The sequence below is a fragment of the Tumidithrix elongata BACA0141 genome (genome assembly GCF_036349135.1).
Classification (GTDB): Bacteria; Cyanobacteriota; Cyanobacteriia; order Pseudanabaenales; family Pseudanabaenaceae; genus Tumidithrix; species Tumidithrix elongata.
Window position 1 is genome coordinate 57,672 of record NZ_JAZBJZ010000001.1, and the last position, 57,671, is coordinate 115,342.

At 46.0% G+C, this 57,671-nt stretch carries 48 protein-coding genes and 1 tRNA gene (2 of these 49 cut by a window edge); 39 read left to right on the forward strand and 10 right to left on the reverse strand.

Going from position 1 to position 57,671, the window contains the following annotated elements:
* The 4 genes from atpA to V2H45_RS00245 form a co-directional block, all read left to right on the forward strand.
* A protein-coding gene (gene atpA / locus V2H45_RS00230) for a F0F1 ATP synthase subunit alpha (RefSeq protein WP_330481586.1) crosses the window boundary here: on the forward strand, positions 1–816 show its 3' portion. The gene continues 702 nt to the left of window position 1, outside the view; 816 of the gene's 1,518 nt are visible here — the last part of the coding sequence; its start codon lies off the left edge, out of view; it ends in the stop codon at positions 814–816.
* A gap of 91 nt (positions 817–907) precedes the next feature.
* Positions 908–1,900, forward strand: a complete 993-nt coding sequence (gene sppA / locus V2H45_RS00235) for a signal peptide peptidase SppA (protein WP_330481587.1) — start codon at positions 908–910, stop codon at positions 1,898–1,900.
* A 181-nt stretch (positions 1,901–2,081) separates the two neighbouring features.
* The gene (locus tag V2H45_RS00240) at positions 2,082–2,714 is read left to right on the forward strand and encodes a L,D-transpeptidase (protein ID WP_330481588.1); all 633 of its coding nucleotides are present in this window, start codon (positions 2,082–2,084) and stop codon (positions 2,712–2,714) included.
* Between the two features lie 37 nt (positions 2,715–2,751).
* Positions 2,752–3,441: an NUDIX hydrolase gene (locus V2H45_RS00245; RefSeq protein WP_330481589.1), complete on the forward strand. Its 690-nt coding sequence runs from the start codon at positions 2,752–2,754 to the stop codon at positions 3,439–3,441.
* A 138-nt stretch (positions 3,442–3,579) separates the two neighbouring features.
* Here the strand turns inward: V2H45_RS00245 and V2H45_RS00250 are convergent, their stop codons facing one another.
* Positions 3,580–4,479: a tetratricopeptide repeat protein gene (locus tag V2H45_RS00250; RefSeq protein ID WP_330481590.1), complete on the reverse strand. Its 900-nt coding sequence runs from the start codon at positions 4,477–4,479 to the stop codon at positions 3,580–3,582.
* Positions 4,480–4,812: 333 nt separating this feature from the next.
* Here V2H45_RS00250 and V2H45_RS00255 point away from each other — a divergent pair, with 333 nt between their 5' ends.
* Positions 4,813–7,560: a DNA gyrase/topoisomerase IV subunit A gene (locus V2H45_RS00255; protein WP_330481591.1), complete on the forward strand. Its 2,748-nt coding sequence runs from the start codon at positions 4,813–4,815 to the stop codon at positions 7,558–7,560.
* A gap of 24 nt (positions 7,561–7,584) precedes the next feature.
* Here the strand turns inward: V2H45_RS00255 and V2H45_RS00260 are convergent, their stop codons facing one another.
* Positions 7,585–8,511 (reverse strand): class I SAM-dependent methyltransferase, encoded by a 927-nt coding sequence (locus V2H45_RS00260; RefSeq protein WP_330481592.1) that lies wholly within the window; start codon positions 8,509–8,511, stop codon positions 7,585–7,587.
* A 219-nt stretch (positions 8,512–8,730) separates the two neighbouring features.
* On the opposite strand from V2H45_RS00260, the gene V2H45_RS00265 reads away from it, so the two are divergent.
* From V2H45_RS00265 to V2H45_RS00305, 9 genes are all read left to right on the forward strand, one after another.
* Positions 8,731–9,972, forward strand: a complete 1,242-nt coding sequence (locus tag V2H45_RS00265) for an ABC transporter ATP-binding protein (RefSeq protein WP_330481593.1) — start codon at positions 8,731–8,733, stop codon at positions 9,970–9,972.
* Between the two features lie 29 nt (positions 9,973–10,001).
* Complete coding sequence (locus V2H45_RS00270; RefSeq protein ID WP_330481594.1) at positions 10,002–10,856, forward strand: hypothetical protein; 855 nt, start codon at positions 10,002–10,004, stop codon at positions 10,854–10,856.
* Positions 10,857–11,031: 175 nt separating this feature from the next.
* Positions 11,032–11,913 (forward strand): hypothetical protein, encoded by an 882-nt coding sequence (locus tag V2H45_RS00275; protein ID WP_330481595.1) that lies wholly within the window; start codon positions 11,032–11,034, stop codon positions 11,911–11,913.
* Complete coding sequence (locus tag V2H45_RS00280) at positions 11,906–12,883, forward strand: hypothetical protein (RefSeq protein ID WP_330481596.1); 978 nt, start codon at positions 11,906–11,908, stop codon at positions 12,881–12,883. Before V2H45_RS00275 ends, V2H45_RS00280 begins: the two co-directional genes overlap by 8 nt.
* Before the next feature lie 17 nt (positions 12,884–12,900).
* Entirely contained in the window at positions 12,901–13,656 is a 756-nt protein-coding gene (locus V2H45_RS00285; protein WP_330481597.1) for a class I SAM-dependent methyltransferase, read from the forward strand.
* A gap of 2 nt (positions 13,657–13,658) precedes the next feature.
* Positions 13,659–14,615, forward strand: coding sequence for a glycosyltransferase family 2 protein (locus tag V2H45_RS00290; protein WP_330481598.1), 957 nt, complete (start codon positions 13,659–13,661; stop codon positions 14,613–14,615).
* Positions 14,616–14,628: 13 nt separating this feature from the next.
* The gene (locus tag V2H45_RS00295; RefSeq protein WP_330481599.1) at positions 14,629–15,669 is read left to right on the forward strand and encodes a glycosyltransferase family protein; all 1,041 of its coding nucleotides are present in this window, start codon (positions 14,629–14,631) and stop codon (positions 15,667–15,669) included.
* A gap of 5 nt (positions 15,670–15,674) precedes the next feature.
* Positions 15,675–15,962 carry a hypothetical protein gene (locus tag V2H45_RS00300; protein WP_330481600.1) on the forward strand — a complete coding sequence of 96 codons (288 nt, stop codon included), beginning with the start codon at positions 15,675–15,677 and terminating at the stop codon, positions 15,960–15,962.
* On the forward strand, positions 15,922–17,151 hold the full coding sequence (locus V2H45_RS00305; protein WP_330481601.1) for a glycosyltransferase family protein: 1,230 nt from the start codon (positions 15,922–15,924) through the stop codon (positions 17,149–17,151). Before V2H45_RS00300 ends, V2H45_RS00305 begins: the two co-directional genes overlap by 41 nt.
* Before the next feature lie 133 nt (positions 17,152–17,284).
* Here the strand turns inward: V2H45_RS00305 and V2H45_RS00310 are convergent, their stop codons facing one another.
* Both V2H45_RS00310 and V2H45_RS00315 read right to left on the reverse strand, forming a co-directional pair.
* Positions 17,285–18,751 carry an alpha-amylase family glycosyl hydrolase gene (locus tag V2H45_RS00310; RefSeq protein WP_330481602.1) on the reverse strand — a complete coding sequence of 489 codons (1,467 nt, stop codon included), beginning with the start codon at positions 18,749–18,751 and terminating at the stop codon, positions 17,285–17,287.
* Between the two features lie 78 nt (positions 18,752–18,829).
* Entirely contained in the window at positions 18,830–21,553 is a 2,724-nt protein-coding gene (locus tag V2H45_RS00315) for an MGH1-like glycoside hydrolase domain-containing protein (protein ID WP_330481603.1), read from the reverse strand.
* Positions 21,554–21,995: 442 nt separating this feature from the next.
* Here V2H45_RS00315 and V2H45_RS00320 point away from each other — a divergent pair, with 442 nt between their 5' ends.
* From V2H45_RS00320 to V2H45_RS00330, 3 genes are all read left to right on the forward strand, one after another.
* A complete protein-coding gene (locus tag V2H45_RS00320; protein ID WP_330481604.1) occupies positions 21,996–23,381 on the forward strand; it encodes a metal-dependent hydrolase family protein in 1,386 nt (461 codons plus the stop codon).
* A 176-nt stretch (positions 23,382–23,557) separates the two neighbouring features.
* A complete protein-coding gene (locus tag V2H45_RS00325; protein WP_330481605.1) occupies positions 23,558–25,414 on the forward strand; it encodes a mechanosensitive ion channel family protein in 1,857 nt (618 codons plus the stop codon).
* A 333-nt stretch (positions 25,415–25,747) separates the two neighbouring features.
* Complete coding sequence (locus V2H45_RS00330; RefSeq protein ID WP_330481606.1) at positions 25,748–26,779, forward strand: META domain-containing protein; 1,032 nt, start codon at positions 25,748–25,750, stop codon at positions 26,777–26,779.
* Here the strand turns inward: V2H45_RS00330 and V2H45_RS00335 are convergent.
* Complete coding sequence (locus tag V2H45_RS00335) at positions 26,776–28,752, reverse strand: sensor histidine kinase (protein ID WP_330481607.1); 1,977 nt, start codon at positions 28,750–28,752, stop codon at positions 26,776–26,778. The two genes, V2H45_RS00330 and V2H45_RS00335, sit on opposite strands and share 4 nt — an antisense overlap.
* A complete protein-coding gene (locus V2H45_RS00340) occupies positions 28,749–29,432 on the reverse strand; it encodes a response regulator transcription factor (protein WP_330481608.1) in 684 nt (227 codons plus the stop codon). The genes V2H45_RS00335 and V2H45_RS00340 overlap by 4 nt, the downstream gene beginning before the upstream one ends.
* A 399-nt stretch (positions 29,433–29,831) precedes the next feature.
* Here V2H45_RS00340 and V2H45_RS00345 point away from each other — a divergent pair, with 399 nt between their 5' ends.
* The 9 genes from V2H45_RS00345 (at position 29,832) to V2H45_RS00385 (ending at position 37,267) form a co-directional block, all read left to right on the forward strand.
* Entirely contained in the window at positions 29,832–30,095 is a 264-nt protein-coding gene (locus tag V2H45_RS00345; RefSeq protein ID WP_330481609.1) for a PqqD family protein, read from the forward strand.
* On the forward strand, positions 30,092–31,132 hold the full coding sequence (locus V2H45_RS00350) for an ATP-grasp domain-containing protein (RefSeq protein WP_330481610.1): 1,041 nt from the start codon (positions 30,092–30,094) through the stop codon (positions 31,130–31,132). The genes V2H45_RS00345 and V2H45_RS00350 overlap by 4 nt, the downstream gene beginning before the upstream one ends.
* The gene (locus V2H45_RS00355; RefSeq protein WP_330481611.1) at positions 31,133–32,536 is read left to right on the forward strand and encodes an alanine racemase; all 1,404 of its coding nucleotides are present in this window, start codon (positions 31,133–31,135) and stop codon (positions 32,534–32,536) included.
* A 168-nt stretch (positions 32,537–32,704) separates the two neighbouring features.
* A complete protein-coding gene (locus V2H45_RS00360) occupies positions 32,705–34,867 on the forward strand; it encodes an urea transporter (RefSeq protein ID WP_330481612.1) in 2,163 nt (720 codons plus the stop codon).
* A gap of 185 nt (positions 34,868–35,052) precedes the next feature.
* A complete protein-coding gene (locus V2H45_RS00365) occupies positions 35,053–35,229 on the forward strand; it encodes a hypothetical protein (protein ID WP_330481613.1) in 177 nt (58 codons plus the stop codon).
* A complete protein-coding gene (locus V2H45_RS00370; protein WP_330481614.1) occupies positions 35,219–35,452 on the forward strand; it encodes a type II toxin-antitoxin system PemK/MazF family toxin in 234 nt (77 codons plus the stop codon). The genes V2H45_RS00365 and V2H45_RS00370 overlap by 11 nt, the downstream gene beginning before the upstream one ends.
* A 29-nt stretch (positions 35,453–35,481) precedes the next feature.
* On the forward strand, positions 35,482–36,249 hold the full coding sequence (locus V2H45_RS00375) for a pentapeptide repeat-containing protein (protein WP_330481615.1): 768 nt from the start codon (positions 35,482–35,484) through the stop codon (positions 36,247–36,249).
* A gap of 278 nt (positions 36,250–36,527) precedes the next feature.
* Entirely contained in the window at positions 36,528–36,836 is a 309-nt protein-coding gene (locus V2H45_RS00380; protein WP_330481616.1) for a hypothetical protein, read from the forward strand.
* Complete coding sequence (locus tag V2H45_RS00385; protein WP_330481617.1) at positions 36,833–37,267, forward strand: type II toxin-antitoxin system VapC family toxin; 435 nt, start codon at positions 36,833–36,835, stop codon at positions 37,265–37,267. The genes V2H45_RS00380 and V2H45_RS00385 overlap by 4 nt, the downstream gene beginning before the upstream one ends.
* 61 nt (positions 37,268–37,328) lie before the next feature.
* Here V2H45_RS00385 and V2H45_RS00390 read toward each other — a convergent pair whose 3' ends face one another.
* On the reverse strand, positions 37,329–37,553 hold the full coding sequence (locus V2H45_RS00390; RefSeq protein WP_330481618.1) for a hypothetical protein: 225 nt from the start codon (positions 37,551–37,553) through the stop codon (positions 37,329–37,331).
* A 345-nt stretch (positions 37,554–37,898) separates the two neighbouring features.
* Here V2H45_RS00390 and V2H45_RS00395 point away from each other — a divergent pair, with 345 nt between their 5' ends.
* Positions 37,899–38,900 (forward strand): alpha/beta hydrolase, encoded by a 1,002-nt coding sequence (locus V2H45_RS00395; RefSeq protein ID WP_330481619.1) that lies wholly within the window; start codon positions 37,899–37,901, stop codon positions 38,898–38,900.
* An 11-nt stretch (positions 38,901–38,911) separates the two neighbouring features.
* Here the strand turns inward: V2H45_RS00395 and V2H45_RS00400 are convergent, their stop codons facing one another.
* Positions 38,912–39,553, reverse strand: a complete 642-nt coding sequence (locus V2H45_RS00400; RefSeq protein WP_330481620.1) for an SIMPL domain-containing protein — start codon at positions 39,551–39,553, stop codon at positions 38,912–38,914.
* A gap of 226 nt (positions 39,554–39,779) precedes the next feature.
* Here V2H45_RS00400 and V2H45_RS00405 point away from each other — a divergent pair.
* From V2H45_RS00405 to cbiE, 11 genes are all read left to right on the forward strand, one after another.
* Positions 39,780–39,851, forward strand: a tRNA-Lys gene (locus V2H45_RS00405).
* A gap of 634 nt (positions 39,852–40,485) precedes the next feature.
* Positions 40,486–43,005, forward strand: a complete 2,520-nt coding sequence (locus V2H45_RS00410) for a glycogen/starch/alpha-glucan phosphorylase (protein ID WP_330481621.1) — start codon at positions 40,486–40,488, stop codon at positions 43,003–43,005.
* 94 nt (positions 43,006–43,099) lie between these two features.
* Positions 43,100–44,122, forward strand: coding sequence for a 2-hydroxyacid dehydrogenase (locus V2H45_RS00415; protein ID WP_330481622.1), 1,023 nt, complete (start codon positions 43,100–43,102; stop codon positions 44,120–44,122).
* A 125-nt stretch (positions 44,123–44,247) separates the two neighbouring features.
* A complete protein-coding gene (gap, locus tag V2H45_RS00420; protein WP_330481623.1) occupies positions 44,248–45,273 on the forward strand; it encodes a type I glyceraldehyde-3-phosphate dehydrogenase in 1,026 nt (341 codons plus the stop codon).
* On the forward strand, positions 45,270–45,965 hold the full coding sequence (locus tag V2H45_RS00425) for a 2,3-bisphosphoglycerate-dependent phosphoglycerate mutase (RefSeq protein ID WP_330481624.1): 696 nt from the start codon (positions 45,270–45,272) through the stop codon (positions 45,963–45,965). Before gap ends, V2H45_RS00425 begins: the two co-directional genes overlap by 4 nt.
* Positions 45,966–46,339: 374 nt before the next feature.
* Complete coding sequence (locus V2H45_RS00430; RefSeq protein WP_330481625.1) at positions 46,340–48,403, forward strand: hypothetical protein; 2,064 nt, start codon at positions 46,340–46,342, stop codon at positions 48,401–48,403.
* Positions 48,400–50,115 carry a hypothetical protein gene (locus V2H45_RS00435; RefSeq protein WP_330481626.1) on the forward strand — a complete coding sequence of 572 codons (1,716 nt, stop codon included), beginning with the start codon at positions 48,400–48,402 and terminating at the stop codon, positions 50,113–50,115. The genes V2H45_RS00430 and V2H45_RS00435 overlap by 4 nt, the downstream gene beginning before the upstream one ends.
* A gap of 266 nt (positions 50,116–50,381) precedes the next feature.
* Complete coding sequence (locus V2H45_RS00440; protein ID WP_330481627.1) at positions 50,382–50,699, forward strand: hypothetical protein; 318 nt, start codon at positions 50,382–50,384, stop codon at positions 50,697–50,699.
* Between the two features lie 65 nt (positions 50,700–50,764).
* Positions 50,765–51,052: a hypothetical protein gene (locus V2H45_RS00445; protein ID WP_330481628.1), complete on the forward strand. Its 288-nt coding sequence runs from the start codon at positions 50,765–50,767 to the stop codon at positions 51,050–51,052.
* On the forward strand, positions 51,049–51,387 hold the full coding sequence (locus V2H45_RS00450; RefSeq protein WP_330481629.1) for a type II toxin-antitoxin system PemK/MazF family toxin: 339 nt from the start codon (positions 51,049–51,051) through the stop codon (positions 51,385–51,387). Before V2H45_RS00445 ends, V2H45_RS00450 begins: the two co-directional genes overlap by 4 nt.
* Before the next feature lie 220 nt (positions 51,388–51,607).
* Positions 51,608–52,852, forward strand: a complete 1,245-nt coding sequence (cbiE, locus tag V2H45_RS00455; RefSeq protein WP_330481630.1) for a precorrin-6y C5,15-methyltransferase (decarboxylating) subunit CbiE — start codon at positions 51,608–51,610, stop codon at positions 52,850–52,852.
* 27 nt (positions 52,853–52,879) lie between these two features.
* Here cbiE and V2H45_RS00460 read toward each other — a convergent pair whose 3' ends face one another.
* A complete protein-coding gene (locus V2H45_RS00460) occupies positions 52,880–55,582 on the reverse strand; it encodes an ATP-binding protein (RefSeq protein WP_330481631.1) in 2,703 nt (900 codons plus the stop codon).
* Between the two features lie 386 nt (positions 55,583–55,968).
* Positions 55,969–57,249, reverse strand: coding sequence for a carboxyl-terminal processing protease CtpC (gene ctpC, locus V2H45_RS00465; RefSeq protein WP_330481632.1), 1,281 nt, complete (start codon positions 57,247–57,249; stop codon positions 55,969–55,971).
* Between the two features lie 386 nt (positions 57,250–57,635).
* On the opposite strand from ctpC, the gene V2H45_RS00470 reads away from it, so the two are divergent.
* Positions 57,636–57,671 carry the beginning of an ExbD/TolR family protein gene (locus V2H45_RS00470; protein WP_330481633.1) on the forward strand. 402 nt of this gene lie beyond the right edge of the window, so 36 of the gene's 438 nt are visible here — the first part of the coding sequence; its start codon is at positions 57,636–57,638; the stop codon falls past the right edge of the window.

The following is a 57,671-nucleotide window of genomic DNA, read 5'->3' on the forward strand; positions in this document are numbered from 1 at the left end:
TTGCAATATCTAGCGCCTTACACAGGTGCATCGTTGGCTGAGTTCTTTATGTACTCAGGCAAGGCAACCTTGGTGGTCTATGATGACTTGTCTAAGCAAGCACAGGCCTATCGCCAAATGTCCCTGCTCCTCCGTCGCCCACCAGGACGTGAAGCCTATCCTGGGGATGTATTTTATCTCCACTCTCGCTTGCTCGAACGTGCAGCTAAACTCAGTGACAAGTTGGGCGGTGGCTCGATGACAGCCCTACCCATTATTGAAACGCAAGCTGGTGACGTATCCGCCTACATTCCTACCAACGTTATTTCGATTACAGACGGACAAATCTTCTTGTCTTCTGACCTATTTAACTCTGGTATTCGTCCTGCGATCAACCCAGGTATCTCGGTATCCCGCGTTGGATCGGCAGCTCAGATTAAAGCCATGAAGCAGGTTGCAGGGAAGATCAAACTGGAATTAGCCCAGTACGATGACCTTGTTGCTTTTGCTCAATTTGCCTCTGATTTGGACAAAGCTACCCAAGCGCAGTTACAACGCGGTCAAAGACTGCGTGAGATTCTCAAGCAGCCTCAATACTCTCCTTTGCCTGTGTCTGACCAAGTTGCGATTATCTACACCGCCATCAACGGCTACCTTGATGACATCGCTGTAGAAAAGGTAACTTCCTTTAACAAGGGACTGCGTAACTACCTCTCTACCAGCAAGCCTAAGTATGCCGATCTTGTCAAGGCAGAGAAGAAACTTGGCGACGAAGCTGAGAAGATTTTAAAGGAAGCGATCGCTGAATTTAAGAAAACATTCGCAGCTGCCGCTTAAGTTAATTCGCTAAGCAATTATTGATATAACCCCTCACGAAACCGCTATGCTGGTGTGAGGGGTTATTTTTTTCTTTAGCAATCTTTTTCGTATGCAACTCAATCGCATTATTGCTCTTGTCTTGGTCGCTGTCTGTTTCGTTGCTGCCATTTTTGGGATTCAACGCCAAAGCGAAGAAGCATTTAACCTGCGTCAAGCCTTGGATCGATCTAGCGATCGCTTAGAACTGGTCTCATTAGATGGTGTGATTACAGGCGTGAGGGCTTCTTCGTCTGGAGCTATGGCAGTACGCAATCGCTTACTCGATCTGAAAAAGATAGACTCTGTAAAAGGAGTCCTGTTATCGATTAATAGTCCTGGCGGAACTGTGGGCGCGAGTAAAGAAGTCTACGAAGCTGTTAAGCAATTACAACAGATCAAGCCTGTGGTTGTGAGTATGCTCGATCAAGGTACTAGCGGTGGTTACTACATTGCCAGTGCCGCGACAAAAATCTACGCCAATGCAGGTACGCTAACGGGCAGTATCGGCGTAATTCTCAATGGGTTTAACGTGCGCGAGTTGCTCAATCGCGTCGGTATCGAACCACAAACAATTAAAACAGGGCCCTATAAAGATATTTTTTCCTCCTTTCGTCAGCTAGGTGAGCCTGAGCGTCAGTTGCTGCAAGATTTACTGCAAAACACCTATCAAGAGTTCATTACCGATGTGTCTAAAGGACGCAATATGGATCTAGAGACGGTACGCAAACTCGCCGATGGTCGCATCTATACAGGTCGCCAAGCTAAAGAGAATAAGTTGGTCGATGAAATCGGTACGCTTGACGATGCGATCGCCGATCTCCGCAAACTCGCCCGAGCTAAATTTAATCTACCCGATATCAAAGAGTTGCCGATTGAGCGCAGCCCAAATTCTGTAGAACGTCTTTTGGATCAATTGTTGAATAAAGCGGATTTGTCTTTAAATTTAGCTTCTCCCCTGTCAAAAAATCTAGATTCTTTAGTCCAGAGATTCTTTCAACCAAATTCTGCTGGACTGTCTAGCAACGATCCACCCGTTCTATTAATGCCAAGTTGGTTTAATTAAATTCTCTACGTTCAGAATTTGAGTGATGAGATGGACAGAAGTCTTTGGTTTAGTTATCTCATACCACTTTCAAAAAATGATGCAACGCATCTTTTTGAAAAGACCGCGCTCAGCGCGGAACCTAAATCCCGATCTGTCGCAAATTTAAGAGAAATTGGTATCAATTGAGGAGATGAATAGAATGGCAAGCAAATTAAGTCGGAAATTACAGCTTGGCTTGGGGATTGTATGTTTGATTTGTTTGTTTGAACAGGTCGCGATCGCTAAAAATCCAGAAACAGCTCAAGGTGAGAAAGCGCGATCGTCGCTAATTTCACAGTCGGGATCTGCTACCGATATGCTGAAGAACGATCTTGCCGATTTGATGAAGCCAGAGCTTCCCTCTCTATCCTCTAATCTGTTACTTCAAGAACTGAATGACAATCGCGCCACACATTTAGTTTTAAGTATTAGCGAGCGTCAAGTTTATGCCTATCAAGATGATCGCATTCTCAAGCAATTTCCAGTTGCCGTGGGCAAGGGTGGATGGGAGACGCCTACAGGAGAATTCAAAATCCTTAGAATGATCCGCAATCCCGCTTGGCAGAGCCCTTGGACGGGCGACGTTATCCCTCCTGCGGAAGATAATCCCCTCGGTTTGCGATGGATTGGCTTTTGGACAGATGGAAAAGATACCATAGGTTTCCACGGAACCCCCAATGAATCGCTGATCGGGCAAGCGGTTTCCCATGGTTGTGTCAGAATGCGCAATCGCGATATTGTGGCACTATTTGAATTGGTGGAAGTTGGAATGCCCGTTAGGGTGATTCCCTAAGGACCCACAAGCAGAAAGTTTGAGAATTACCCCATCTATGTCCTATAGCTATAAATTTCCTAGACCCGCACTAACCGTCGATTGTGTGGTGTTTGGCTTAGACGCTCAGGATTTAAAAGTCATGCTGATCCAGCGAGCGATTCCTCCCTTTCAAGGGCAATGGGCTTTGCCCGGCGGATTTGTGCGAATGGATGAGACCCTAGAAGAGGCGGCAATGAGGGAACTCAGGGAAGAAACGGGAATCAGAGAAGTCTTTCTAGAGCAGCTTTATACCTTTGGGAATCTCGATCGCGACCCACGCGATCGCGTCGTGACCGTGGCTTACTATGCCCTAGTCAATTTGAGTGAATATCATATTCAAGCAACCACAGATGCGAAGGACGCCGCATGGTTCTCTATAACTGAAATACCTACTTTAGCCTTCGATCATGAGAGAATTCTATCTGTAGGGTTGGCTCGGCTAAAGGGGAAACTGCGCTACGAACCGATCGGCTTTGAACTCTTACCGAAGAAATTTACGCTCTCGCAACTGCAACGACTCTATGAAACTGTGTTGGGAGAGACGTTAGATAAGCGCAATTTTCGCAAAAAGATTCTCAGTATGGGGTTACTGATTGGTTTAAATGAGACAGAAAAAAATGTCACCCATCGTGCCGCGCAACTGTATGAATTTGATGAAGCTACCTATCGCCAGTTAAAAGAGAAGGGCTTCAATTTCGAGGTCTAATTCCAGACCCCAACTTATTGGAATCAAAAGACGCTCTCCCTCCTTAGTGAGGAACAAGGCTAGCGCACCGATACTTGATTTCCAGTAATGAATGGAAGTTGTGCGCTACCTTTAACCGAGATTTTGACTATCTAGCAATTATCTCTTTTGAGGATTGTCCGTCGCGCTATTTGGCGTAGTTGTGGGTGACTGCTTCGGATCTTTAGAATCTTTAGAATCATTCGTAAAGGGTTGCAACTGTGTTTGCGCACCAGCAATGCGATTGACTTCATCTTTGTACTGAGCAGGCGCTAAATCAGCCGCTTTGGCAAATAGGGCTTTTGCCTCATCTTCTTTACCTTGAGCGCGTTTGACTTGGGCTTTACTGACGACGGGGCGAAAGTTTTTGCTGTCTTCTTTAATAAGTTGATCGAAGGCTGCGATCGCTTCGGCAAACCGATTTTGACGACGATAGACCTCCCCTAGCATCCACTGCACGTAGGGCTTATCGATCGTATTGGGCTGAATTTTGTTGGCGGTGTCAGCGGTTTTTAAGGTGTCTTGGATTAAACCAATGGCAGCTTCAGGCCGATTGTCCTGCACTTCCATAGCAATTAAGCTATCGAGGGCAATTAAGTTACCAGGCTTTGTGGTCAAGATTTTACGATATTCGGCGGCCGCAGAAATGCGATCGCTCAAATTAATATAGGTTCTTGCCAAAACCAACCGATATTCTGGCTCATCAGGAAAGGCATCGGCTAGAGTCTTTAGTGGCTCAATAGTACCCTTGACATCGCCTAACTGATTGCGCAGGTTGATTAAGCCCACCAAGGCAGTTTGGTTTTTGGGTTCGCGCTTTAGGACTGCCTCAAACCCCTCGATCTGAATTTTAATTTTTTCTTGCTCTGTCGTAGCTTGGGTGTCATTTTTTGCCTGCTGGGAGGGTGCAGGTGTTAGGATGCCTCCAAGTAACGGCGCGATCGAAATACCCATAAACGAAAGTGTGACGATAATCAATACGCCGTTGATAATCCATTGTCGAGCCGTACGTTGTGCCACAATAACTAACCTAAACCCTATTTATTAATTTGAATTTGATTTTATGTTGATTTTACTTTGCAAATATAATGCCCTTTACGCTTTGGTTTGACATTTTGCAGAATGCTTAGACTTGACAAAGCATAGTAGCAGAGTATTTTTATTTTGACAGGGCAAGCATATCTATTTTTTTAATTCCGAGAAACTAGATAAGGATGTCTAGGAGGATTGGGGGATTCTTCACCATCCTAATTTTATTTACGCAACCTTTATTTATAGATAGGCATCCCCAAAAATTTGTTTCATCATAACAAATTAGCAGTTAACCCAAGACGCTAGTAAAGCAGCGATTATATGGCCAGGCAACCCGAACAGTTAAATTTTTTGACTCCTAACCCCAATCAAGGACAGATCATTCCCACTGCCCTGCATACAGAAATGCAGCAGTCATACCTTGAGTATGCAATGAGTGTAATTGTGGGACGGGCTTTGCCTGATGTACGCGATGGGCTAAAACCCGTGCATCGTCGCATTCTCTATGCCATGCATGAGCTAGGGCTCGTACCCGATCGCCCCTATCGCAAATGTGCCAGAGTTGTGGGAGATGTGTTGGGTAAATATCACCCCCACGGCGATCAGTCGGTTTACGATGCCTTGGTACGCTTGGTACAGGACTTTTCTAGTCGCTACCCCCTGTTGGCAGGGCATGGCAATTTTGGCTCTGTCGATAACGATCCGCCTGCTGCCATGCGGTATACCGAGTGCAGACTTGCACCCATCGGCAACGAGGCCTTGCTAGAAAATATTAACGAGGCTGTCATTGACTTTACGGACAACTTTGACAGTTCTCAACAGGAACCGGTCGTCCTACCCGCACAGTTGCCCCTACTGTTATTAAATGGGGCATCGGGGATAGCCGTGGGGATGGCAACCAATATTCCTCCTCACAATCTCAGAGAGGTGGTGGATGGGTTGATTGCCTTAATCGATCGCCCCGACTTGCCCGATGATGAGTTATTTAAGCTGATCCCTGCACCAGACTTTCCCACGGGTGGCATTATTCTCGATCGCGCGGGAATCCGAGAAGCATACACGACGGGCAAAGGCAGCATTACGATCCGAGGCGTGGCAAGGGTCGAAGAGGGCAGTGGGACGGGGCGCAAGAAGCAACGACAAGTAATTATTATCTCCGAGCTACCGTTTCAGGTTAACAAAGCTGCCTGGATCGAAAAGGTGGCCGAGTTGGTGAACGCGAATAAAATGGACGGCATTGCCGATATTCGCGACGAAAGCGATCGCACGGGCATGCGGGTGGTGATCGAGCTAAAAAAAGAAACCAATCCCGATGTCTTGCTCGATCAACTGTACCGACAAACCACCCTACAGGTAAATTTTGGCGCAATTATGTTAGCTCTGCGCGGCTCATTGCCCAAGCAGATGAATTTGCGCGAGCTACTGCAAGAGTTTATTAGCTTTCGCGAGGAAACCCTTACCCGTCAATATCGCCACGAGCTAGATAAAGCCCAACAACGTTTGCACCTCGTCGATGGGTTGCGCTTGGTTCTAGAGGATCTAGACCGATTGATTACCGTACTGCGTTTTGCTGCCGATAGTGCGGCTGCCAAGTTGGAATTGCAAACACAGTTTAGCCTGTCAGAAACCCAAACCGAAGCGATTTTAGCCATGCCTCTGCGCCGCCTAACAGGCATGGAGCGACAAAGCTTGCAGGCAGAAATGCAGGAATTGCAACAGCAAATTAGGCGACTAGAGGGACTGCTCGGCGATCGCCGCGAATTGCTCAAAGCGCTCAAAAAAGACCTACGAAATCTCAAGAAAAAGCATGGCGACGATCGCCGCACGCGCATAGCTTCAGTCGATGCGATTCCAGCAAGTGGCGTGCATCCTAGTCCTGTAATAACCCTTAATGCTGAGGCTGAACTCCTTGACGAGGCAGAAGTTGAGCCAAATCCTAAAGCAAGGGGTAGCCGAAATACGAACGGATCGAGAACAGAGAAAGCTACAAACAAGGATTTAAATGGGCAAGAGGTAAAGAAAGCTACCAAGAAAGAGTCAAAAGACCTATCTCAAGCATCTCTGCTACAGGAAACCAATGGTTCGATTTTGCCATCGGGTTTTCTAAATATCCAAGCCCCAGTTGAGGATGTGACCTTACAACTCACCCATAAAGGCTATATCAAGCGTTTCGATGCCAATACCCGTGCGAATCCTGACACAGCATTTCCCGATGATGTCACCACGGTAATTTATCCAACGCGTACCGATTGTGAATTGATCGTGCTCACCAGCAGTGGTAAAGCCGTCCCTGTCTCCATCGCGAATATCCCCAAACCGCAAGGCAGCAAAGGTCGCGGTACGCCTCTCATTACGCTGCTTCCCGACGCCACCGATCAGATCGTTTCTCATCTGGTCTGGGACAAAAATCCTGAAACCACAGCGAGTTTGGTACTGCTGACCGCTCAGGCAAAAATCAAGCGATCGCCCCTCTCTGAATTTGCAGGCATGAATACCAGAGGGTTAGTAGCTGCCAAGCTAAAAGACGACGATCGCCTGTGTTGGGCAGAGGTTGTAGGATTTGACCGACAAATCGCGATCGCTACCTCGGCGGGGCGCATTCTCAGAATGCATGCCAATGAGGAGCAGATTCCCACCTTAGGGCGATCGGCGATGGGTAATTTGGCAATGCGGCTGCGTAGCACAGAGTCTTTGGTCGGAACCGTTGCCTTAGATTTAGAGACTGCTCCTGATACCGAACTAATTTTAGTCACGGCTCAAGGCTTTGCCAAACGCATTCGGGCTGATGCACTCAGACTCTCGCCCCGTGGCAGTATTGGCTCGCAGTCCTTTCAATTTCTGGCGAAAAATGATTATCTTGCCGCGATCGCATCTATCAACCCAGACTCGGAGCTAGAAACAGTGACCTTCTTGATCGCCCAAGAGGGGGATATGCAGGCGCGGACAGTTCAAGTACCTCTGGCGTTAATTCCCCTAGAAGTACCGAATACGCAGGGCAGTTTGGTATTTACAGGCGAGATTGCGCTAGCCCGTACAGAGAGGGTCGTGTATATCGCTGTTGGCGGATAAGCGATTGCAGTTTTTCGCGTTTGTTTAAACTTGCGCGATTAATGTGCGGTGACGCGGGCTATTAGAGGTAAGGGTTTGATGCTTAAAGCCTGCCGTTTCAATTGCTTGCTGAAGATCTAGGGCAAAATATTCATCCAAATAGGGCTCCGTGCTTTTGAGGAGCGTGAGGATATAGGGTGGCATCTTGGCATAGATTTCTGACTGAGGATTCATGTCCATAATCGCCAAATGTCCCTGTGGACGAAGAATGCGTTTGGCTTCTTTGATAATCTCGATCGCCGCAGTTTGGGGCAATTCGTGGTAAACCAAAAAAATTGACACCAGATCGAAGGACGCATCCGCAAACCCTGTGGACTCAGCCGCCGCATGTACCCAGTCGATCGCATAGTCAGGATGACGCTGACGGGTGTTGTAGTTGGCGATCGCGAGAAAATTGGGGGACAGATCTAAGCCCGTAATTTTTGCCTGTGGGTAGGTGGCTTGCAGGGCAAAGGTACTCATGCCCACGCTACAACCCACATCGAGAATATCCTTGGGGGAAGTTGAAATTTGGGTAGTAAGAATATCATGATAACTCTGGCGCAGTTGAGCATCACCCTTCGGATCGTCCTTTTTCCAAATCCGCGAATGCACGGCATAGGCAGCCACTTCGACTTCAGTTGCCGCTTCCCAGCCCAAATTCCCCCGATCGTAGGCATGAAAAGGACGTAGATAATATTCAGGATATTTCAGGTTCGGATTTTCTACCTGTGCCAAGTCGCTTTCCAAATCTTGCGATCGCAGTGTTGCCACAATATTTCTCCAAGCTACACCCATCGACTCAGCGCGTTCAATCATCATTTTGCGGGCTTGATGCTTGGCGAGCTTTGCTAGAGGTTTAATTGCCAACACCCCATTCACAAGGCGAGAGGCTAATCTGGGAGCAGGATTAGGTGTGGTTGTAGCAGGCATAATTGGAATTCTTAGGATAACTAGGTTTCATTATGCCAAACTTGTCGGCAAATTTTCGCGATCGCTTATTCCCGAACAGTCGCGAACAACCGCGAATAAGCGATCGAATTTAATCTATCCGTGCTATAAATTATCGGCAAAAGCAGGGAATAATCAGGCAAAATCTGCCCACTAAAGGCATTGCCAAAACTGCCATGGTTAAAAACGGGATTGCACTAGATGTCTGAAACGATTATTCAAGTCGAGAATCTCAGCAAAAAATACATCATTGGTCATCAGCCCCAAGAACGCTATGTAGCGCTGCGAGATGTACTTACAAATGGGATAAAGTCCTTAGGGCAAAGATTACGACCTTCTAAACAGCAAGTCCCCGATCCATGTCATGAAGAGTTTTGGGCATTACAAGATGTTTCCTTTGAGGTAAAGCGAGGCGACAGAATTGGCATTATCGGACGTAATGGCGCAGGCAAATCCACTCTACTAAAAATCCTTAGCCGTATCACAGAACCAACAAGAGGACGAATTGCAATTAAAGGAAGGGTTGCCAGTTTATTAGAAGTAGGTACAGGTTTTCATCCTGAGTTAACTGGGCGAGAGAATATCTACCTCAATGGCGCAATTTTGGGGATGAGTAGAGCAGAGATTGGGCGTAAGTTTGATGAGATAGTAGCATTCGCCGAAGTAGAGAAGTTTCTAGATACACCTGTGAAGCGCTATTCGTCAGGTATGTACGTACGATTAGCATTTGCTGTAGCAGCACATTTAGAACCAGAGATTTTAATTGTAGATGAAGTTTTAGCAGTTGGAGATGCGCAGTTTCAGAAAAAATGTTTGGGAAAAATGGAGGATGTGGGAAAGGAAGGAAGAACAGTTTTGTTTGTGAGCCATAATATTGAAGCCATTAAAACCTTATGCACAAGAGGATTATTATTAGAAAAAGGAATAATTAAACTACAAGAAGATGTTTACACTGCTGTTGATTTGTACAGTCAACTAAATTTAAATTCAGGCATTAATCATATTGCAAATATTCCACTGACAAGTAGCTTACTGCTGGAGTCTTTCACATATAAAATCTTTTCCAATGAATTGGAGTTCTCTCTAAAAATCAGATCGCACAAAGAAGACTCCTATATTTTGTCAGCCGTCATTCTACTTTACACAATAACAGGAGTTAGATTAGCACTAATTGACATCGGCAATAAGCAGCAAACAAAAATTCCACTTTATGCTAATCAAACCATAAATTACTTTGGCAAAGTTAGAGATTTAAATCTTATACCTGGCAACTATAAATTAGGCTTCGCTATCCAAACAACATCTGGATGGATTGACAGATATCAAATCCTAGATGTTTTGATAGAGGAATCAATAAATCAAAATTCAACGATATTTAAATATCCCTCTACAGTTAGAGGAATTATAAATCTAAAATATGATGTTGAGATGTCCATAATCTAAATAACTTAATCAATTTGTTCAATAAGTCTATGAATAAAAGCATCGATTCTGAGATTACTGTCGTCATATTTTCTTGTGAAGGAAGAGAGCATCTTTTACCAGCTACCATCGCTTCATTTGATAATGCCTTAAAATATCAGTTCCATAGGCGAATTTTAGCCTTAGATGGAAGTTATAGACATCAGGATTTTGATTTCGTAAAACCAGATTTGATAGTCCATAGCTATATACGTAGAGGCTACGTTCAGAGCATTATAAATGCCTTAGCTTTAGTTGACACTGAGTTCTTCTTTTGGTTAGAAGATGACTGGCAATTCACCCAGCCAATTGAGTTAGAGCATTTGTTAAACTTATTACAAAAAAATCTTGATTGGTTACAAATTCGTTTTAGTAAAACTGCTCCACTGACTCAAGAAGAGAAAAGAAATCCAGTTACCCCAGAAATTTTTGAATCTATTTACGGATTTTCAGCTAACCCTTGTATATGCAGAACAAAATTAGTTCGGTTAGGGTTTGAGGCTTTACAGCAATTACCTAAAGACAAATTTACTGGGTTTGAAACGTTTCTTTCTAATTGGTGTATTTCACAAAAAAAAATATGTGCAGTATTTGATCCAAAAGATAGTGCAACAGTTATTCACACTGGTTATTTGGAAGGTACTCCTCGCCAGTGGCATATGACAGCATCCCTAGCTGGAAAAGCCGATAAATATTTATCTAGCATGGGTCACACATTAGCACCCTCAATTCTTCAAAAAATCTCGATGCTTTATAAGTTAATAAAGGTATTACTTTCTCTTTCCATTCATCAATTTTGGAACCGCGCTGCTTATGACTTAAGTTTTCGGATCGTATCAGTTACTAAGCAATTTAAGAAAAGTTAAGAGACTTGTGAAGAAACTTGACTCCACTCAGCTAACGCTAGGTGAGCAGAGTCGAAATCATTGGTATTTTAATTCATAGCAAATCCTTAAATATTTTCTTGATACTAAGATTCCACCAAAAATCAAGAAGTATACATTACCTGATCTGATTAGTATTTTAGAGTTAGGAAAAAATATGAAAAAAGTAAAAAACTCCTTCGCATTCCGATCTGGCGGAATATACAGATTTTTAGTTAAATTATTTCCACCCCCTTACTTTAGATTTCGCCCTAAAGCTCCAATTTTATTTCTCTCTATGTGTGGATATAAACATCTTGATTTACTTCAGCAGAGCCTCCAATCTCTTCATCAATCTTGGACTGTAATTCCTAAGCTGCAGATATATTCGGATGGCACTGTAAAGGTTAATGAGATCGAAAGAATGTTGCTTTGGTGGAAAGGAGAAAAGAAAATTTCTTCATGGGAAACATGTTTTCTCCCCACATCGGGCTTAGACTCTAAAATCCTGCTTGAATTTGCTCGAAGCAACCCAGTTGGGAGGAAGTTAGCTGTAATTCTCCACCATGGTCGAAATGAACCAACCTTGTGGTGTGACACTGATATTCTTTGGTTTTCACAACTTCCTTGTTTACAAGATTTACTTCAACTAGAGTCCGATCTTGTTCTGAAGACAAGTAGTGATTATCAATCTGCCTATGGTTCTTTTGTAGACACCTTACCTCATCTCAATCAGTATCCATATATCAATACAGGGATTGTTTATTTGAATGGCGATCTTTTAAACAAACTAGATCTAGATAATCTCCTAAAAAAAGCGAGCAATTTCTCCGATCACTTTACTGAACAGGCAATATTGGCAGAAGCCGTTTTTCAAGTCGGACTTCCCTGTTGGTCTATTGATGAGATTTTTTGTGGTGCAAATGATAATCAGACATTGGCAATCACATATGAATCAAAACCATGGATTGCTAGGCACTATACTGGCTTGGTACGTCATCTCTTTTGGCGAGATACACTAGCTCTGAAACTCGGAATAAAGCGAGAAAAGAATGATTAAAAATTCTTACAGATCTGTTTTAACCATAGCCACTGGTAAACCGATTTATATCCAAATGGCAGTAAACCTTGCACGCTCTTTCAAATGGTGGCATAAAGATAGTTCTATTAAATTTGCGATCGCTACTGACCAGAAAGAATTAATTCCTCCTGATTTGCCAGATATTCAAATTATTGAATTGCAACCAGGACAGTATGGACAGGGTTTCTCTCCCAAGTTGCATTTAGATAAACTTGCCCCAGCAGATCGCACTCTTTTTGTGGATGCCGATTGTCTGTGTGTTGGCTCCTTAGAATTTGTCTTCGAGCGCTTTGCCGGTCATGCTGTATCCGTTGTAGGTGGAACCATCTCTCAAGGTGAATGGTTTGGCGATGTCAAAGCAGTGTGTGCTAGCTTTGGATTGATATCGCTCCCTAAGTTTAATGGAGGAGTCTATTATTTGGAGAAAGGTGAGGAAAGCTGTAAAGTCTATGCAACTGCTCGTGAACTGGAGCCGCGATATGATGAGATTGGCTTAGTAAGGTTACGAAATCGACCAAATGATGAGTTACTCATGGCGATCGCCATGGCTTCTCACTGTCAAACCCCAATTCCTGATGATGGATCGATTATGGGCGATCCTCAAGCCTGTCCTGGAAGACTATTAGTTGACGTATTACGGGGTGAATCGAAGTTAAGTAATCCACCAGTGCCTCATTCAATGCATCAAGCATGGTATCCTTTTACTGAAATAAGTCCAGTTTTAGTTCATTTTCTTGGACACCACACGACAATTTATCCCTACAAACGTGAAGAGTTACGACTAGCATTAACATCTGGTCAGAACTGGCCAATTTGGTTAGCAGATGCTTTTTCGACTCTATCGATCTCTTTCCCTTTATTGACTAAGCGTGTTTTCAAAGATATACTTCGTCCTTTCTACCATAAGTTGTTTGGCAATAGAGCCGTCTCAGTTTCTGACCGTTTGTAAATGGAGATGCATTATTTATGACTGATGCTATTACTTATACGTCAGACTACTTCCAAAGCGGAATTTTCAAAACAGATTACCAAACTTTTGCTTTGGCAATCATGAAAATCTATAGCCCCAAAACATTGGTGGAACTTGGTTGCGGCCCTGGGCATCTTAGCAGAGAACTTGCAAAACTAGGGGTACAAGTTACAGCAATTGATGGTCATTCTCAACCAGATTTTTCGAATTTATCGGTAGAGTTCTATTCTTTAAATCTCAACGATCCTTCGGCTATTCTAAAACTTCTTACTGGAAAATATTTTGATCTAGCGATTTCTGTAGAGGTAGCAGAACACTTACAGCCAGGAACTTCGCCTAATTTAGTAAATTGGCTGACCCAACTTGCTCCGATCGTAGTGTTTTCTGCGGCAGTTCCCGAACAGGGTGGACATGGTCATATCAATCTTCGTACCCGAGATTACTGGAACAACTTGTTTGCCCAAAAACACTTTGTTATAGCTGATCGCATAAGGGAGAAATTACGCGATACTGACAATATTGCTCCTTGGTATCGCTTCAATGTTACAGATTATGTTTCTGTCGATCATCCTTTAGTTCCAGAACTCTCTGAAGTTATTCATCGCTTAATTGCGTCGGAGTCTGCTGCAACTACAGCTTACTATAAGGAATCTACAAAACTACAACTAGCAGAAACCCTTTTGAGGTACGCACCCATACAATGGTATCTAGAACTTCGGCAAATTGCTAAACGCCTTCTTGGGAAAGAATAGTTATGGATGTGGATGTTTCGGTAATAATTCCTACCTACAACCGCCTTTGGTGTCTTCCCAAAGCGATCGAATCCTGTCGTAGTACAAAATTTCGGACAGAAATAATCGTGGTAGATGATGGTAGTAATGATGGCACTTGGGAATGGTTGCAGATCCAAAAAGATGTTGTGCCAATCTATCAACCCAATCAAGGTCAGACTTGGGCAATCAATCGAGGCTTTTCTGTAGCTAAAGGAAAATATATTCGGTTTCTTGATTCAGACGATATACTCTGTTTGGGTGCAATTGACAAACAGTTTGAGACGGCGGTTGCAACTGGAGCAAATCTAGTATATTCCCGTGTCGATGCAATGAACTATGCCACTGGAGAAATCATTGAACATTCCGAACCAGCTTTTTGGGATGACTTCTTAGCAGTTCAATTGGGTGAAGGATATGGCAGCCATTTTTTGGGAATGCTATTTGAGCGAGATTTGGTCGAAAAAGTGCCCCGTCGTCCCGATTTCGCCTATCGCGAAGATCGTATGTTCTTACTGGAAGTGGGTTTACTAAATCCTAAATTAGCTCACGCTTCTGGATGCGCTGGTTATTGGATTAGACATGAACGGCAAATGCAAGCGAACTATCGGGGAATTAAAGCTATAGTAACAAACTGGCAGCATTTAGGAATTTATAAATATATTTTGCATAATTTAGAGCAACGTGGAGAACTCACCCAACGTCGTAGAAAAGCTGCTTGCAGAGTTCTTTGGCCATTAGCTCATTGGATTGCTTACACGCATCTGGATGAGGCCTGTGAAGTTGTTGAGTGGATTTATCAATTAGATCCTGAGTTTCAACCATACGATCTAGGAATACTCGGGAAATTTTATCAGCATTTAGGTTTTAGAAACACTGAGAGAATATTACGATTCAGGCGTAATACTTTAAAAATTGCTAAAAAAATACTGCAGAAGTAAAGTAAATTGCTACATGAATCCCCTGAATATTTTTTACGAAGAACCCGACCCCGATCGCTGGTTTATTGGAGATCGCTATCCTCGCCGCATCATCCGTCGCATTGTTCGTGGTAAGCCCAGACAAGGTGGACAAACTCGTGTCTTTCTAAATCTCTGTGCGGGTCTTAAGAAATTGGGAGTCCCCCACCGAATCAATGACTATAGCTATATCCAAAAACATCCCGATGAAATTGCTTGCATCATTGGTAAGCCCCATGTTTTAGACAAACGAAGATGGCAAAACCCGATTCTATTTGGTGCTTCAGTCTTTTCGCATCCCATTGACGACGCTCTACTTTTCGATCGCCTCCCAGTTCAAAAAGTCTTAGTGCCTGGTGAATGGATGCGAAAAATGTGGGAGTCTAATTATGGCGATCGCGTTCTGGTGTGGCCAGTTGGAATCGACACGGAAATATGGTTGCCGACACCACCTGAAAGAAAAAATATTGATATTTTGCTCTATGACAAAGTTAGGTGGGAATATGGAAGATACGATCGGGAACTTCTAACCCCAATCCGATCGCAACTTGCGCTTCGCAATCTCACAGTTACAGAGATTCGCTATGGTTTTTATCGCGAGGAAGAGTTTCACAAACTTTTACAACACAGCAAAGCAATGATCTTTCTTTGCGAACATGAAACTCAAGGCATTGCATACCAACAAGCCCTTTCCTGTGGAGTCCCGATTCTAGCTTGGGAGCGAGGCGGTTTTTGGCAAGATCCATCCTATTTTCCCCACAAGGTCAAGTTTGCCCCAGTTAGCTCCGTTCCCTATTGGGATGATACCTGCGGTCTTAAATTCAAAGATATCCAAGAATTTTCGACTCAATTAGATAACTTCCTTTATCAACTCAAACACCAACAATTTACACCTCGAAATTACATTCTAGAAAATCTTACCTTGGAAAACTGTGCCGATCGCTATATCAAGATTTTAGAGAAAGTCGAAAGCGAACAGACCTCTTTACAGTCAAGGGAAGTTCCTAAAAACATGAATGTCCTAGATTATCCCTAGATCCCATGAAACAGTTTCAGCCCCAATTAGAAGTTTCTAGTCGAGTCCAAGTCAATCAAAACCTTGAAGGTCTACGAGGGCTGCTCGCTCTTGCCGTTGGATTTAGCCATATCTTTGGAATCACCCATATTTTAGATTCAAACTACCATCCAAATGCATACTGGCTAAATGTTGGACAGGGTTCTGTTTTGATGTTCTTTGTTGGTTCTACCAAAAGTTATCCATCGCCCATATATGATTTAAATGACTGTAATGGTAAATATCCTGATTCTCATTTCTGGACATCTTTGTAACGCTCCCCGTCCCCAAAAGGAAGCTGAGACCCTAGCTAACGCTGGGTACAATGTCACTGTGCGAGGCTTTTGGTTTGATCCCAAACTCATTGAGCGCGACCGAAACATCCTAATTAATAAGTCCTTCCACTTTAGTCCCATCATCGATTTCCAACCTACCTATCGTTTTACGAACCTCAAGACCCGCATCCAAAGCCGATTTGCGAAGGTAACCTACCGCTATTTGGGTATCTTCTCTCCCAACTTGTTAGGGTATGGGGTCTTAGCTATGCTTAAGGTTGCGAGACAAGCCAAAGCCGATCTAACCATCGTTCATTCAGAAGCGGGATTGTGGATCGGAAGTCAGCTTTTAGACGAGGGTTTTCTAGTAGGAGTTGATTATGAAGATTGGTTTTCAGAAGATTTACTGCCTGAAGCCCGCATTAACCGTCCGATCGCAAAGCTAAAAGAGTTAGAGAAACGTCTGATCCAAACCTGTCCCTATTGCCTCACCACATCCTATGCTATGGCTGAGGCGATGGCATCTGCGTATCAAGCTCCTAAACCAACGGCAATCTACAATAGTTTCCCTTGGGCAGAGCGAAATCATCTCGATCGCCTCATCAAAGATCGAAAAAACTTAGCAATTCCTTCTCTACATTGGTTTTCCCAAACAATTGGGCCAGGACGTGGTTTAGAAATTCTCTTTCAAGCTTTGAATTTCCTCGATCTGCCAGTAGAAATCCATTTACGGGGCAACTATTCAGACAGTGCAAGGAAATGGTTGGAAGCACTTATCCCAAAAGCCTGGTGCGATCGCATATTTATTCATGCCACAGTTCCCAATGCTGAACTCCTCTCAAGGATTGCCGAGCATGATATCGGCTTGGCGTTAGAAATACCCTTCTGTTTAAGCAGACAATTTACGATAACGAACAAACTGTTTCAATACCTACAGGCTGGGCTAGCTATCGTTGCGACAGATACAGATGGACAAAAAGAAATCATGTCTCAATATCCTAGAATTGGATACTTGATTTCTCCCATTCCAGAGGATCTTGCTAACGCGCTCAACAAGTTATTGAGCAACCCTGAACGTTTAGCTGTTGCCAAAAATGCTTCGTTACAGGCGGCAAAAGAGAAATTTTCTTGGGAATATCAAACTCAAGCGATTCTTGAAAGGGCTAATTTAGCTTTAAATCGTGGGTAAAAGATTACGGTTTATAAGGCATGTGGCATGGCTTGTCTAGACGAGAAGTGGAATTTGGGGGCAAAAGGGGTGGTAGCGATCGCGCTAGGAAAAGACAATATGGATAGGAAAAGACAATGGAAAATTATCTTCACTAGTACAACTCAAATACATGGTATCCCCATGCGGGTAGATCGAGATAGAGGTCGGAGGAATCTATACTTCCGCGATCGCTGGTTTCAGAGCCAATTAAATCTTTGCGTTGATAGATCCGATCGCCAAGGTTCGACCAAGGGAGTACCACGTAACATTGGCTCTGGTGGGGCGCGTAGTTAACTACTGCGATCGCGCGTTTCCTATCTTTGTCTTGCCAAGCAAAGGCAATAAAGCAGTCCCACGTCCAATTACCCTCCCAAGCTGGCTTGCATTCCAGCAATTGCCAATCTCCTTGGCGAAATACGCTCAGATGAAGAACCTCAAGGAGCCGACTGTAAAAGGCTTGCAAACTTAGATCGATCGCTTGTTCTGGGGCTCGACAGAGGTGGACGGAAATTTTCTGTTGCCATCCTTGCAACTGTCCCTGATGGAAGAAGCGCAAGCCGGGGCAGAAGTAGGTTAATATCGCCGCCGCCTGATGGATACCTAGAGGGAAAGTGGCAGCAACGCGGGGTTCATCGTGATTTTCTAAAAAACGGGCGGATTTTTGCTGATAATCGGGGGCAGCCCAGAAATGTTCCCTGACGGGATGCGCGTGTTGCTCTCGCAAGCGATCGTACAGGCGTTTGTCATAGGTGTAGTCAAATCCTTGCTGTTGCAGCGTCCACTCCAAATCCCAGTACACTTCTGCCATAAAGATAAAGTTGGGATGCTGTGCCTTCACCTGCTGGGTGGCTTTCTGCCAAAAGGGTGCGATCGCAATTCCCCAAGTTCGTTGAAAGATTTCTGGTAACACCAGCATTGCCATATCGCAGCGCAAACCATCACACCATTGCGAGATTTTTAACAATTCCTCAATTAGTGCTGTCTGTAAACCTAGATCGCCGTAATTGAGCTGCAGCGTATCGGGCCAACCGTCAAAGTAGGGATCGCGACCGTAAGCCAAAATTGTCGAACATTTGGGTAAGTCTACCTTGACGTAGTTTTGCGGCTGCTCCGCTAGCAGGGCTTTCGTACCGAGGACGTAATATTCTGGATGCTCCTGCACCCAAGGATGATCGGGGGCGGTGTGGTTGGGAACGAAATCTAACATCAATTTGAGTCCCCTTTGATGCAGGCGATCGCGCAGTCGAGCTAATGCCTCTGGTTCTCCCAAACTAGGATTGAGCCTGTAGCTGGTAATCGCAAACCCAGACCCACAGATGTCCTCTTCTTGCAAGTCTGGTAAAAGTTCGCGATATTCTGCTAACCATTGGGGGTTAGCGCGAGAGATTTTGCGGCCTACTTCTCCAATTTGCCATACACTGAGGAAGTAAATCCAATCAAATCCCAAATTCGCCAGTTCGTCGAGTTCGGCATCGGGAATGTCGTCTAGGGTGGCGGGACGACCGATTTGGCGAGACAGTCGCTTGAGCCAAACGCGGGTGTTGATTTGATACAGTGATGGATAAAGAGGTCTATTCATAAGTGCATGGCATTGGAAAAAGAGACCGACTGGTAGGGATAGAAGGGGGCAACCACGGGGGGATTGCCCCTACGATAATTATTTCCCTACTGTTTTCTTGATCGCTTCCATTTCTGCATTTGCGCCAGAGGCGATCTCTTGGGTGACATCACTCATTGCCTGAATGATGCGAGCGACACAGCCCGTCCAGCCTGTCTGGTGACTGGCTCCAATCCCTGCGCCATTGTCACCGTGGAAGTATTCATAGAACAGGATTAAATCCTTCCAGTGGGGGTCGTTTTGGAACTTTTCCGATGCGCCATAGGTGGGACGATGACCATTTTTATCGCGCAGGAAAATGCTCGTCAGTCGTTCGCCTAGTTCCTGAGCGACTTCGTACAGGGTCATGTACTGACCTGAGCCAGTCGGGCATTCGATCTTAAACGAGTCACCGTAAAAAGAATAGAGGCGTAGGAGTGCCGAAAAGAGCAATAAATTCACGGGCATCCATATGGGGCCGCGCCAATTGGAGTTACCGCCAAACATACCTGTGTTTGAATCGCCCGGCAGGTAGTCTACGCGAAATTCTTGACCGTTGTGATAGAACACAAATGGATGTTCGCAATGGTAGCGGGAAAGCGATCGGATGCCGTGGGGACTAAAGAATTCGCTTTCGTCCAACATCCGCGCAAGAACGCGGCGCAATTTTTGCTCGTTAAAGATCGATAGCATATACCGACCTGCGGCACTGGGCTGGTCGGGCATGTGCATATTCGCTGTGAGTTCGGGGCGACGGCGTAGGAATGTCTGTGCGCGTTTGAGGAAGTTTGGTAATTTCGCAATGTCGCTTGCTTCAAAAACGGAGACAGCGGCGAGCGGTAGAAGTCCCACGAGCGATCGCACCTTTAAACGCATCGCCTGACCGTCGGGCAATCGCAAGACATCGTAAAAGAACCCATCCGCTTCATCCCACATCTCATCTTTGAGATCTCCCATGCGATCCATCGACCCAGCGATCAAAATCGTATGCTCGAAGAACTTGCTGGCAAATTCTTCGTAGAGAGGGATGTGAACCGCCAGTTCGACGGCAATCCGCAGCATTTGCTGGCTAAAAAACACCATCCAAGCCGTACCGTCTGCCTGTTCTAGGTGTCCGCCTGTGGGCAGGGGCGAACTGCGATCGAACACGCCAATGTTATCCAGTCCTAAGAAGCCTCCCTCAAAGACGTTATTCCCTTCACGATCCTTGCGATTGACCCACCAAGTAAAGTTGACCAGCAGTTTAGCAAAGGCATATCTGAGAAAGTCCAGATCCCCTTTGCCATCATTCCGTGCCTTGTCGGCTAAATAGGTTTGCATGGTGGCATAGGCATGGACAGGCGGGTTGACATCGCCAAAGTTCCATTCATAGGCGGGGATTTGACCGTTGGGGTGCAGGTAGTCATTCCGCAGCATCAAATCTAATTGGACTTTTGCAAATTCCGAGTCCACAATCGACAGGGGCAGCATATGGAATGCCAAATCCCAAGCGGCAAACCAAGGGTATTCCCACTTGTCTGGCATGGAGATAATGTCATCGTTGTACATATGCGCCCAATCGCCGTTACGAATTTTCTTGCGTTGCGTAGAGTCAACGTTATGTTCGTCTAGCCACTTATCGACATCGTAGTAGAAATATTGCTTTGTCCACAGCATTCCCGCCAGCGCCTGACGCATGACATTGGTGCGATCGCGATCGGCTTGGACTTTGACTGGCGTAATCGCGGCATAGAAGTCATCGGCTTCCTGTAAGCGTGTTTTAAAAACGGCTTCAAAGTCGGCAAAGGGAGCGCTCTTTTGGGCGGGTGCGGTGCGAGACAGTCGCAGGCGAACCACTTGCGTTTCTCCTGCCCCTACGCTCAATGGATAGTGAGGAGAAGCTTTTGTTCCCATCTGAGCGGGATTGACAGCATCTCTCTCTCCATGAATGAGGTAATTGTTAATCCCATCTTTGACGTAGGGACTGGCATTGGGTGTGGCAAAGAGATGGGCATTGTTAGTTTCATTCTCTGTAAATAGCAGCGGAACGTTGCCTTCAGCGTAGAGATAGTAGTCCTGAATCCATTCCTGAAATGTGGCATCGGTATGATGGGCGTGGATGATGCTATCCCCTACGTTCCCTACCTTTTGCAGGATGGGCTTAGAACTGCCATCAGCCCAAGACCAAGTATTGCGGAACCAGAGGGTTGGCAATAGGTGCAGCGTAGCGGCTTCGGGTCCGCGATTGGCGACGCTAATTTTAATCAGAATGTCTTCGGAATCGGCTTTGGCGTATTCGAGAAAGATATCGAAATAGCGGTCTTCGTTAAAAATGCCCGTATCGAGCAGTTCGTATTCCAATTCGTCTCGACTGCGCTGTCGGTTGGTTTTTACCAAATCCTCGTAGGGATAAGCCGCCTGCGGATACTTGTACAGATATTTCATGTAGGAGTGCGTGGGCGTGCTATCGAGATAGAAGTAGTACTCCTTCACGTCTTCGCCGTGGTTACCCTCGCTGTTGTTGAGCCCAAACAATCTTTCCTTGAGAATGGGATCCTTGCCATTCCATAGCGCTAAGGCAAAACAGAGAACCTGATGGTCGTCAGAAATGCCTCCCAATCCATCTTCTCCCCAGCGATAGGCACGCGATCGCGCTTGGTCGTGGGAAAAATAATTCCAAGCATCGCCGTTATCGCTGTAGTCTTCGCGCACAGTGCCCCATTGACGTTCGCTCAAATAGGGTCCCCACTTTTTCCAAGGAATGTTGCGTTGTGTCTCTTGCAGTCTGCTTTGTTCGGCTGTCATAAATTGTTCTTGGGTTGGTTCAAGATAATTAAAGATTTAGCTGGCAAGTGGAAACTTAAGGCATCCTATGAAAGTAACAGCTTTATGGCATTACCCCCATGAATATGAATATTATCTAGCTTTTTTGATCGAAATGAGACAAGATAATAAAATTACTGAGATACTTGCCTGTAGTTTGTCCGAAATCAAATTATCTCTATTATTCAGATTAGTAGATACAAGTTAGATGCAAATTAAAAGTAGTCAGCCTCTAAACAAAAATTTCGATTTCCACCTCAGCAATTCCTTTTGGGATACTTACCGCCGCTGGTCTCCTGATGTGCTTGAATTCCGACTGGGGATAATATTTTGAACCCCGTAACGATTCATAAATCTCACGCGATCGCGCTTTCCAGATTGAGATATTAACTTCAATGATATTTACAAATGAGGAGATCAACCCATGCGATTTCGATTCCCAGCTCTATTTGGGGCTTTAGTACTAGCGATCGTCGCACTAATCGCACTCATAGGCTTTACCCAGAGTCCAGCACCGATGAACGCGCAAACGCTTCAACCTAACAGCATTCTGTTTGAGAACGTTCGTATTTTTAACGGCATCTCCGACCGACTTTCCGAGCCATCTAGTGTTTTGGTGGTTGGCAACAAAATCAAAACAATTTCCCAAAATTCGATTTCCCCACTATCAGACACGAAAAGGATTAATGGCGATGGTCGCGTGCTGATGCCTGGACTGATCGATAACCATACGCACCTGTTTATGGCGGCCACCAGCAAAGAAGACCTACTCTCTCCCAGCACCACACCTGAAATCATATTTAAGACTGCACAAACCGCAGCAAAAGATATGCTACTGCGCGGCTTTACCAGTGCCCGTGATATGGCTGGTCCCGTGTTCGAGTTAAAGAAGTTGGTTGATAAGGGTGCGATTGTGGGCCCGCGCATCTACCCTTCGGGTGCGATGATCTCGCAGACGAGCGGACATGGTGACTTCCGATCGCTCAAGGAACTACCCAGATCGGCTACTACACCGCTCAGTCGCGGTGAAGTGTATGGCGTAGGTACAATCGCAGACGGTGTGGATGAGGTTCTGCGTCGAACTCGCGAGCAATTGATGCAGGGGGCGACTCAGATTAAACTGGCGGCAGGTGGCGGTGTATCATCGGACTACGATCCCCTAGATGTCAGCCAGTATACGGAACCAGAATTTCACGCCGCTGTCGAAGCCGCAGCAAACTGGAACACCTACGTGACGGTTCATGCTTACACGCCGATCGCCATCCAGACAGCAATCCGTGCTGGCGTCAAGTGTATCGAACACGGTCAATTGATGGACGACGCGACCGCAAAGATCATGGCTGAAAAAGGAATCTGGCTGAGTATGCAACCGTTTCTCGACGACGAGGATGCGATTCCGTCTGCCGAAGGATCGCCCAATCGCATCAAACAATTGCAAGTGACTAATGGTACTGACAATGCCTATAAATTGGCGAAGAAATACAATCTCAAAACCGCTTGGGGTACAGACACCCTATTTGATGCCAAGTTAGCCACTCGTCAAGGCGCACAGCTTGCGAAACTAGTTCGCTGGTACACGCCCGCTGAAATTCTGAAGATGGCAACCAGCACAAATGCCGAATTACTTGCCTTATCTGGCCCCCGCAATCCCTATCCAGGTAAATTGGGCGTCGTCGAGGAAGGTGCGCTTGCCGACCTACTGCTGGTGAACGGAGATCCGCTGACAAACATCAAACTGATCGAAGATCCAGCCAAAAACTTCGTCGCGATCGTAAAAGATGGAAAGATTTACAAGAATGCGCTCTCATAGCTTGTAACCGAAATCAAATCTAGATCTATTGCCAATTTAATTACAATTGGTTAGGACTTACGCAGAAATGCCTTAAAAACCTTGTTTTACTGTAGGGGCAATTCATGAATTGCCCCTGCATCTCGTCTTTTTGCATAAGTTCTATGGGTATAACCTCCATTGGAGGTGAGAGTTTTATGGGAAAAGTTTTTTCTATGCGAATAAGGCATTTTCTGGGCTGGGCAATATTGAGTTTCTCGATCGCGCTCAGCTTATGCGTTTGGAGTCCGATCGCGTTCGGTCAGATACCATCATTGCCCCAAACAAATACACCACAACTCCCGATGGGCGTGACGCGCCAAGGGTTGCTAGAGGTGACTGATGTAAAATTGGATGGGAAGGAAGTGTTGAAAATTGCCTCCCCCGCAGTCTTTAATCGCAATGAATTGGGCAATCAGATTCCCGTCGAGGTGAGAGCGCATCAAATCGAAGCCAATCTAGAGCAAATTCTAAACTCCAATCAATCTTCAGCCCTTGATTCACTTGGGAAACGATCTATATCCCTCGACCCACTGGGGGAACGTCCCACCCCTCTCGATCCAGACACCATTCAGGTGTTTAGCGAAACACTCAATCAGCAACCGTTGTTGTTTGCCAAAGATGCGAGTCTAGCGGAACCGAGGGTGCTATTGACGGTCACAGATATTGACGCTCAGTACTATGTCACAACAAAGGAACTCTTAGCAGCGCGTTGGCAAAAATCACTAGAGAAAGCATTACAACAGGCTTTGGAACTGCGTAAGCCAGAAGCCTTTAAACAGCAAATTAACGATGCAGTCAAAATCTCGATCGCGACGATCGCTTCCAGTATTTTGCTCTGGGTAATTTGGAAGGGATTGGGATGGCGAGAAAAAATATTGACGAAACATCTAGAAAGTCACGCGATCGCGCAGGTCAGCGATGAGACACTCGCGAGCAAAGCGGTTCACGAGTATAAACTTCAGTTGCTAGAGAACTTACGGCAACAGTTTAGCAGTCAAATCAACATTCAGCGGCGCTTGCAAATTGTGGGACTCCTGCGATGGCTGGTGTTTTGGGCAATTGTATTTGTTTGGGTTTGTGGCATTGCCGCAGCTTTATATCAGTTTCCCCAGACCCGTCCTTTTGCACTGGGCGTCGTGTCCACTCCCATTTTGATTTTGATTGTCTGGTTTGTTACGGGCTTCGCCAACCGCCTAACAAATCTGACGATCGACGGGCTGCTGCAAATCTGGGAAAAAAACACCCTAACGATTGAGAACTCCCAAAGGCGATCGCAGCGTCTGTCTACAACCGTGAATGCCTTAAAGGGAATGAAAACGGTCTTGATTTACTGCTTTGCGGTTGTTTGGGTTTTACAATTTCTCAACATTGCGCCCATCTCCTTACTGGCATTCGGAACCTTGCTGGCTTTAGCGGTCTCCTTTGGGGTACAGAACTTGATCAAAGATTTAGTGAATGGCTTAATGATTTTGATGGAAGATCAGTACGCTGTTGGAGACTATATCGTTATTGGTTCAGCGAGTGGGATTGTGGAAAATGTTAACCTGCGCATTACCCAGATTCGATCGGGTGATGGGCGATTGATCACGCTACCCAATAGCCTGATCGCCCAAGTTGACAATTTGACCAGCACCTGGTCGCGCAGTGATTTCTCGGTGGAGGTTGCCTACGATACAGATGTCGATAAAGCACTGGCAATTGTATTGCAAGAAGCGAAGCAATTAGCCAACGATCCAGCATGGGAACCCCAAATTCTCGATGTTGGCGAAGTTTTTGGCGTAGAGAAAATTTCCCATACAGGGATTGAAATCAAAATATGGATTAAAACACTACCCCTAAAGCAATTTGATGTAGCGCGGGAGTTGCGCCGTCGCCTCAAAATTGCCTTCGATCTTCACGGCATTCAAATTGGAATTCCACAACAGATATTGATAGAGCCTTCTCACGATGCGATCGACGACCTCCCTCAGAACAACCCACACCCGACACCACTCCCCAAAGATCCTACATAGCCTACTCAAAATCCTATCCTTTCGATAGATTTGTGACATTAGCAAAATCTTTACCTCTATTCGCGTTAAACTAAGAAAGGAGTTGGTTAGACCTTAGCTCTTTCCCATCGGGATAAGAATTCCTAAGGTTCTCGATCTTGTCATAATTCCTCCCATCTCTCCATAATCCCAAATCCACCTAGATAAATTCTATCTATCCAGAGAATTAGGGCGAGCACAGGGGCATCGCCTCTACCCAATTTTCGTAAGGCATTGGATGGTGCGTGCTCGCCCAGCTCCCTTGTAATCCCATTGTTTCACCCTAAAATCCTCATTCCGAATTCAAGTAAAGTCATGATTTACAGAAAATCCTCTCTGCTTTTCTCTATCTACCTTTGTCTCAGCCTTCCATCTGTCTCGGCATTCGCCCAATCGACACTAGTCCAGTCCACATTAGCCCAATCCACAAAAGCATCTTGGCTCGATCGCCCCTTGCAAAATTGGAATCGAGTCAATGGGAATTTACCCCAATTGCCTCGCCCTGCGACAGATAGTGGAGAGATTGACAAACGCTGCCTCAGCCAAGTGCGATCGCCGAGTAGCCCCGCAGAGGAAACGTTGGTGCGTCAAGGCTGGAAGCTTTACGGCTCGGTGCAGAGCTATGGTGAAACCCAAATTATCACGGCAACCTCTGGTTTTGATGGCATGTGCCGTCCGATGCAGTACCAATCTTTTGTATATTGGGAAGGCAGATATGCGGGTGCGCTCTCCCCTGTAGCTATGGACTCGCGCACCGATGGCGCGATCGCCAACATTCACCTAACGAGTCCCACCAATGTATTAACTGAGTTTAATCGATACCGTGCCTCCGATGCCCTCTGTTGCCCTTCTGGCAAAAGCTTTGTTACCTTTACGCTCAAGCCCGATGACGTTCCTGATTTAAAGCCTGTAAATGTCGGAGAATATCGCCCAACCTGTCCAAACAGCCAACAGCAAGCAGATGTTAACGCCAATGCCACGCTTTGGGGTAAGAAATGGAAGCTTGTCGAAATGAACGATCGCCCAGTCAAAGCCAGCGATGCCTATATCGAGCTAGATCGAGAATTGCGGCGATTTTCGGGTTCAGGTGGCTGCAATCGCATTGCGGGAAGTGTCAAGGTTGAAGGCTCAAAATTGAAATTCTCTCAGATTATCAGCACGAAAATGGCTTGTCTGAATGAGAATAACGTCGAGCCAACTTTTCTCAAATTACTAGAAACAACCACTCGGTTTGAAGTGGAAACGGATAAGCTACGTCTGTACAGTGGCGATCGCCTGATTCTTGTATTCTCGCGACAGGAAGCGCGTCAGACCCCACAAATTTCAAGCCTTAATTTCTCGCGTTAATAATGCTTGGCAGCGGGAATCGTCAGGGTAAAAGCCGTATGCCCCGCAGGTGTGCGATCTAGTTTGAGGTCGCCACCATGGGCGCGGGCAATTTCTTGGGATAAACTCAGTCCCAATCCAAATCCCTCCACATGGCGGGTACGGGCAGCATCGCCGCGATGGAAGCGATCGAAGATTTTGGCGCGATCGCTTTCAGGAATATCCTTGGAACGATTGGCGATCGTAATAAACACGAAATTACCATCCCGCCCAGATTTAATCCGCAGCCAGCCCTCGGGGAGATTGTATTTTATGGCATTCCCCATGAGATTCTGTAAAACTTGGGTCAACAATTCGCGATCGCCCTGCACCTGCAACCCAGCTTCAATTTGGACGTGAATCTCTAGATCGGGCGCTAGCATTTCAAGATCTTCTGCCATTTCGGATAGAACCTGCGATAGATCGATCTCGACCTTATGCACAGACATACGCCCCGCATCGGCAAGGGAGAGCAGCAAAAGTTTGCGGGTAATCGAGTTGAGCCGACGCACTTCGTCGAGCAGATTGCTTAGGCGTTGTTGAAATTCCGAACCCGCATCGGCTTCTTGGAGCGTACGTTCCAATTCTCCCTGTAAAATCGCTAAGGGAGTCTTGAGTTCGTGGGCGGCATCCGCACTAAAGCGAGATGCTTGGGTAAAGCTACGCTCTAAACGTTCCAGCATCTGATTGAAGACTTGCAGTAGTTCCACCAATTCTTCATCCGTACCCGCAATCGGAAGGCGTTGACTCAGTCCTTTTGCTGTGATGCGTCGAATGGTTCCCGTAATCTTTTCGATCGGTTTTAAAGCCCCTCCAGACATCCACCATGCCCCTAGCATGACTAAAAGTAGCGTCAAGGGAATCGTCAGGAAAAAGACATTACGAATTGCCCCCATTTCGCGATCGATGGTTTGCAAATTCACCGCGATCGCCATCCGCACAAAAGGAGAAGACACAGCCCCAATTCGCCAAGTTCCCGTGCTGGTTGTTTGGGTGACAAAACTAGAGAGTTTGCCTGCTTGTTCGACCGTCGGCGGCAGTCCGTCAGATGGCTTTAGCTCTGGAAGTTGTCCTCCAGATTTACTTGGGGATAATGGTTCCTTGCTATTTGGAGTTTGCCCTCCCGAGTTGATTTGTGGGGATGGCGAGAACGTGGCTGTGGGTGCAGGAAGTCCATCCAATGGTATCCCTTTGGAATCTATGCGTTGCTCTGACGGTTGTGGGGATGGAGGTGCGATCGTGGCTGTAGGCGCAGGGATTGTGGTAGGGGATGTCACTCTCACCGATGGAGTTTGCCCTGATGGCTGTGGGGATGGTTGTGAGGATGACGGTTGGCTTACGGGTGGCGATGGCTGCGGTAGAATTTGTCCTGACGGTTGGGGGGATGGCGGTCTAAATTGTGGTGGAGGCAGTCGGTCGGGTGGGGGTAGGGGTTGTGTCGGGCGGGTTTGTCGAGATTGTGTCTCTCGATCGGGAGGAGGGGGCGGTAATTGAGCGATGGGTTCGAGATCGGAATTCCAAGCAACCGATTGAAAGGACATGGTGCTGTTACCAGCAAACATCAGGGAAGCGCTCGGGAATTGCAGGTCATTTTTTAAGGAAGTCTGTTGTGGGAATAGAGCCTTGCGATCGAACTCGGAACTCCAGCTATCAGATTTATAGAGCGTTTTCCCCTCTGGGTCGATCGCAATCAGGGCGATCGCAGGCTGGGTATCTTCACCAAAAAAAGAGGAACGCGATCGCGCATAGGATTCCCAATGGGAAGTCGGTCTGGGGGCTGAAGCCTCTCGCAGTAACTGGTCTTTGATTTCGTTGTCAAGGCTGGAGAGTTTGGCTTGGTAAAACAGCAAAAACGAGAGAAAACTAAACCCCGCGATCGCCCCCCCTGCCAGTAGAGCCGAGAGCAAGGCAACCCTCAAACGGAAAGAATGTAGCCGAAAAGAAGGTAGTTTCACGATTTCATCTCAGGTTTGCGAAAACGATAACCGACTCCGCGCATACTTTCTAGGCAACCCGACCCGCCGACGCGATCGAGCTTTTTGCGAATGCGCTGAATGCAGACATCCACCAAATTGGTACTCGGGTTAAAGTCATAGCCCCAGATATGTTCGAGAATCTGCGTGCGGGTAAATACGCGCCCAGGCGATCGCATCAGGTATTCCAAGAGATTAAATTCGCGAGAGGTAAGTTCGACCGATTGTTGGTTGCAGGTGACTTCGCGGGTGATGCGATCGAGCTTAATTGGGTCAACGCTTAGAATATTTTGACGATCGCCCGAAATTCGCCGCACCAATGCGTGAATCCGCGCTACCAGCTCTTCGACAAAAAAGGGTTTGGCAAGATAATCATCTGCACCCAAATTTAGCCCCTCTAAGCGATCGTCTAGCTCGTTACGAGCCGTTAATAAAATCACGGGGACGTTACGCCCCTCGCGGCGCAGGCTTTTGAGAATCGCCAGCCCGTCTTTACCCGGTAGCATGATGTCTAGGACGATCGCATCGTATTCGCGATCGAGGGCGTACTGATAGCCATCGTTGCCATTGTCGCAATAGTCCACAACAAACCCCTGTTCCTTCAGACCGGCACAGACAAAGTTGGCAATTTTTAATTCGTCTTCAACGTAAAGGATGTGCATATGCAACCTATTTTACTGGCAGTCGCCGCCGCCAAAATTACAAAACTGTAATCAAATTGTGGCTTGAGTTGTCATCTTGAGGCAGCTTAATAGGGGATGTAGAACGTTTCTTTCACCTAAGCACAGGAATTACGCCACCCTTGCACGCTACCTCCTACACACATCCCATTTATCCGAGAGGTTCGATTCCCCTGCCCTATTGGGCATCCCCCTTAGTAAGGGGGACTTCGATTCTTCTCCCCCCTTTAATAAGGGGGCTGGGGGGGATCTAACCCCTAAGCGAAGCAAGAATTTATGCGATCGCAGTCTTGCAAAGGGAAGGGAACTAGAGATCCAATCTTTTGGGGGAATAAAGGGGGAAATCCAAAATTGACGTTAAACATATATAAGGAAATAGAGATGACAGCCTTACAAACACTTACAGTTGCCGACGATGGATTTGGGTTCGATACCTCGACAGGCGAGACCTATACGCTCAATTCTTGCGGTCACTTAGTCCTGCAACAACTCCAACAGGGCAAAAATCGCACCCAAATTGCCCTACTTCTCTCCGAACAATTTGGCATCGCTCAAAGTTCTACAGAACGCGATGTCTCAGACTTTATGCAACAACTGGAAATGCTCGGATTTATCCAATCGAACCTAGCAGGAGTAAAACGATGAGCCATCCTACGATCGCCATTTCAGGGATCAATGCCGTTGACAATCCGGGACCCGGCACTGGCATTGCCCGCAGCCTGCGCGAAGACGAAGCACTGGATATGCAGATTGTCGGTCTCGCCTACGATGCCATGGAACCAGGGCTATACATGGATTGGCTGTTCGATCGCCGTTACATCATGCCTTACCCCTCCTCGGAACCAGAGGTTTTGATCGAACGATTGGAGAAAATCCAAGAACGGGTTGGACTCGATTGCGTTATTCCCAATTTTGATGTGGAACTGCCCCTCTATATCCATTGCGCCCAAGAATTAGCATCGCGGGGAATTCGCACCTATCTGCCAACCAAAGCTCAGTTCGCTTTACGCAATAAAGCCCGTTTGGCAGAAACCGCCACCAGTTTTGGTATGCAGACCCCACGTACCGCTACGGTCACCTCCGTGGTGGAATTACAGACCGCGATCGCTGAGTTAGGATTGCCCTTAATGGTGAAGGGAACCTATTGCAAGGCATATCATGTTTGGACGCAAGCAGAGGCCATTCAACGATTTCATCAGTTAGCAGCAGAATGGGGCTATCCCATCATCGTGCAGCAGGTAGTTAAGGGCATCGAACTCAACCTCGTTGGCGTGGGCGATGGCAATGGTGGCGATCTGGGCATGGTCGCAATCAAAAAAATGACCGTCACAGAGCTAGGGAAGATTTGGAGTGGCGTGACCATCCATCACGAGGGGCTATTCCAAGCCGCCAAAGCTTTTTTAGCACATACCCACTGGAAAGGCGCCTTTGAACTGGAATGTATCGCCACCACCGATGGCACGGTTTATTTAATTGAAATCAATCCGCGATTCCCCGCTTGGACGTACTTTGCCACTGCCGTGGGCATTAATTTACCATCCCGCATGGTACGAGCAGCCCTAGGATTGCCCTTGCCGCCCTTACAGCCTTACAAAGCTGGCAAACTGCTAGTGCGCTACACCTATGAAATGGTCACAGATGCCGCCCCTTTTCAAACCCTAGTCACTTCAGGAGAAAGATAAATGAAAACTGCTACTTCCACCTATGAAAAGCCTTCCATTCAACAACTTAAGAGCGGGCTAATGAATAAATTTGCAGGTGTTACCTCGGCATATAACCAAATCAAAAGCTCGATCGCTGGCGTTCCCGTTGACGATCTCGTCGCCCAGTTCGGATCGCCCCTATTTGTCTATTCCGAGCGATCGCTGCGCCGCAAGTTTCGCACGATGCGTCATGCCTTTACCACCCGCTATCCCGATGTCACCTTTGGCTGGTCGTATAAGACGAATTATTTGAAAGCCATTTGCGCGATTTTGCATCAAGAGGGCGCGATCGCCGAATTGGTTTCCAAAATGGAATATGACAAGGCAAAAGCTTTGGGCATTCCCGGCAAGCAGATCATTCTGAATGGGCCCCACAAACCCTTCGATCTACTGGAAGCAGCCGTGCGGGATGGCGTTACGATCAATATCGATCACTTGGATGAAATTGAGGATTTGGAAGCGATCGCCACGCTACTCGGTCAAACCATTTCTGTGGGCATTCGCCTCAATCTCGATGCGGGGATTCAACCTTGCTGGTCGCGCTTTGGCTTCAATTTGGAATCAGGACAGGCGATGGAAGCGATTCATCGAATTGCGCGGGGCGGTAAATTAAAGATTAACGGGCTGCACAGCCACATTGGTACCTACATCATGGAACCTAGCGCCTATAGCCGCCAAGTCGAAAAAATGGTGAAGTTTGGCTATAACATCGAAGCCCTCTATGGCTGGCAGATGGAATACATTGATATTGGGGGCGGATTCCCATCGCGCAGCCGTTTAAAGGGAACCTACCATGCCGCCGATGTACTCTTACCATCGATTGAGGAATATGCCGATGCCATTTGCGATTCCCTTTGGAAACATCTCAGATCGGGTCATACACCCAAACTGATTATCGAATCAGGTCGCGCTGTGGTCGATGAGGCAGGTTCGTTAATTACCAGCGTTTGCGGCACAAAACGTCTTCCCGATAGCACCCGTGCCTATGTCATGGATGCGGGGGTGAATCTGCTATTCACGAGTTTTTGGTATCGCTTTGACATTGCCCTCGATCGCCATGTGCCTGGAACTGCCGAACCCTCGGTGGTCTATGGCCCCATGTGTATGAATATCGACGTAATCGCCGAAAGCATTTCGCTACCGCCGCTTTCCCGTGGCGATCGCATGGTGATTTCTACGGTGGGAGCCTACAATAATACGCAATGGCTCCAGTTTATCGAATATCGCCCCAATGTCGTGCTAGTTACAGAAACGGGCGAAGTGGAATTGATTCGGGCAGCGGAAGACCTCAGCGATTTGGAACGACGCGAACACCTGCCTGCCAGACTTGCCTCCAATGCTTTTAACGCCTTGCCTCAACTCTCAAGTGTGGGATGGAAATAAGACCTCTCCCCAACCCCTCTCCTCGCAGGAGAGGGGCTTAAAAGCTTTGCATTTTCTTACTCCTCCCTTTCCTGTCAGGAGAGGGAGGTCGGGAGGGAGAGGTTCATCCAACTTATGCCATCCTTTCCCAAGCTGTCACAAACAAACATAAAATTGGAATAGTTATCGATGTTGAATATTCGCCAGCGATCGCCTTCTCTCGGAAATTCTAACTGGGCAATTCTATCCAAGCCATATTTACGGCAAAACTGGAAGCGTTTAATGAAATGGGGGCAAGCCCCCCAGCACTTCTTGCAAGCGGTCTGTGCTGCCATTGCTGAAATTATGTTTTTGCGCGGTGCGGGTATGGGAGCCTGCCTGCTGATCGCAATGTTCCTACAGCCCTCGGTTTTAATCATGGGACTGACGGGATTGATGGCAGCGGTTATCTTTGCCACCGTGGCAAAACTGAAACAGGACTATTTAAATTTCGCGCCGTTACTCTTTAATCCCCTCTTGGCGGGATTGAGCGTGGGCTATCTCTTCCAACTCAGTCCTGCCTCCCTCTTCCTGTCAGCAGCAGCGGGAGCCTTCGCTTTTGTTTTAACATGGTCGCTGTCGCATATTTTGCGAACGGTGTTATTGCTGCCCGTGCTCAGCCTTCCCTTTGTTGCCGTGAGTTGGATCGTGCATCTGGCTGCCTTTCGCTATGCGGGTTTGCAAGCGGCGATCCTGCCCGTTCACACCTACACGATTGGTTTGCCATTGGAATTTGAAGGCTTTTTGCGAACCTTGGGATTGATTTTCTTCTTGCCCAATATCTGGGTGGGCATGGTGGTGATGTTGTTGCTGCTAATCAACTCCCGCATTCAATTCTTTCTCGCGATCGCTGGCTATGCCTTAGGAACCTATACACGCGGCATTCTCACGGGCACTTTTGCCTATGTATACTACGATCCAGCCACGCTGAACTATATTTTGGTTGCCCTCGCGATCGGAGGATACTATCTGCTGCCCTCAGTACGCAGCTATGCTCTCGCCGCGATCGCAGTGGTGATGACAGCAATCCTAGGCGAAGCGGTGAGCGTGTTTTGGGCAGCGGTCGGTTTGCCCGTCCATGCCTTTCCCTATAATGTCGTCACCCTATCGCTGTTGTATCTGTTGGGAAGCGTAGGCAGAGGCTTACTTGCCAAATATCCGCAGGCTTCCCCCGAAAAGACTTTAGATTACGAACTCACGGAAAGACAGCGCCATCAAGGTAGCGGTCGCGCGATCGCCTTGCCCTTTGCGGGACGATGGATGGTTTGGCAGGGTTGTGATGGACGCTGGACGCATCAAGGACTCTGGCGCTATGCCTACGATTTTGTGATTCGGGATGAGGAAGGACAAACCTTTCGGGAAGGGGGACTCCAACTCAGCGATTACTATGCCTTCCAAAAGCCCGTACTGTCGCCAGTCTCAGGCTGGGTCTCGCGCGTGGTGCGCGATCTGCCTGACTGTGCGATCGGAACCGTAGACCAAGATCGAAATTGGGGAAATTTTGTGATTCTGGTTGACGATCGCGGCTTTTATGTGGAGATTTCCCATTTTGCCCAAGATAGTATTGTCGTAAATCAAGGCGATCGGATCGAACGCGGCGCTTTACTCGGACGCTGTGGGAATTCTGGCTATTCGCCACAACCTCACATTCACATTCAAGTCCAACTCACGCCAGAGATTGGTGCTGCTACAGTTCCCTTTAGCTTTGCCAACCTGCGCGTCAATGACGAGTTTTGTGCGGAATCCACACCTGTAGAATCTGCGGAGGTTGAGGCTGTGTCTTTAGATCGGGCTTTGCTCCAAGCATTATCCTTGCCACTGGATTCGCAAATTAAGTTTCAAGTCCTGCGGAAAGGGCGATCGCTATCGCCTCTGACAGTGACAGTTCGGATGGCGATCGATGGTACGTTCTATTTAGATTCGGGCAAAGCAAAGTTATATTTCCGCCGCGATGACAGTGGTTTCGTATTTCATCGCCTCGTGGGCAACGATCCCGCCCTCGCTGCTCTATTAATCGCCATGCCTTGGCTACCCCTGTCGCGCAAACAAGGGCAATTCTGGTGCGATTACGTGCCCATCGGTTTAGTCACGACTCAATGGCGACAAATGTTTTACCAGTTTGGCAGTTCGCTCTACGCACCGCTAGGCTCCGCCAGCTATAGAGGTGAATGGCGATCGGAGAATACCCTCGTCGGCACGATTTCCATTCCCTTTGTCAAACAAAAAATCTCTACCTCTGTGACGTTCGATCGCAGCGGACAACTTGTAGCGATCGACATTGACAAACAACTGAGCCTGCAAAGAATTTCCTAGGTTTGCATGATTTATTACTCAGTACCTCGGAAATGCTTTTTTTTGCTTGATAAATTCGGATTTAGAACTGAGTCCAGTTTTGTGAATTTAGAAGAAGTGGCTATACAGATTGCGATTGATTTTGACAACCTCTAGATTATAATATGTTAGCCTTGTTTATATTCATGCATAAAGTAAGGGTAAAAATGGATACTTTAGCGGAAACATTAAATGCAAGATTATCGAAATGGCAGCCAGATGTTGCTGAATTGGCGAGGAAGTTCATTCTGGAAATCATTGATTTAGCCGATCGCGATGCTTTAGATATCTTGCGATCGCCTTCTGTAGAGCAAGAGGTCTTGGATTTACTGGATGAATATTAAGCAAGGAGAAGTCTGGTTAGCGGATTTGGGAATCGCAGCAAAGACTCGTCCAGTTGTAATTGTCTCTCGTTATGACGCAAATCCTCCGCGAGTTTTAGCGATTTACGTACCTCTGACAACTCAATACAGAAATAGCGACTATGAAGTTGTACTTCCTAATCTTAAATTTCTCAATCAATCATCTGTCGCTACTGTTCAGGGTATTGAAAATTTTCTAAGATAATTGTAGTTGTGTGGAGATAGGGAGGTTATGTGCTAACGGACATCGCAAAAAGGCTAGAGCTACACAAGGTCTGGTTAGAAACAGGGCATGAGAACGGCGAGCGTTTCATTGCTAAAGATCTGAGTGGAGCTATTCTTAGTGAAGCTAACTTAAGTGGAGCCATTCTTAGTAGAGCTAACTTAAGTGGAGCCATTCTTAGTAAAGCTAACCTAAGTGAAGCAGACCTAAGTGGAGCAGACCTGACTGAAGCTAACCTAAGTAGAGTAAACTTTTACAATGCAATCTTTTTTGGTGTCAACTTCAGTAGAGCCATAGTTCAATTTGCATTTTTTAGTTCTAAAAGTTTAGGTATCTCTGAAGTTCTAAAACAAGATTTAATTGCAAGAGGTGCTATTTTTGAATTTGCCAACCTTAAAGGAGCCGACCTTCGAGGAGTAGAACTTAGTGGAATCAATCTTACTGAAGCCGATCTTAGAGAAGTGAACCTTAGTAAAGTTAACCTTAATGGGATCGACCTCCGTGGAGCCAATCTTAGTGAAGCAGATCTTAGCGGCTCAGATCTTAGTGGTGCTAAACTCAGTGCGGTTGACCTTTATGATCCCAGAATAGCCAATCTTAGTGGTGCTAATCTTAGTGGAGCCATCCTCAGTGGAATCGATCTTTTTGGAGTCGATCTTACTGGAACTAATCTCAGTGGGGCGATAGTTCAAAACACAGTTTTTGAATCTAATCTTGGTGTTTCTGAATCTCTAAAGCAAGATTTGATTGCGAGAGGCGCGATTTTTAAAGACTCGTAAGATAATTGGTTGCCACAATCAGACTTTTTCGCAAATGACAAAAAGCTCAAGAAGAGGGTTGGCTAGACAATTCCCTAATAAGCGATTAGTCCCAACGTCTCAGCGCGATTCCAAAATTCAGCAAGACTAAAACTCAACCTACGATCGCTTCAGACGGCAATGCTTCGATCGCGATCGCTGCTGGTTTTTACAACTAAATCAAACAAGAAAATTGAGCCAATTTGGTTAAATTTATGCAGGGACAAGTAAAATATGTGTATTGATATCAGGCTTGGAACATGAACGCTGTAAAAGAGCTTATTTTAGGCAAGCTAGAGCATTTAGAAGCTTTATCTGAACCTGTTTTACAAGAGGTTTTAGATTTTGTCAGCTATTTAGAGTGGCGGCTGGATCCAAATCATCGCCTAGTCCCAAGTCCTAAACTGGTAGAAGAGGATTTAGCGAGAGAAACAGAAGAAGATACAAGTTCATTTCTATTGGGAATCGCAACGTCTTTTGCGACTGGTCTATCAGACAAAGATTTGGAATGTTTGCCCACTGATGGTGCCGAGCATCACGATCGCTATCTCTACAATCCGCAAGTATGACCGAGTTGATTTTTGCCGATACTTTCTATTGGGTTGCATTACTCAGCCCTCGCGATAATTTCCACAACCAAGCGATCGCAATTACAGAAAAGCTAGGTAAAACAAAGATTATTACGACCGATGAAGTACTTACAGAAGTTCTCAATTTCTTGTCTGAAGGTGGCGTAAAACTACGCGATCGAGCAGTAACTACAGTTCGGAAACTGCTTAATGTAGATTCGGACAAGGTAATCGTGTTACCTCAGTCTCATGAGACCTTTTTGGGTGGATTGGAATTATACGAACAGCGACTAGATAAGGGATATAGCCTCACAGACTGCATCTCAATGGTAACAATGCGGCAAATGGACATCGAGCGAATATTGACTCACGATCGCCATTTTGTTCAAGAGGGTTTTACAATTCTGTTTTCCAGAGATCGCCTCATCTAATCAGAAGCGATTGCCATTCATAAGATCTCAGCACGATTCCAAAATTCAGCAAGCCTAAAACTCAACCTGCGATCGCTTCAGAAAACCAATCGCCCCCCTCGACGGGATCGACTGACAAAGCACCAGAGCAAATAAATAGTGTCACCAGCACTTCTCTATCTATACCCCAAAAAGCTTGGATTTGGCGAGTAATTCTAGCTCTATCGATGGGAAGTAAGCAGGAAAGTAACGCAACCAGTAAATTCTGAAAAGAAATATCTAGCGCTAGTCTTGGATATACCTTCATACCAACAACCAATTTTATCTTTCCTTAAGCATATCTGGGTTGTTGAAGATCTCGCCCCCTACCTTCACACAAATCTGAAATCCCGAACAATCTCATCGCGATCGCTGCTTTTCGCTCAAATCAATCAACGGTAGGGGTATAAACGCTGCGTACTTCATGCGATCGCCTCATCTCTATGAGATCGCTGGTAATACCAGAAAGATTTTCAGTAAAGTTTCTTGCTAATACGATAAACTTGGAACAGTTTTCACTCAAATTTAATCTATGTACGTGTTGCATAACCTTTGGGCTGCAATCAAACGTTTTTTTATCCGTAAGCTATCCAATCCTACTTTAGTTACTCCTATGCTATTCATCACGAATCGCGTGCTTCAAGAAGGTCCAACCTCTTCTACCGTCGATGGCAACTTGGTACTGCCGCGATCGGTGAATTTTAATTTACGCAATAATCAGGCGGAACAGTCCGTCTACTTTTGTCGCCGCAATAATAAAGACGATTATACGGAAATTGGTGGAACAGCGTTTTTATCAGAACTTAAGAACTCTAACGCACAGGAAATTTTAATTTACGTCCACGGTTTTGCCAATTTACCCGAACCAGCAATATTTCCTAGAGCAGAGGAGCTACAACGGTTATTCGATCAGAAAGCTCCCGGCTATATGGTTGTTGTACCCGTTATTTGGCCCTGCGATAGCGATGATTCGCAGCTCAAAGACTACTTTGACGATCAGATGGCTGCCGATCAAAGTGGTATGGCTTTTGCGCGGATGTTTCAAAAGTTTCTGGACTGGCGGGACATCAACAGTACGATCGATAATCCCTGTATCAAACGCATCAATATTTTGGCGCACTCGATGGGAAACCGCGTTTTGCGGGCAACCTTTAGCAGTATTGTCCAGTACTTTTTGCCCCAAGGAATGCCGCTAATGTTTCGCAACATTTTCATGGCGGCCCCTGATATCGTCAATGAGGCATTAGAACCAGGTCAAGAGGGACAGTTCATTCCCACCGCAGCACGTAATGTCGTGGTTTACTATGCTTCTGACGATCTAGCCATGCGGGCGAGTAAGGTGGCAAATCTAGGCAATCGCATTGCTTCGCGACGGTTGGGGCACACGGGCCCAGAGCATATGGATAAGGTTAGCAAGAACGTGTACGCTCTAGATTGTGACGATTTCAACACAGTCTACGATCCACCCACTGGACATGGTTATTTTGCAAGCGATCGCAATGGGAACCCTGGCATATTGTTCGATCACATGTGGCGCTGCATTGACATAGGGCGGGTTCCAATGTCCCCATCCAATGCACGGAGTGCGATTCTGAGGCGTGAATGGCTGGAGTAGTTTTAAAATGATTATCCCGAATTCACGTTAACTAGAAATTCTACTGTGCAGGTTGCGGAAATTTGCTTTTTGCTTTTGATTTGCGTGCCAAAATCGACGGCTTTTTTTGCCCTCGTCATGGCATGTTCGGGAGCGCTTTGAGTGCCGAAAAAAATCTCACCGATCGCTGGCAAACTATAACTATCGCTACAGGATCTGATCCCAACGACGGAATATCCGATCGCTTCCATCATCCTGTCCGCTTTATTTTTGGCTTTTTGCATGGCTTGTACGATCAAGTCTAATTTGCGCTGTTCTTCGTCATAGTCCCATGCCAGCGATCGGATGGCGATCTTCTTACCCTCTGCACAAATCCCAAGGATTTCCCCCAACTTTTCTAAGGCATCAACCTTCAATTTCACGGTATATTCTGCCGTGGAGTTTTTGCCAAATATGCCTGAATTGCTTTGGAACGATACCGATTCTGTATCAATTTCTATCGATTCGCAGACTTTCTTAATTCTCTCGATCGCAGTTTTCAGATCTTCCGAGGCGGCGATCGCGGCATTCCCAAAAAAGACTTTTTCGCTCGTGACATTCACAATTACAAAAGCGCGAACGGCTTCAAGCTCAGCAGTTACAGTTTCGCTGATTCTCAGTACACCATGTTCCATAAATTTTGCAATACGAGATGTTTAAGGGATTATAAATCAGTCCGAACCGTATTACTGGGATCGATATTTTGTAGCGGCAGGCATCCCAAAGGAAATCGATTCTTTGCAGTCCACTGCCAAGCGTTGCGACCCTAGGAAAAAACAGGGATCAAAATAGCGATCAAAAAATTTTATTGAGGCGATCGAAAACGATCCTACATCTGATAAGATAAAGTGCTGACTCCAAGGGTGACTAGCGCAATGGTAGCGCATCGGACTCTTAATCCGTTGGTTCTGGGTTCGAGTCCCAGGTCACCCATCTAGACCCCATTCAAAAAATTCGATCGCCTTGCCCATACCATCATCAGGAGTCAAGACAGATTCGGAAATTTAGACGCAATTAATATCAGATTAAATTCAGGAAGATGCACAAAACCTTTAAACATTCTGAAACCCTTTAGGCATTCCAGCGATCGCAATCCTAAAATTCAGTTGTGCCAATTCTGCGGTACGGCCTTCAAGGCTATACGCAGTCAGATAACAGATTTATGCGGCATGGTCGAACCATACCGAACCCACAAGAACTCCGATCGAGCAAATCGGGATCGCGATTTGGGATGCTTCGGTAATGTGTTCAACCTTACCAGAATCACCCAATCGGCATGTTATATGATGCCAAAGGGCATAAATGCCTATTGTTAAGCTAGAGTCAACAACTTGCAGGCTAAGCTCAATTTGCTAAACTCACTAACAAATAGCTAGATTTAGGTCAAGGCTGTCCATAAAACACGTCAAGTTCTCCAGCAAGTTAAACAAAAAAGTTAAACCAATCATACAAAAGGAGTCATGCGTTAGTTAAAGTGGCAAGTCAAATCAACAATAGCGATATTCGCAATTCCCACACTGGGAACCCCAAAGTCAATCAAACCGCAAACTAAACTGCACATCAAACTATGGAAACTTCGGTACAGAGCAATATCAAAATTGAAGACGACCGTACAGGCTTAAGTGTTGAGACACTAAAGCGAGCTTTTGCGGATAACCTTTTTTACATTCAGGGGAAATATAACGCCATTGCCACGCCCAACGACTACTACATGGCTCTGGCTTATACCCTACGCGATCGCCTATTGCAGCGATGGCTCAAAACTGTCAAGACTTATCTAGATCGAGATGTCAAGATTGTTTACTATCTTTCCGCTGAGTTTTTGATGGGTCGGCACCTCGGTAACAGCTTGATCAATTTAGAAATCTATGAGAGCGTTCGCCAAGCCGTTCAAGCCTCTGGGCTGAACTTAGATGAACTCCTAGAACAAGAGCCCGATCCCGGTTTAGGGAATGGAGGTCTAGGTAGACTCGCTGCCTGCTTTTTAGACTCACTTGCTACCCTCGAAATTCCTGCGATCGGCTATGGCATTCGCTATGAGTTCGGTATTTTTAACCAATCCATTCAAGATGGTTGGCAGGTAGAAATTCCAGACAAATGGTTGCGATTTGGAAATCCTTGGGAAATCGAACGTCCCGATGCCACCGTCGAAGTCAAGTTTGGCGGTCATACGGAGGTCTACCACGACGATAAAGGGCAAGAGCGCGTGCGGTGGATTCCCAGCCACACAGCGATCGGCATTCCCTTTGATACCCCTGTGCCCGGCTACGACACCAATACCGTCAATACCTTGCGGCTTTGGAAAGCAGAAGCTGGCGATGACTTTAACTTCCAAGCCTTTAATGCGGGAGACTATGACGGGGCTGTATCGAGCAAGATGCGATCGGAAACCATCTCTAAGGTTCTCTATCCCAATGACAACACCCCTCAAGGTCGGCAACTGCGTTTAGAACAACAGATTTTCTTTGTTTCTTGTTCGCTGCAAGACATCATTCGGAATCATCTACGCAAGTATAAGAACTTAGAGAACCTGCATGAAACCGCAGCAATTCAACTAAATGACACCCACCCAGCGATTAGCATTGCTGAGATGATGCGATTGCTTTTAGACGAGCATAAAATGGATTGGGATGTGGCATGGCGGATTACCCAACGCACCTTTGCTTATACCAACCACACCTTGATGCCTGAAGCACTAGAACGCTGGACAGTGAGCCTGTTTAGTTCCCTACTTCCCAGACATTTAGAGATCATCTATGAGATCAACAATCGCTTTCTCAACGATGTCAAAACTTGGTATCCAGGGGATGATGCACTGTTGTCTCGTCTATCTTTGATTGAGGAAGGACAAGAAAAGCAAGTCCGAATGGCTCACTTAGCCTGTGTAGGCAGTCATTCTGTCAATGGTGTAGCAGCCTTGCATACAGAGTTGCTCAAGCATGACGTACTCAAGGACTTTTACAAGCTTTGGCCTGAGAAGTTTATCAACAAGACCAATGGCGTTACCCCTCGGCGTTGGGTACTGCTCAGCAATCCTAAACTATCAGCATTGATTACAGCCAAGATTGGGAAGACATGGCTGACGCATCTCGACGAACTGAGAAAACTGGAAGCCTATACGGACGATCCTGTTTTTTGTAAGGATTGGCATCAGATCAAGCGAGAAAACAAGGCTAAGTTGGCTGAGTACATTCAATATCACAGTGGTGTTGAGATTAATGTAGATTCGCTGTTTGATATCCAAGTCAAGCGGATTCATGAATACAAGCGTCAACATTTAGCGATCTTGCAGGTTGTGGGGCTATATATCAAGATTAAAAACAATCCCAATATCGACATCGTACCCCGCACCTTTATTTTCGGTGGCAAGGCAGCTCCTGGCTACTTTATGGCAAAACTGGTGATCAAGTTGATCAACTCCGTCGCCAATGTCGTTAATAAAGATCCCGATGTCCGCAATCGGTTGAAGGTGGTGTTTCTCCCTAACTTCAGCGCTTCCTTAGGACAGCTAATCTATCCCGCTGCCGATCTTTCCGAGCAGATTTCTACGGCAGGGAAAGAAGCTTCTGGGACAGGTAACATGAAATTCACCATGAATGGAGCCTTGACCATTGGCACGCTAGATGGAGCCAACATCGAAATTCGCGAGGAAGTTGGAGATGAGAACTTCTTCTTGTTTGGTTTGACCACACCCGAAGTCTATGACATGAAGGCAAAGGGCTATAACCCTCAACACTTCTATCAAACCAATCCCGAACTTAAAGCTGTGATCGATCGCATCTCGATGGGTTACTTCTCATCTGGCGATACAGAACTCTTTAAGCCCTTGATCGACTCGCTCATGTATCACGATGACTACATGTTGTTTGCCGACTATCAAGCCTACGTGGATTGCCAAGAACGGGTAAGCGAAACCTATCGCGATCAAAAGAAGTGGACAAAAATGGCGATCTTGAATGTAGCGCGATCGGGCAAATTCTCTGCCGATCGCACGATCAAAGAGTACTGTGATGAGATCTGGCATGCCAAGCCTGTGAAGGTATCCCTAGAGGAATACACCCAAGCCCATGCAACCCTCAAGGGTTAAGGGAACTAGAAATCCCTAACGTAGGGGCAATCCCCCCGTGATTGCCCCAAATCGCCCGATCGCTTCAATTCAATCCAATTTGGAATTTCTTCCTATGAAAGTCGCAGTATTCAATACCAAAGAGTACGATCGCCAGTTTTTGGGAGTATTCGCCGCATTGTATGGGCACGAATTGGTGTTTTTTGAGACAAGACTTACAGAAAATACGACCATTTTGGCGAATGGATTTCCTGCCGTATGCGTATTTATCAATGACGATTTAAATGCCAACACGCTGCGATCGCTTGCCAGTCAGGGGACAAAATTACTCGCCCTGCGATCGGCAGGCTACAACCATGTCGATCTGAGCGTTGCCGCTGAGTTGGGAATGACCGTCGTGCGGGTTCCCGCCTACTCGCCCTATGCCGTTGCCGAACATACGGTTGCCTTGATTTTAGCGCTCAATCGCAAAACCCACCGTGCCTACAACCGCGTGCGAGAAGGAAACTTCTCGATTGAGGGCTTACAGGGATTCGATCTGTTTGGATCTACGGTGGGCATCGTCGGCACGGGCAAAATCGGCGCAATTTTGGCACAGATTATGAAAGGGTTCGGCTGTAATTTACTGGGCTACGATCTCTATCCCAATAAAGCCTGCCTCGAACTCGGCATGAACTATGTCGAACTTCCCGAACTGTTCGCGAACTCCGATATCATTTCGCTGCATTGTCCCCTTACGCCTGAATCTCATCACCTGATTAGCGTTCAAGCTGTTGACCAGATGAAACAGGGCGCGATGTTGATCAATACCAGTCGGGGCGGTCTAATCGACACCCAAGCCGCGATCGATGGTCTCAAGTCAGGCAAAATTGGCTATCTGGGCTTAGATGTCTACGAGCAAGAAGCCGACCTGTTTTTTGAAGATCTCTCCAATGTAGTGATTCAAGATGATGTATTTCAGCGATTGCTGGCATTCCCCAATGTGCTGGTCACCAGTCATCAGGCATTTTTCACAAAGAACGCACTGACGAATATTGCCGAAACCACACTGGCAAATATCACGGACTTTGCCGAAGGGCGTGTCTGTGCCAACGAAGTTAAACTGGACAAAGTCAGGGTGGCAAAAACCACTGTCTAAGAAACCACTGTCTAAGAAATTCGATCGCAACTTTCTTAAAACATTTCTAGTTTTACTCAAGTCGATTTCAGAACGATTCATTCTAAATTCATGACCAAGTTAGTTTATCCGTAGGAGAACTCGATATGACGAAATTGAAAGTTGGTGTGAATGGCTTTGGGCGCATTGGCAGACTCGTTCTACGGGCAGCCATTAACAATCCTCAAATTGAATTTGTCGGAATTAACGACCTCGTACCCCCAGGAAACCTCGCCTATCTGTTTAAATATGACTCTACCCACGGGGTATTTGATGGGAAAGTGGAAGCGACAGAAGAAGGAATCATCATTAACGATCGCTTGATTCCCTGTACGGCAATTCGCAACCCCGCCGAACTACCTTGGGGGAAAGATGGCGCCGACTATGTGGTGGAATCAACGGGCTTGTTTACAGACTTTGAAGGGGCGGAGAACCATATTAAAGCAGGCGCAAAGCGCGTGGTGATTTCTGCTCCCACCAAAGATCCCACCAGAGTTCCTACCTTACTGGTTGGCGTGAATCATCTCAAGTTCAATCCTGCCACTGATGTCGTGGTTTCAAATGCTAGTTGCACCACCAACTGCCTCGCCCCCGTTGCTAAGGTTTTGAATGACAATTTTGGCATTACCGAAGGTCTGATGACCACCGTTCACGCCATGACGGCTACACAGCCCACGGTAGATGGTCCCAGCAAAAAAGATTGGCGCGGTGGTAGAGGCGCGGCGCAAAACATTATTCCTTCTTCCACGGGTGCGGCAAAAGCCGTGGCGTTGGTATTGCCCGAACTAAAAGGGAAACTCACAGGGATGGCATTTCGCGTGCCTACGCCCGATGTCTCGGTGGTCGATCTGACCTTCAAAACTGAGAAGGCGACCAGCTATAAGGAAATCTGTGCGGCAATGAAAGCGGCTTCCGAAGGAGACCTCGCAGGAATTCTAGGCTACACAGAGGATGAAGTTGTCTCGATGGATTTCAAGGGCGATCCCCGTTCCAGCATCTTTGATGCGGGTGCTGGCATCGAGCTGAATGCCAACTTCTTTAAGGTGGTGTCTTGGTATGATAATGAATGGGGCTACTCGAACCGAGTGGTTGACTTGATGTTGTCTATGGCAAAGGCAGATGGAATTTTGTGAGTAAGTTAATTCTGATTCGTCACGGTCAAAGCATTTGGAACGCAGCCAATAAGTTTACGGGCTGGGTGGATGTTCCATTAAGCAAACAGGGACGAGCAGAAGCGATCGCAGCGGCTGGTAAGCTGCAAAACTACTTGGTGAATGTCTGTTTCACCAGTCTGCTGATTCGTTCGATTGAAACGGCGATTATCTGTCTGACTGAATACGACTCGGTGAACGGTGGTAAAACACCGATTCTCCATCATGATGCCGACGATCCGCAGTGGCACGGGTGGGATCGCTATGAAGGCGACCACACGCAAGAGCTACCGATCTACCCCAGTGCTGCTTTGGATGAGCGTTACTACGGCAATCTCCAAGGTTTGAATAAAGCGGAAACGGTGGAGAAATTTGGGCAAGCCCAAGTCACAAAATGGCGACGTTCCTATGATGTCCGTCCTCCTAGCGGCGAGAGTCTAGAAGATACGCTGAAGCGGTCAGTGCCTTACTTCCGCGATCGCATTCTCACCCATTTGAAACATGGCGACAATGTGTTGGTAGCGGCACATGGGAACTCGTTGCGATCGATTATCAAGGAACTCGATGGGTTGAGCAATGAGGAAGTGATTAATCTGGAACTCGCGACGGCGGTTCCAATTGTCTACGATGTCGATAGCTCAGGACAGGTGAGCCATAAACTGATTTTGAATTAATTGGGATATTTGAGCATATTCAAAAGACAGGGAAATGCTAAAACAACTTAGGGCAAGGTAAACATTTGACCAGATTTTTTTGTGGTGAACTCGCTCAGAAATCGCTTTAGTTATGGTGGGTGCTATAGCAACCGCCAGAGAGGTTAAGACAAAACTCTCCTCACTGGCTGAGCGGAGCCAAAGCCTAATTCGTCCTATTAAACTTAGCTATTGCTATACCTACCCTACTTGCTTGCAAAAGTAGTTAAAGATGAAAGGCTAAATTCTTCTTGTTTAATGAACAACAAGGGTAACTGCAACTGTCATGCGTCAACAAATACCGATTTAACTTGCTAAACTTAATGGTATTTGAATACTAAAAGTTGAAAGTATCCATGACACCCCACTGGCATCAAATTAAGAGTGATAACACTGATGTGCATGATATTTTGGAGAGAATAGCGGCAAAAGTCTATGAACAAGATTCAACAACTGTAACAATTTCACAAGCAGATGAAGTTAATTTGAAATTAGCGATTGAATATGGATACCTTGAATCAACAAATGATCGAGTTTCTTTTGTTAGTTCAGAAATTCAACTGGACTATTTAACTCGCTATGTTGCTGATTTGTTACATCAATTGTGGGAAGACGAAGTAACATTTCTTGACATTTTCAGGCAAATAGCGAGTTTTCGTACCCACATTGGAGATCCTCACAAGATTGTGAATTTAGCAATCATTTTGATTACTCAAGAGTATGGGAGAGATTTAGTAGATTTAATAATAAGGGCAGCAACGCTCAGAAACTCTGACAATCTTCAAGAAAAAATGAATTTCTGGAAATTATATGAGTTGTTTTTTGAGCTGGCTCCTAATCTCACAGTTGAATCTAAAGCTATTCTTAATCTGTTTGATGCTTTGGGGGAAAACTTTGATAGAGGTAGAGGACAAGTTTACGGAATTATTGAAAATATAACTTCTCAATCTCCTGAAGAGGCTGAATATTTTTATGGAGAATTGTTGTTACGTTCAAAATCTCCTGTTTGTCACTTGCTTATTGATGTATTGCGAGGAATTGCGAACTCCGATCTACCTAAGGCACATCAACGAGCACTACTTCTGTCTGAGTCTAAGGAGCCTATTATCCGTAGATTAGGCATTTGCTCACTCGGTAATTTTGATTACAGCCAAGACAGTTCACAAATACTTTTAGGTTCGACACTAGAGCGATTTAAGACTCTTCTCGAATCTTCAGATCCTGAAACCGACTATATGCTGGTTCGTGCTTATGGTGAATTGTTACGTCATACATCTGAGGTTGAAACTGTAATTGTTGAACTTTCAAATAGCCCTAAGCCTGCGATTTGGAAACAGGTGATGGATATTTTGTTTATGCAAGCAGTAAAAGCTAATATGCAGGGTTGGTACGGACAAACATTGCTCAATCTTGTACTGAGTCATGAGTTATCAAGCGAAGATCTTCCTCATCTAGATCATTGCATTGAGAAGTATGTAGTAGACAAACCTGAATTCACCTTTCAAATAATTGAGACCTTAGCTAGTAGATGGAAATTCGCAAGACATGAAGGCTATAAAAGATTGCCTGATGGGCTGAATAGCACATTTATAGCTCTGAGCAAAAATCAAAAGACTATGTTCACGGCTAAATTTACTGAATGGGTTGCCTCAAATCATCATCACCTTCATCTCCTTGCTTTTGAAACAAATGAGTATTTTAATCCAATACCAGTTCGTACGGAAGGAGCTGAAGTTGACCACAACAAAAACTCCTTTGTAATCTTAAACAAAGAGGTTTTAGACACTCTTGACGAACAAATCGTCTGTAATATTCTATATCGAATTGCAGGTTATGGGATACATGCTAGCTCTCTTTCCGCATTACTTTTGTCTTCTCTTAAACGAGAGCAATGCTCACCTAAAGTAATAAGTCTTGTCCAACAATTATTGACAAGTTATGTGCTGTATAACTATCCTCGCGATGCTGGAGATTACCTTCAAAAAAAGCTTCAAGAACAAAATGTCACACAACTAGAAAAGTATGTCATTCAATCGGCTCTATCTAATTCAAATCAATATTTTGAAGATCGCCAAAAGCTGCCTCGACTGAAAGAGCTTCAACCTTCATCAAAACAGACATATCTTCTGGGATTAGCTCATTGGAAGCAGCAAGCCGAGATAATGGAGAAAGCTGAAGGACGTTCGATATTTGCTCAAATGGTTACCTCTGTCGTCTATAAATATGGTCGTGCTTTTTCATCAGAGCATAGGGGTGAATTTTCAGAACCCAGTCCATTTGTTTTGCATTCTATATCGACTGAAAGACCACAAGGGGAGCTTATCGATCCAATAGGGCAGGCATATCAGCGCCTGCGGTGGCAATCGGTTGATTTACGTTGCTCTGATAATAATGACTGTGAGGGAGGAAGAAATGAATGAGATTGATTATTAGAGAATATCTCAGTATGTTAAAGGAGTCAGGGGAGCTAGATGTTCTTCTGCCCGATCTCTTACTTGCTATGGGAATCACTCCTTTAAGCAGAGCAATGCAGGGCAATCGACAAGATGGCGTTGATATCTCTGCTGTGGGCATCGATCCTAAAGATGGCATACAGAAATTATTTCTGCTGACGGCTAAGAAAGGTGATATTACTAGAAATGAGTGGGACAAGACTCCTAATGGAGTTCGCCCGTCCTTAAATGAAATTTATGAAGGATACTTGCGTAGATGCATACTCCCAGAGCACAAAGATCTTCCCAAAAAAATTATTCTTACAACGGGTGGTGAATTAAAGTCAAATGTCAATCAAAATTGGGTTGACTATATCGAAGCACATTCAGGTCCTCACCCAAAGTATGGTCAGATTGAATTTGCCTTTTGGGGAGGAGACGAATTGTCACTTCTCATTAACGACAACCTTCTTGATGAATATCTTTTTCCTGAATCAGCACAGAAGCATTTACGTAAGACAATTGCCCTTGCTGACCAGAACGAAGACGAGCCTCGATATTTTTATAAATTAATTAAAGAGACTTTATTTAATAGAGAGGAGCTACAAGGGAAAACCACAAGTTCAGCATGTAAGAGACAGAAAGCTCTTTGTTTGTTGAACCTAAGCCTTAGTATCGTTTTTCACTGGTGTCGCGAGGCTGATAATCTCAAGCCTGCATTACTTTGCGCCGAGCGATCGGTTCTTCTTGTGTGGGAATGGATACGACAAAATGATCTCTTTGATGAAGAGATAACACGCCTAAAATTTGAAGAATTGTTCTTCACTTATTTCGCAGTTGTCGTTGATTATGCCAATAAATTACAATCACATTGCTTAATCCAAGATGGGCTTTTTGGTTATGGAGAAGGTGACGAATTAGAATATCCTCTACGCACCTTTGAAGTGATTGGAATCTTAGGTACACTGGGTATAGCTCTCTGGAATATAGCTGAAATTTCCATTGACGAGGAAATAAAAGAGAAATACTTGAATCAGATTCTAGCAGTTGCCCAAATGATTGCGGCTCTCATCCAAAATAATCCATCTGCATCAATACCGCGATATGACTGCCATTCGATTGATATCACTTTAGCGCTTATCACGCTTACTCTTGGGGAACACTCCGAAATTGCTGCTTGGTGGGTTAGAAAGCTTAGTATTAGCATTGTTCGTGCGTACGGAATAGGGAGATGCTTCCCGATTGACACGGATTCGTATAACGATCTCATTGCCATGACGGTTGGACAGTCACCGCCTAAGGAAAAACTGATGAAAGTCTCTGTTCTTCTACCTGTATTAGCTGATTGGTTTAGTATTTTCAACCTAGTTGACCCATACACAGAATTTCAGAAAGCTGTCAAAGAAACATTTACAGCAACTAATCTCATGCTTTGGTTCCCAGACGATCTCACGGAAGAATGTCTCTATATATCTAATGCAGGATATGGAAGTGGAGTTGGGCTGTCTGTCGAGCTATACGAAAGTTTGGACACTGTTAAGCAAAGAATCGTCAAGTTACATCAAGACAATCAGCAGACATACGAAAAAATTTCTTGCCTTACCCAAGGATGGTTTGTCATCGGTGCTATTTCAAGTCGCCACTTTCGCACTCCTGTAATGCCTTGGTACTGGTATCAGATGATTCGTGAAAATGATTAAAGCACAAAGAGAGCAATTCTCCATTCCATTGTGTTGGGAAATGAGACTATCAGCATCTTCTGCGGTGTTCTATTTAAATGTCTTGGCGATCGCTGGTAGCGGCTTATGGACGGGATTGCGAAGTATAATTTAGCAGATAGTCAAGAAGCGATCTCTCGCTGACTACAACGAGTTTTCGCAAGACAGCACAACTCTATCAACAGCAAAGCAAAACAGTAGATTGTGAGAATGCACAAAACTGCATTAGACAACTAGGAGATTAACCCATGCAAATTACCATTGAAATCCCCGATGAGCTAAGCGATCTCATCCAAAACAAGGGGAAATCCCTTAACGTCGCAATCCTCGAAGCACTGGGGCTATATATTCAACACGACATGCAAATTCCTATCCAAAACAATCCCATTCAGCCAGAAATCGACTGGTCAGCAAAATGGGAACAATGGTTTGCGGAATGTGAAACTATGCCAATACCTGCTACAACCCAAACGCTACAAAACGACTATACAGCCCTTCTGGTTGATAAATATTTGAAGCGATTTTTCTTGATGACAAACTCCAGAAACCTTGACATAGGCATCTAACCAACTAATTGCACTATGGGATAACAACTCTCGCGATAGAATCAAAGAAATCAGAGGTTAAATTTATGATCGCCACCCAACAGGAACTTATCGAAACCTTTGCTGCCCTTCCCCCAGAAGCCCAGCGTCAAGCTCTAAATTTCATTGCCTTTTTACACCATACCTATCAAACGCCAGTTACAGAATTACCAAATATCACCGTCAGAGAGTCAGATAAACAATTAGCTATAACCTCACAGCATCAAGAATTAACCCTTAATGACTTAATAGCCAGTATTCCTAATAACTTTCAATATCCTGACGATGTAATGGAATTTACTGAAAGCGAACCCCTAGGGCGCGAACTTCTATGAATATCCAAAGGGGTGAAATTATCAGAATTAATCTTAACCCAACCCAAGGCAGAGAACAGTCAGGAAACGCTCGTCCCTGCTTGGTCATCAGCCATACGCAATATAACCAAAAACGTCAGGGAATTGTAATAGTTCATCCCATTACCAGCACCATTAAGCCCGAAATCAAAATGATGATTCCGATTCCCAAAGGTTTTAAAGTACAGGGTTCAGTTATTGCCGAACAAATCAGAACGCTCGATCTAAATCAGCGCTGGTGGAAAACAACAGGAGAGATTTTACCTGAAGATTTTGTTGATTTAGTTGTCAAAACTTTTAGCGTTATCATCAGCTAAACATTTCTATCAACAGTAAGGAAATACAGAGTGGTACAACGAAGCTCGCGATCGAATTAGAGAACTAGGAGGCTAACCCATGACCATATACGAGGCAACCATTACCAAACTGCAAAAATTGCCTGAATCCTTATTGCAGGAGGTAAACCAATTTCTTGTCTTGCCACTATGACCCCAATGATTTAATTTCCATTTCTAAAGAACTGAGGATACGCACAGAATGCACAAGTGGTTGTCAGTGGTGGGTATTGGTGAAGATGGGCTGGAGGGAATTAGCGCGATCGCACGATCCCTGATCGATTCTGCTCAAATTTTGGTGGGAGGAAGCCGTCATCTCGCCATGTTGCCCTCTAGCGATCCTCGCGAACAGATTACTTGGGCATCGCCCCTAGATCTGACGATTGAGAAAATTCTCAACCTTCGCGGCAAGGCAGTTTGCGTCCTCGCCAGCGGCGATCCGATGTGTCATGGTATTGGTGTGACCCTCCTCCGTCACATTCCGATCGCGGAGATCACGATCGTTCCCTCTCCCTCTGCATTTAGCCTTGCCTGCGCTCGGTTGGGATGGGCTTTAGCTGATATTGAAACCTTTAGCCTCACCCATCGACCCGTCTCCGTTTTGGCTTCAGCCCTCTATCCCCATGCGCGAATTTTGGTTTTGAGTGCGGATAAAACGACACCCGCTCGCGTCGCAGAGTTTCTTACCCACGCAGGATTTGGGCAAAGTCAGATCGCCGTACTAGAGCGTATGGGCGGCGCACAGGAACGTTGGATAGAAGGTCTTGCCAATGAGAAAACCGCAATGTGGCGCACGACAGAAGTTGCTGATTTGAATACGATCGCGATCGCCTGCATTCCCGATCCAGACACTGCGCTGATTTCTAAGCCACCCGCGATCAAAACGTCAGGTTTACCCGATGCCGCCTATCACCACGACGGACAACTGACCAAACGCGAAGTTCGTGCGATTACGCTATCGAGTCTGGCACCAGTCCCCGGTAAGTTACTCTGGGATGTGGGGGCGGGATGCGGATCGATCGCAATTGAATGGATGCGCAGTCATCCCCGTTGTCGCGCGATCGCGATCGAACGCAATACCACGCGACGGCAATATATTGCGGATAATGCCGCAGCGCTAGGGATTTCAGGGCTCAAGATTGTAGCTGGTGATGCACCTGCCGCGTTGGATGGGTTACCACAGCCTGATGTGATTTTTATTGGGGGCGGCGCCACGGTAGCAGGGCTATTTGAAACCTGTTGGGATGCGCTCCATGTGGGCGGTCGTCTTGTCGTCAATGCCGTAACGATTGAGAGCGAACAAAAAGTGCTGCAATGGCATCATCAACATGGCGGAGAACTAATTCGCATTGGCATTCAACGTACCGAAGCGATCGGTTCTTTTTTAGGCTGGAAACCCTCTGCTCCAATTACACAATGGGTAGTCGTCAAACAGAAAGAGCACTAATGGAGAGAATTCACTATCATAGGTTTTCTACTGTCCGTATCGATTGGGAATCTCAACCGTAAAAATGGAACCTTGACCTACGGAACTTTCGAGGCTAATCGTGCCACCCATCATCAAAACCAGTTGCTCGGTAATTGCCAAGCCCAAACCAGTGCCTCCATGTCTGCGGGTTGAAGACTGATCGACCTGTCGAAACTGCTCGAAAATTGTACGTTGAAACTCAGGCTCAATTCCAATTCCCGTGTCATGCACGGCAACGATCAAAGAGTCAGAACTTGGCAAGGCTGAATTTTGCCCATCCAAGCCCTGCCCTAAACCTTGAATCTCTCCATTTGCGATCGCTGGCTCTTCTGGAAGTTTTGATTTTTCTAGCTTGTCGTTTTCTAGGTTACTATCGCGATCGCTATATTTTGTTCCATATTTCAGCTCTACACGCACTTCGCCCCGATCTGTGAACTTAATGGCATTGGAGACCAAATTGGTAATCACCTGTTTAATCCGCATTGGGTCGTGATAGACCGTACATTTGCCGATTTGATTTTCAAACACAAAGGCAAGGGACTTATTCGATGCCAGTGGTTGTAGGCTCTCACAGGTATGGTGAATTAGTTCGTCAAGATTAAAGAACTCAGGATGGGGTTCCATCCGTCCTGCTTCGATTTTTGACAGGTCGAGAATGTCATTAATCAGTTCCAGCAGGTTCTTACCATTGCGAAGGATGCGTTCCACCATGTCGGCTTGATTCTCGCTCAGTACGTCGCGGCGTTGGCGCAGCAGCACTTGCGAAAAGCCAATGATCGCGTTCATCGGTGTGCGTAGCTCGTGGCTCATATTGGCGAGAAACTGGCTCTTCAGTTGGGTTGCCTCAATTAACTGAGCGTTTTGCGCTTCAATTTGGTTGATCAGTTGAGCGTTCCCGATCGCGATCGCCGCCTGCACCCCAAAGGAAGCCAATAGCGTAATATCCTCTCTAGAACTAGCTCGTTCTAATTGGGAATGGGCGATCGCTAAAACCCCCAAACGACCAGAGCGACTAGACTCAATCGGGACGCAGAGCGCACTCTTGACGGGTAACTCCTCAACCAGATAAGCTTCTCCCGCTTTAATCTCAATCGGAATTCCCTGTTGAAATACCTGCATAATCAGATTCTGCTGATCGAGCGTATAGGCAGCATCCTTAGGAAATCCTTCGGGCAGTCCATTCGTTGCCGAGAAAACCAGCCGATCTGACTTGGGATCGTAGAGCACCAAAACGCATAATTCGGCCCAAGCGATCGCATCGCAGGTCGCCTCTACGACCGATTCCAACAATACGTTTAAGTCCTGCAACTGTTGGTTGATCAAGTTCGTGAGCCGTTGCAAAATGCTCATGCGTCGCTGTTGATCGATCATGATGCGATTGGTTTCTTGCATCACCTTGTCACGATAACGTTCGTCGGTGACATCGCGCAAAATCATCACACTGCCAATCAGTTCTGCTTCCATACCCACAAGAGGTGCGGCTTTGGTACTTAAGATCACCTCGCTATCATTGGGATGACGCAGCACCACCAAATCCTCTACAACTTCCCCCGTAGACATAGCACGGAAAATCACCAATTCCGACATTTCCAAAGGCTCACCATTGGGATGGCGAATGTCAAACTGTTCGATCACATCTTCCATCGATTTCGCCACTAAAGGCGAGGTCTTAGCCCCATTTCCGCTTTCAGGATTTGGCACGCCTAACATGGCTCGTCCCGCCGAGTTAATTTTGAGAATTCTTCCCGCTGGATCGCTAAGCAAAATGCCATCGGCCAATTGCTCGAATACAGTTGTCAGTTCTTCCCTTTGACGGGCGATCGTTTGGACGCTCTGGGCATTGCTAATTGCGGTCGCCAGACGGCGATCGATCGATCGCAATAGGTTCCGACTTTGGGGCGAAAGTTTGGCAAGGCTACCTAAAAACAGCACGCCAATCACATTCTTTTTGAGCATTAACGGCCAAGCCGAGAGACTCTGAGGTAAGAGATCGCCTGCGGGCGTGCGGTAAACCAAGGGCTGTCCGTTGAGTTGATCGCCTTCCCAAATCACCGCCTCACCCAACTGCGCAGCTTGCCCAATCAGTCCATCTCCCATGGCAATTTCTTGCATGAGATGACTGGTTTTATAGCCCCATTCTGCCACTAACACCAAGCGATTCCCTTCTGGGAATGCATTACTGCTTTCCCATAGATATAAACTGCCCAATTGAGCGTTGGTCAATTGACAGACCTTTTCTAGACTGGTTTTGATCAGCTTGGTCAGATCGGTGGTGTTGACCAAGACTTGATCGAAAGACTGCAAGCTAAATTGAATATCCCTTGCCTCTAGCTTGGCGGTCTTTGCCTCTAGCTGTGCCGCCATACGGTTAAAGACTTCAGCAAATTCGCCGAGTTCGTCGTAGCGCGCGATCGACGATCGCACCGAGAGGTTGCCTGTAGAGATCTCTTCTGCGACCTGCGATAGCTCTGTGAGTGAAGGCTGAATGCTACGTACGATCGAGCGTGCCACAAAGATGCCCGCAGCTAAGCCTGCAATTAAAGCCGCGATCGCAATCCAAGTCGCCAGTTGTTGAAATTCGGGAGTACCTTGATGCACGTACAGCAAGAGCATCATTGAGGCAGTGGCAAGGAGGGTAACACTGATGGTCAAGCCCCACAGCACGCGCTGTACTAAACTCTCTCGCCTTGGCAAAATGATATTTTTCAACTGCTATTACCTATATATCGTCAGGGGCGAAGCATTCGCATAGGTAGATTTTAGCTTGGCTGGAGGGCGAAGCATTCGCGCAGGTAAATTTTAAAGGTTGGATCCCCCCTGCCCTATCAGGCATCCTCCTTGAAAAAGGGGGACAAGTAAATCCCGCCACCCTTGAAAAAGGGTGGCGGGGGGATCCTTGGGATGTCTAGCGTTTCAGGCTTTCTTATCCCAAACGGATGTTAATTACTAAATAATGCTGCTGGTCAGATATTTGTACAAGACAGTGAAAATCTGGCTGAAGGTTTGCCAGTTGCCTATTCCCTGTAATTTTGAGAGATAAAGCCTTCCGCAAGCTGAGTAGTCAGATAGTTGGGTCTGACTACTCGGTAATAGGCTTAGGGACGGCTTGCAGAAGGCGTTTGAGGGTTTTGGACTTTCGCGTTTAGAACTTCAACGGCTTTTGCAAATTGAGGATCGGAGAGCGTGCCGATCAGTTCGCGATCGCCACTTAAGCGTTCTCGATCTGCTTTGCTTAGCTCTAACACGTAGTCTGGCTTAATTCCAGAGTGGTTGATGTCCGTGCCATTGGGTGTGTAATACTTGGCGATCGTGACTGCCATCCCCGAGCCATCGCTGAGGGAATGGACAGACTGCACCAAGCCCTTGCCAAAGGTTTGCGTTCCTACGAGAACTGCACGTTTGTTGTCTTGCAATGCGCCAGACAAAATTTCGCTAGCACTAGCCGAACCACCATCCACCAAAACCACGAGTGGTTTATCAGTGAGGGATTGATGATTTGCCGTCAACCTTTCGCTTTCACCTTTACGGTCAATGGTCGAGACGATTGTGGCATTGTCTAGCCACATACGGGCAATCTCAGCACTGGAGTAAAGTAAACCACCTGGGTTAGAACGCAGGTCTAAAATGTAACCCGTCACGCTTTGATTGGCTTGTTGCTGAATTGCCTTACGCATATCGCTGGCAGCATTGGCATTAAACTGTCTGAGACGAATGTAGCCAACCTTGCCAATCGGCGTGTCTCGCACTTCTGCGACAACTGGGTGAATTTCAATCTTGGCGCGTTGTAGTTCTACATCAAACTGACGTTCGCCCCGCTTAATTCCTAAGGTAACCTTACTACCCGCAGGCCCGCGAATCAGGGATACTGCCTTATTGATATCCATGCCTTCGGTGCTTTGACCTGCGATCGATACCACAATGTCCTTAGACATAACACCTGCCTTAGCCGCAGGAGAGTCTTCGATGGGTGAAACGACGATCAACTGTTTCGTTGCTTCGTCCATGCCTAGCTGAATCCCTACCCCCGTAAGTTCGCCAGAGGTGTCAATTTGCATGCTCTTAAACTGCTCTGGATCCATAAAGCGCGTGTAGGGATCGTCCAGCAATTTGAGCATTTCCCGCACAGCCCGATATGCTTCAGCTTTAGAAGCATAATCGCGGTTTTCCACAAACTGCTTTCTGACTTGTCGCCAGTCAACTTTGTTAAATGTACCGTCAACGTAGTCCCGATTGATAATCTGCCACACCTCATCCACGACTTCTTTGGGACTATCTCGAAATGCCGCTATACTGGGGTTTGCTAACTGAAAGCCTACGACTGCAACTGCTGCTGCTAATGCTGCTGTTGTACTGAGCACAAGTCCACGTTTTGCCATGACTATTTCTTGGGTGGTTAAGAGATTAACGCAGTGTGTATGAGGATAATAGTGTACTTTAGCACAGGTTTATCGGTGGTGAGGGCTGCGTAATACTTACTTAAAAAACAACTTAAAAACACTCCTTTAGGTGGATGGGAACACCTTCATAAATCCATCGTCTACTTTTGGATTAGTGGTTTTAAAAAGGTAAGGCGATGAACGTAGAGCTAAGAATCATTAAGGATTTAGGGTAGTTTATGCCGATCGAACATGAGCAAATAAATTTTGAACGCGAGCTATCCCGTTAGCGGCTGTATTTAAATTTCTTGTGCCATTTTTCCCTATTAGAATCCCTAAGTTTGTGATACTAAGATACTAATGAGAGATGAGGTAATGAGCTAAGTATGAAAATTCGCTCAAGATATAGCGCTCCCTCAGGG

Excerpts from the sequence above, each read along its gene's own strand:
- sppA (WP_330481587.1), top strand. The coding sequence starts at position 908 with ATGCAACTCAATCGCATTATTGCTCTTGTCTTGGTCGCTGTCTGTTTC.
- V2H45_RS00240 (WP_330481588.1), top strand. The coding sequence starts at position 2,082 with ATGGCAAGCAAATTAAGTCGGAAATTACAGCTTGGCTTGGGGATTGTA.
- V2H45_RS00245 (WP_330481589.1), top strand. The coding sequence starts at position 2,752 with ATGTCCTATAGCTATAAATTTCCTAGACCCGCACTAACCGTCGATTGT.
- V2H45_RS00255 (WP_330481591.1), top strand. The coding sequence starts at position 4,813 with ATGGCCAGGCAACCCGAACAGTTAAATTTTTTGACTCCTAACCCCAAT.
- V2H45_RS00260 (WP_330481592.1), bottom strand. The coding sequence starts at position 8,511 with ATGCCTGCTACAACCACACCTAATCCTGCTCCCAGATTAGCCTCTCGC.
- V2H45_RS00265 (WP_330481593.1), top strand. The coding sequence starts at position 8,731 with ATGTCTGAAACGATTATTCAAGTCGAGAATCTCAGCAAAAAATACATC.
- V2H45_RS00270 (WP_330481594.1), top strand. The coding sequence starts at position 10,002 with ATGAATAAAAGCATCGATTCTGAGATTACTGTCGTCATATTTTCTTGT.
- V2H45_RS00275 (WP_330481595.1), top strand. The coding sequence starts at position 11,032 with ATGAAAAAAGTAAAAAACTCCTTCGCATTCCGATCTGGCGGAATATAC.
- V2H45_RS00280 (WP_330481596.1), top strand. The coding sequence starts at position 11,906 with ATGATTAAAAATTCTTACAGATCTGTTTTAACCATAGCCACTGGTAAA.
- V2H45_RS00285 (WP_330481597.1), top strand. The coding sequence starts at position 12,901 with ATGACTGATGCTATTACTTATACGTCAGACTACTTCCAAAGCGGAATT.
- V2H45_RS00290 (WP_330481598.1), top strand. The coding sequence starts at position 13,659 with ATGGATGTGGATGTTTCGGTAATAATTCCTACCTACAACCGCCTTTGG.
- V2H45_RS00295 (WP_330481599.1), top strand. The coding sequence starts at position 14,629 with ATGAATCCCCTGAATATTTTTTACGAAGAACCCGACCCCGATCGCTGG.
- V2H45_RS00300 (WP_330481600.1), top strand. The coding sequence starts at position 15,675 with ATGAAACAGTTTCAGCCCCAATTAGAAGTTTCTAGTCGAGTCCAAGTC.
- V2H45_RS00305 (WP_330481601.1), top strand. The coding sequence starts at position 15,922 with ATGGTAAATATCCTGATTCTCATTTCTGGACATCTTTGTAACGCTCCC.
- V2H45_RS00310 (WP_330481602.1), bottom strand. The coding sequence starts at position 18,751 with ATGAATAGACCTCTTTATCCATCACTGTATCAAATCAACACCCGCGTT.
- V2H45_RS00315 (WP_330481603.1), bottom strand. The coding sequence starts at position 21,553 with ATGACAGCCGAACAAAGCAGACTGCAAGAGACACAACGCAACATTCCT.
- V2H45_RS00320 (WP_330481604.1), top strand. The coding sequence starts at position 21,996 with ATGCGATTTCGATTCCCAGCTCTATTTGGGGCTTTAGTACTAGCGATC.
- V2H45_RS00325 (WP_330481605.1), top strand. The coding sequence starts at position 23,558 with ATGGGAAAAGTTTTTTCTATGCGAATAAGGCATTTTCTGGGCTGGGCA.
- V2H45_RS00330 (WP_330481606.1), top strand. The coding sequence starts at position 25,748 with ATGATTTACAGAAAATCCTCTCTGCTTTTCTCTATCTACCTTTGTCTC.
- V2H45_RS00340 (WP_330481608.1), bottom strand. The coding sequence starts at position 29,432 with ATGCACATCCTTTACGTTGAAGACGAATTAAAAATTGCCAACTTTGTC.
- V2H45_RS00345 (WP_330481609.1), top strand. The coding sequence starts at position 29,832 with ATGACAGCCTTACAAACACTTACAGTTGCCGACGATGGATTTGGGTTC.
- V2H45_RS00350 (WP_330481610.1), top strand. The coding sequence starts at position 30,092 with ATGAGCCATCCTACGATCGCCATTTCAGGGATCAATGCCGTTGACAAT.
- V2H45_RS00355 (WP_330481611.1), top strand. The coding sequence starts at position 31,133 with ATGAAAACTGCTACTTCCACCTATGAAAAGCCTTCCATTCAACAACTT.
- V2H45_RS00360 (WP_330481612.1), top strand. The coding sequence starts at position 32,705 with ATGTTGAATATTCGCCAGCGATCGCCTTCTCTCGGAAATTCTAACTGG.
- V2H45_RS00365 (WP_330481613.1), top strand. The coding sequence starts at position 35,053 with ATGGATACTTTAGCGGAAACATTAAATGCAAGATTATCGAAATGGCAG.
- V2H45_RS00370 (WP_330481614.1), top strand. The coding sequence starts at position 35,219 with ATGAATATTAAGCAAGGAGAAGTCTGGTTAGCGGATTTGGGAATCGCA.
- V2H45_RS00380 (WP_330481616.1), top strand. The coding sequence starts at position 36,528 with ATGAACGCTGTAAAAGAGCTTATTTTAGGCAAGCTAGAGCATTTAGAA.
- V2H45_RS00385 (WP_330481617.1), top strand. The coding sequence starts at position 36,833 with ATGACCGAGTTGATTTTTGCCGATACTTTCTATTGGGTTGCATTACTC.
- V2H45_RS00390 (WP_330481618.1), bottom strand. The coding sequence starts at position 37,553 with ATGAAGGTATATCCAAGACTAGCGCTAGATATTTCTTTTCAGAATTTA.
- V2H45_RS00395 (WP_330481619.1), top strand. The coding sequence starts at position 37,899 with ATGCTATTCATCACGAATCGCGTGCTTCAAGAAGGTCCAACCTCTTCT.
- V2H45_RS00400 (WP_330481620.1), bottom strand. The coding sequence starts at position 39,553 with ATGGAACATGGTGTACTGAGAATCAGCGAAACTGTAACTGCTGAGCTT.
- V2H45_RS00410 (WP_330481621.1), top strand. The coding sequence starts at position 40,486 with ATGGAAACTTCGGTACAGAGCAATATCAAAATTGAAGACGACCGTACA.
- V2H45_RS00415 (WP_330481622.1), top strand. The coding sequence starts at position 43,100 with ATGAAAGTCGCAGTATTCAATACCAAAGAGTACGATCGCCAGTTTTTG.
- gap (WP_330481623.1), top strand. The coding sequence starts at position 44,248 with ATGACGAAATTGAAAGTTGGTGTGAATGGCTTTGGGCGCATTGGCAGA.
- V2H45_RS00430 (WP_330481625.1), top strand. The coding sequence starts at position 46,340 with ATGACACCCCACTGGCATCAAATTAAGAGTGATAACACTGATGTGCAT.
- V2H45_RS00435 (WP_330481626.1), top strand. The coding sequence starts at position 48,400 with ATGAGATTGATTATTAGAGAATATCTCAGTATGTTAAAGGAGTCAGGG.
- V2H45_RS00440 (WP_330481627.1), top strand. The coding sequence starts at position 50,382 with ATGCAAATTACCATTGAAATCCCCGATGAGCTAAGCGATCTCATCCAA.
- V2H45_RS00445 (WP_330481628.1), top strand. The coding sequence starts at position 50,765 with ATGATCGCCACCCAACAGGAACTTATCGAAACCTTTGCTGCCCTTCCC.
- V2H45_RS00450 (WP_330481629.1), top strand. The coding sequence starts at position 51,049 with ATGAATATCCAAAGGGGTGAAATTATCAGAATTAATCTTAACCCAACC.
- cbiE (WP_330481630.1), top strand. The coding sequence starts at position 51,608 with ATGCACAAGTGGTTGTCAGTGGTGGGTATTGGTGAAGATGGGCTGGAG.
- ctpC (WP_330481632.1), bottom strand. The coding sequence starts at position 57,249 with ATGGCAAAACGTGGACTTGTGCTCAGTACAACAGCAGCATTAGCAGCA.